Origin of the sequence: Pseudomonas sp. MYb193, from assembly GCF_002966775.1 — a bacterium.
Classification (GTDB): domain Bacteria; phylum Pseudomonadota; class Gammaproteobacteria; order Pseudomonadales; family Pseudomonadaceae; genus Aquipseudomonas; species Aquipseudomonas paracarnis.
This window is the reverse complement of the sequence record NZ_CP023269.1, coordinates 2,989,095-3,046,765: the sequence shown is the minus strand read 5'-3', so window position 1 is coordinate 3,046,765 and position 57,671 is coordinate 2,989,095. Positions and strand designations below refer to the sequence as shown.

Sequence of the window (57,671 nt, the reverse complement as noted above, 5' to 3'; positions counted from 1 at the left end):
CGAGGTTGACTACGTCGCCGGCGTTGCCCTTGATCATCATTTGAGCGGCGTCGTCACCGGTGAACAGGCTGCTACCGCCCTGCTCCAGTACGTCGCCCAGGGACAGATTCAGGGTGTTGTTGCCGGTGCCAGTGATGTCGATGATTTCGATGGAGTCCAGCTTGCCAGCGATGGCAGACAGATCCAGGGTCTGATCGGCTCCGGTCAGGCTTAGGGTGTCGACTCCTGCGCCACCGTTGATGACGCTGTCGGCGGCATTGAGATGTACAACATCACCCAACAAGAAGATGTTCTCGGCGTCATCGCCATAGTAAGCCCCTGTACCGTCAATCGTTTGGGTAGTAGCAGGATCGTTCTTTTCGAAACCATCCGGAGACATCCCTTGAAACACAATGTCATCAAGCCAGAAGTATTGCGCATCCAAGGTATCCAGCTCGAAATAGCTGTATTCAACGCCCGCCGGTAACGTTACGTCGACAGTAGCGATATTTGGGCCACCAGTATCTGGTACTGGATGAGTGTGAACCTCATTCCCGGCAGCATCGAAAAAACGCAGCATCATAGAGGCGGTTAACTCACCGATTTGGAATGTGACTCCAGTCGCTGTTTCTCCATTGTTTAAAGTGACACGCGCATCCTGCGTCGTCCCACCCCATACCCCGAGCCCTATCGACGGCGTTACTAGCCCCTCGCCTGTGGTTGTCCCGGCAGCAACAATACCTCTGGGCCAGCCTACAGAATCCACGGCGCCGTCATCCCACCTGAAGGTAAATACACCAAAATCCATGGAGGTCCCTTCGCCGACCCTGACAGGTGTAGTGTCCTCAAAATCAACCGAGGAGGTATGGAATGTCAGAACTTGAGAGGAATTACCCGCCTGATCGATAAACGATGCAGAAGTATTGGTCATCGACACGCCAGCAGTGGTCGCCACATCAACCGTACCTGCATCAATCTGCGCCTGCGTTAATACCTGCTCGAAACGCTCACTACCCACCACTACTTGAAGAGTGTCGCCCTCGAGCAGGCTGCTGCCATCGAAAGTCACGGTAACGGTGGTGCCATTAATCGAGAATTCATCCGGCGCATCCGGGGCCAGACTATCCAAGCTGACCGCCTGACTAGTGGTATTAGCATTCCCAGCCGCATCCACTACACGAGTCTGAATAGTCCAGTCGCTAGCATGGCTGTTCTGATCAATGAAGCTCCAGGTGCCATCGGCATTCATCAGCGCATCCAGCCAGGTAGTCCCACCATCAGTGGATACCTGCACCGTCTCGCCCGCCACCAAAGCAGCCGTCAACGAACCCTGGATCAACCGCCCGGCACTGCCGTCGTTGGTCAGAAAGTCACCACTGTCAGCACCGCTGTCCTTGCCCATGCTGTCGATCACAGCCGTAGCCACTGGCGCCGTCGTGTCAATCACCACCGTCCACGGAGCAGAGGGCGCGCTGGCATTACCGGCCGGGTCGACCGCCACGACAGTAATCGGATGCTGGCCATCGTTCAGCGGCGTGGTCGGCGTGTAGCTCCAGGAGCCGTCACCCATCACCGGTGCGCTGCCGATTAGCAGACCATTGTCATAAATCATGACGATCTCCCCGAACGTCTGACCGCTACCGCTCAGGGTCGGGGTAGTGTCATCTGTGGAGTCGCCGTTAGGCACCGGACCCTGGATCGCACCCACGTCATCGGTCACCTCATCAATCGCCGGAACGCCCGGCGCAGTGAGGTCGATAACTACTTCAAACACTGGGGTAGGCGCACTTTCACCAATGGCTGGGGTGGTCGCGGTGGCGGTCAGCTGATGTGACCCTTCACCCAGCACCGGAGTCGTAAACGTCCATTGACCGGTGGTTGCATGGGCAGTGACGGTGCCCAACAGAGTTAGGCCATCGTAGACACTGACCACAGCGCCTGGCGTCGCTTGGCCGTTCAGCGTCGGGGTCGTATCGTCGGTGCTCTGACCGTTGGACAGGTCACCCGTTACCGTACCTGTATTGTCGACCACCGAGGTGATAGAAATCACGACGGCCGAGGTGTCGACTATAAAGGGAATGGCTGCGCTCATCGGACTGCGGTTACCGGCACTGTCTACCGTCTGGGCACTCAGCGAGTGCGGGCCATCGCCCAATGGTGTAGCAGGAGTGAAACTCCAGGCTCCGGTGGTTGGGTCGGCGCTGGTGCTGCCGATCAGCAGATTGTTGTCGTAAATCATCACCACTGAACCGGCCTCAGCAGTGCCGCCGAACGTCGGGTTGGCGTCGTCAGTGGTGTCATTGGCATTGATCGGACCGGTAATGGCACCCACATCGTCAGCCAGAGTCAACGCCCCAGGCGCACCTGGCGCCAGGGTATCGACGTTGATCGGGTAATCGCCGGTGGCCGGGCTTGGGTTACCGGCGGCATTTGTGGCGAGCGCGGTCAGGTTGTTCAAGCCTTGTGGCAGTGGGGTGGCGGGGGTGAAGCTCCATTGCCCACCGACCACTGGGACGGTACCGAGCAAATTGCCGTTGGAAAAGACCGAAATCACATCGCCGTCGGCACCGGTACCACTGATGGTCGGTTGTGCGTCATCGGTAAACTCGTTCTGTGCCAATGGTCCCTGGGACGCGCCCTGATCATCGAACACCGAGATAATGGCAGGCGCCGTAGGTGCGCCACCAGCCAAAACGTCGAGATCAAAGCCAGGGGTCGGGGCGCTTTCATTACCAGCGGCATCCGTCGCGGTGACCGTCAAGGTATGCGGGCCGTTGCTCAGGGGCAGGGCCGGGGTAAAGGTCCAGTTACCGCCGGCGGCAATCACGCTACCGATGGCTATACCATTGTCGTAAATGGTCACAAGGCTGCCCGACTCCGCAGTACCAGCAAGTTCCGGGCTGGCGTCGTCGGTGGTATCACCGGAATCGAGGAAATCCTGAATCGCGCCCTGGTCGTCGTACACGGTGTCCAGTGTTGGCACGCCTGGTGCCACGGTATCGACAATGATGAGGTGCGGGTCGGAGGGTACGCTTTCATTACCGGCCGGATCTCGGATTACCACCACGAGTTCGTGGGGGCCTTGGGCCAAAGGCGGGGATGGGGTGAATTCCCAGGTACCGTCACCGCGCACAGGGGCGGTGCCGATTTCGACGCCGTTGTCAATGATGATCACGGTATCGCCTGGCTCGGCGCCGCTGCCTTCCAGCGTTGGAGTAGTGTCGTCGGTGTCACCGCCGTTGCCAATGGGGCCGGTGATCGGGCCAACGTCATCCAACACGTCGTCGATGCCACCCGTGCCAGTGCCTGGCTTGCCTGGTGCAGTGGTGTCTACGATGATGGTGTGCGGGTCGGATGGCTCGCTTTCATTGCCATTTGGGTCACGGATGACCACCACGATTTCGTGAGAGCCCTCGGTCAGTGGAGGATTCGGGGTGAATTCCCAGGTACCGTCATCACGCACAGGGGCGGTGCCGATTTCGATGCCGTTGTCGATGATAATCACGGTATTGCCTGGCGTACCGCCAGTGCCTACCAGAGTCGGGGTGGTGTCGTCGGTATCTTCGCCGTCGCCAATGCTGCCCTGGATTGGACCGACATTGTCCAGTGCGTCATCGATGCCACCCGTGCCTGCGCCCGGTTTGCCCGGGTTAGTGGTGTCAATGATCACTACATAGGGTGGATCAGAGGGCTCGCTTTCGTTGCCGGCCGGGTCGCGGATAACCACTACGATTTCGTGCGAACCTTCGCCCAGGCCTGGTTCTTCGGGAGTGAATTCCCACTTGCCGTCTTCGTCAACAATGGCGGTGCCGATTTCGGTGCCGTTGTCGATGATGACCACGGTGTCGCCTGGCTCCAGGCCACCACCGGTGAAGGTTGGGGTCTTGTCGTCAGTGGTGTCGCCGCTGTCGATAGGGCCGGTGATCGGGCCAAAATCATCGATGGCTTCATCCACGGCCCCCGTGCCAGAGCCTGGTTTGTCCGGCGCGGTGATGTCAATGATGATTGGGAATGGCAGCGAAGGCGCGCTGATGTTACCGGCGGCGTCTTCAGCGGTGATGGTGAATTCGTGCGGGCCTTCGGCCAAGGCCGGGTCTGGAGTGAAACTCCACTTACCGTCGCCGTCGGCCTGGATGCTGCCGATTTCCACGCCATTGTCGTAGATGCGAATGATCGCGTCGGCTTCGCTGGTGCCGTTGATCGTCGGAGTGGTGTCGTTGGTATGGCCGCCGCTGGCGATCAGACCTTCTTGCGGCGCGACGTCATCATAGATACCGTCGATCAACGGACGCGCAGGCGCCACGGTGTCAACAATGATTTCATGGCCTGGGGATGGGTCGCCTTTGTTGCCGTCCTTGTCCACCGGAATAATGACGATGTTGTGCGAACCATCGTCCAGGCCTGGCTCGGCCGGGGTGAATTCCCACTTGCCGTCGTCACCCACAGGCGCGGTGCCGATCACCTTGCCGTTGTCAACGATTTCAACGCTGGTGCCAGGGCGGCCGATACCGGTGAACGTCGGGGTACGGTCGTCGGTGGATTCACCAGGCAGGATCGCGCCTTGCTTATCGCCCACGTCGTCATGAACGTTGCCGACTGATCCTTTGTCGGTGTTAACCGGAACGACGGCATCTTTTTTGCTGCCATCATCGCGGGTAGCTGCATAAATGCCGCCCAGCAGGCCCAGGGCACCCAGGCCCAGCAGCGTTGGCCAGAACCAGCCGATGCCGCCGCCGGCCACCAGGCCATTGCCAAAACCGGTCAGCTCCTGGGAGCCCAGCACTTGCGGTGCGTCAACGCCTTCGATCAGGAAGGCAGCAGAGCGGTCCTGTTCGGCGTCGGAGGAGATGTAAGGGTAGTAGGAGCCATCTTCAGCGATACCCACTAACTGGCCGCCACTGCCTTCGAAGTCTTCGATGATCAACTGTGGTTGATCCGGATCGCTGCCTTCCAGCGCGACATGCAGGTCCTTGCCCACGCGCTTGATGGTGATGTTTTCCGGCGCGATGCCTTTTTCACCTTCACCCAGAATGTATTTACCGCCCTGCACCGCTTTGATGCGGATTGGCTGGCCATTTTTGACGGTGGAAAGCTCCACCGTTTGGGTAATTGTTTTGCCGTCTACTACGGCAACATTGACTGCGTTAGCGTTCACGTGATCTGCCTTTAATTAGTCAGGTTGGTCGTTACACCGGTTTATCCGGCTCGCTGGTTAATCAACCAAGCCACTCCTGTTCAAGGAATTCTTGGGATGTAGGAATTTTCCTTAAGTTGGCCTTTGGGCAATATAAGAACTGTCTCAAAACCCAGAGCTGCGCCGTGAATAGTGCTTTGTCTATAGAGAGGCTTAAACGCATAAAAAAAACCCGCACAGGGCGGGTTTAAAGCATCACTGAAATAAAACGGATCTTGCCCCTGACAGAGGAAAAACAGACCGCTCACACGAGAAATGCACAGTAGGTGCCCCCTCCCTGGGACAACTCAATCATGGACAACAAGATGTGCGACGTCTTTGAGATTTGTCCCAAAACAGTTAGCCCGCTGCACTTATTACGTGAATTAAAATATTGCCGAACATTTGAGACAGGTCCCATGGTCGTGGTATTGCTTCGCCTACAAACTCTCCCGCTACGCACACCGCCAACCATTGTCTGTCGATCCCGTGCGCACTGAGTCCGAGTGGATTCCCCCATTACGATCAGAGAGTTTTTCATGCCACTGCAACATGCATTGATGTGCCTGGCACTCAATATTTACCACGAGGCCCGCGGCGAGCCGCTTGATGGGCAGATCGCCGTCGCCATGGTGACGATGAACCGCGCCGACTGGCAGAGCGCCAACGTTTGCCAGGTGGTGTATGAAAGGAAGCAATTTTCCTGGACCTATCGTGCGGAAAACCATACCCCGCAGGAGCCTGTCGCCTGGGCCAGAGCCAAGCGTGTCGCGAATCGGGTCATCGCCGGCCATCACGAGGACATAACCTATGGCGCAACCCATTTCCATACCCGCGCGGTGCGGCCTGCCTGGCGTCATTCATTAAAGAAGACCACAACGATTGGACAGCATGTTTTTTATGTGCCGCAGTGAGGGTAGATATTCACTATGGAGGCAAACTGAATCATTGCTATCGCGAACAAGGTAGTACCCACAAGAAATCGGCGGCGGAAAAAACTGTGTAGCCACCCTAAAAACAGAGTGGCGCAACCCTGCTCACAATGATGGCGGTACTGGCACAAAGGCGATGTGCAGTGGTCAACCAATCCCGGACACGACGTTAAGTTTTCCCTCGGCCCGCGCTGGCGCATGACCCATTCAGCCCATAACCGAGGACGACGGAATACAGGACAGTGCCAGGCCTTATCAAAACGATTGCAACAAGCCCATCAGGCCCTGTACTGCGACAGCCTTCTAAACAGATCCATATCATTTTTCAATCCAAGTTTTCGATAAGCCGCCAGTTTCTGAGTACTCACCGTTTTCAAGCTTCGCCCGGACATTTCGGCAATCCGGGTCACCGTCAGACCGCTGATGCACAAGCGCAGCACCTCCCTTTCGCGCTGAGACAACGCAGGATAGGAGAGCAACGCAGCTTCACCCATTTCAGTAGGTGCATCTGACATACCGGCGTCTTCAGCCATTGTGATGCTGGCGCACAGATACCGCTGGCCAGCCGCCAATGAGCGGATGGCACACACGCATACCTTAAGCGGTTCACGCTTACAGACGATACCGTGCCCCCCCCATGGAGAGCAGCAACGTTGCCGTCGCCAGGCACGGCTCGGCCAGGAAAACGAGTATTCGGATTTTGGGGTAGTGGGCTGTCAGGGTTTTGATGAGCTGTTGACCATTACTGTCTTGAAGCACATAACCTATCAATAAAAGATCGATACTCCCCTGCTCGGCGGCAGACAACGCATCGCTGGCTCGGCTGTAAGTACCCGCCACTGCGATACCCGACTGACCCGCCAAGTGCCCGTGCAGACCAAAACGCACCACTTCCTGCTCATCGAGCACACCGACTCTAATTAAGCTCGACATTCAATACCTCTTCATCCCATGGAGTTAACTACATCCTTATCAGGCAAGCATAGATCGCTCAGACTCACGGGAGAAACGATGAATTATTTTTTAAGACAAATCTCAAGCCTTTGCTAGCTGCAATAACCAAACATTGTAACGCTCAGATTTAAATCAATGCCCGTTGAGAGCACACGAGAGTAATCATGCAAACATCAGTAAGCTTTAAGAATCGTCTCATTCACGAATGAAAATAGCCGACAAACATTAAATTACTCAATTTGAGACGATTCTTACATCAACCTCATACTGTTCTGGCAGACGCTGGAAGAACAGTCATTATTTGTCGGACAAGGTGCTGCCAATGCTCCCGGTGAAACTTCACCGGAACCACGACTGCTTCCTCTGTAAAAACTTCTGGAGCCTTTTATGTCGGCCATCCCTCATCTGAATTTATTGTCCCCGGTGCGATTACTGTGCTTGATAACCACCAGCGCCCTGCCCTTTTCCGTCCACGCGGCCGACCTGACGCGAGACAACGGCGCGACCGTCGGCGACAATCAGAACTCGCAAACCGCCGGCCCCAACGGCCCGGTGTTGCTACAAGACGTGCAGTTGATCCAGAAACTCCAACGCTTCGACCGCGAACGCATCCCGGAGCGTGTAGTGCACGCACGCGGCACGGGTGCCCATGGTGTGTTCACCGCCACTGACACCTTAAGTGACCTGACCAAGGCCAGTGTTTTCACCCCGGGCACAGTCACCCCGGTGTTCGTGCGTTTCTCTTCGGTAGTCCACGGCAATCATTCGCCGGAAACTCTGCGTGACCCTCGCGGCTTCGCCACCAAGTTCTACACCGTCGATGGCAACTGGGACCTGGTGGGCAATAACTTCCCGACCTTTTTCATTCGCGACGCGATCAAGTTCCCGGACATGGTCCACGCGTTCAAACCTGACCCACGCACCAACCTGGACGACGATTCCCGTCGCTTTGACTTCTTTTCCCACGTGCCCGAAGCCACCCGAACTTTGACCGAGTTGTATTCCAACGCCGGCATTCCAGCCAGCTACCGGGAAATGAATGGCAACAGCGTGCATGCCTACAAGTTTGTCAATACCAAGAACGACGTGCATTACGTCAAGTTTCACTGGAAGAGTCTGCAAGGCATTCGCAACCTGTCGCCCAAGGATGTGGCCAACGTGCAAGGCGCCGACTACAGCCACATGACTCAAGATCTGGTTGCAAATATCAGCAAAGGTAACTTTCCAAAGTGGGACCTGTACGTGCAGGTGCTCAAGCCTGAGGCGCTAGACAATTACGCCTTCGATCCGCTGGACGCTACGAAGGTATGGCCTGACGTGCCCATGCGCAAAGTTGGACAGATGGTGCTCAACCGCAACCCGGCGAATGTGTTCCTGGAGACCGAGCAGGTGGCCATGGCTCCTTCCAACCTGATTCCCGGCATCGAGCCGTCGGAAGATCGGTTGTTGCAAGGACGACTGTTTTCCTACGCCGATACACAGATGTATCGCCTGGGCACCAATGCCCTGCAACTGCCGATCAACGCCTCGAGAAAAGCCGTCAACAACGCTAACCAAGATGGCGTAATGAATTCGGCCACCACCACCACGGGCATCAACTACCAACCTAGCCGATTGCTGCCGCGTAAAGAATCCCCCACCGCTCGCGACAGCTCGCTTGCTCTGTCCGGTAGCACTCAACAAATAAAAATCCAACGAGAGCAGAACTTCAAGCAAGCGGGTGAGCTGTATCGTTCGTTCAGCAGTAAAGAGCGCAAGGACCTAATCAGCAGCTTTGGCGGTTCGCTGACCAGTGCCGACGATATGAGTAAACACCGCATCCTGTCATTTCTCTACAAGGCCGACCCGGAATATGGAAGCGGCGTCACCAAGGTCGCAAAAGGCGACCTGCTCCGCGTGCAAGCGTTGGCTGCCCATCTGGTCGACTGAACGGCCTCCTCGCTGCATCCCCTAGGGTGCAGCGGCGCGATTGTAGAACGAGGTGATTCATGGATCTGAATATTAATCAACTGATTGCCCATACCGAAACGTGGCTGCCAGTAGTACTTGAGTACGGAGCCAATGTGATGTTGGCCATCACGACATTGGCGGTGGGCTGGTGGCTAATCAGCACAGTGACTAGACGAATCGGTACCGTGCTGAGCAAGCGCAGCGTCGATAAAACCTTGCAGGGTTTTATCGGCAGTCTGGTCAATATCGCACTCAAGATCATGCTGATCATCAGCGTCGCGTCAATGATAGGTGTACAAACCACCAGTTTTGTCGCCACTCTTGGCGCGGCCGGTTTGGCGATTGGTCTTGCGCTACAAGGCAGCCTTTCCAATTTTGCCGGTGGCGTTCTGATCCTGCTGTTTCGCCCATTCAAGGTAGGCGACACGATTGAAGTCCAAGAGGTCTATGGCACCGTAGACGCCATCCTGATTTTTCACACGGTAATTCTGACCCCTGATAACAAACGCGTCGTTGTCCCCAACGGGAGTTTGTCCAATGGCGTTATTGTCAATTTTTCCAGCGAACCACGGCGTAAAGTCGTGTTCGACGTCGGTGTGGACTACAGCGCCAATCTGGATACAGCCCGGCACGTTCTGTTGAGTTTGTGTCATGACGCACGAATTCACCCAGACCCCGCCCCTCTGGTGGTAGTGACGGCCCTGGGCGATAGCGCGGTGACATTGTCGCTGCGGGTCTGGGCAGACAATGCTGACTATTGGGACCTGATGTTCCTGTTCAACGAGAAAGCGCGTGATGCGCTGGGACAGCAAGGCATTGGAATTCCCTTTCCACAACGCGTTATCACCGTCATTCAGGGCGGAACAGCCGCGTCTCCAGGATAAGTAGTCATGCCTAATAAAGAACTGCGAATCATCATTGCAGATGCCAATCTGTCCAGGCAGATCCAGATTGAAAAGTCCCTCAACAGGCTGGGTTACCACAGAATACTGCCTGTTCAGTGCTGCAAAGACTTAGCGAGATTGAGTGATGCTTTCCTGATTACGTTTGATGTGCTGATCGCGAACAAAGATTTGGCGCGGGATGCTGATAATACCCTGACTGTTACCGACAACATCAATCACGCACTGCTCTATGGCAGCCAACACGCGGAGTTGACCATCACGTCATTCTCATCGACTGACACACGCCTCGCCCGCACTACCACCATACCCGGCGATGAACTCCTCGCAAACTTCATGGCCCGCATTGACCCACCATCGCCGTGGGAATGCTTGAAAGATGTCGCTTGGATAAAGAAAGCGTGTGCGCCCAAAAGCCAGTTACTCGCCTCGAAAGGAAATGAAACTCGCATGCGTTGCACTGCTGGCCGAACAATCCCATGAGCGTCAGGACCATTTTTCGTCTTAGCGTCATCACCGTATACGGCTTGGCATTAATGGGCTGTGCAACAACAGCGACAAATCCCCACCTGGTGGAGGCTCGCGCACTGTTTACGATGCTGCGGAACAAACCCGAGTCGGACACACTGGTAGCTAACGAAGTGAGGGATGCATTCTCAATACTTATTCAGGCTGACCTGTTATCCAACACAAATATTGGATCGCCACAGATCGAAGTGCTTTCGCAGGCAGCCAAGCAAAAAATCGCGCTTGCCGAACAATTAATATCTGCGAGCAAGACTGAGTCAAACGCCAATTGAGTCCCCCCAGCAAGAAGGCAGCATGCAAAACGACTCATTGCATACATTACTTCATCGACTGAGCTTCAATATATTCGCACTCTAGAGAACCACCAAATAAATCGACACCTTGACATCATAGAAAAAAACTCAGGCACCATCGTCAATGTCATAGCCGATTTAATCATAAATTACACACTAACTAAGTAGCACTTACTCAACAAAAGGAAACTACGATGCAAAAAAAGATCGTCGCTGAGTTCTTGGGGACTTTTTGGTTAACGTTCGGAGGCTGTGGCAGCGCCCTGCTGGCCGCCGGATTTCCAATACTCGGGATCGGATTCGCTGGGGTAGCGCTGGCGTTTGGTCTGACTGTGTTAACCATGGCCTACGCCGTAGGCTCCATATCTGGTGGGCATTTCAATCCTGCCGTCACCATTGGCCTGTGGGCGGGTCGTCGATTCCCTGCGCATGAAATCCTTCCTTACATTGGCGCCCAAGTCATCGGTGCCATTGCCGCGGCGGCAGCGCTTTACCTCATTGCCAGTGGTAAACCCGAGTTCACCGTCGGCGGGTTTGCTGCCAATGGGTATGCATCGCTCAGCCCTGGCGGTTATAGCCTGCTCGCAGCGCTTATAACCGAAGTTATCGCAACGTTTTTCTTTTTGTTTATTATCATGAGGGTCACCGCCCCCGGAGCATTACCGGGATTTGCGCCCCTTTCCATTGGGCTTGCCTTAACGCTTATTCACTTTATATCGATACCCGTGACTAATACCTCTGTCAATCCTGCTCGAAGTACCGGCCCAGCCCTGTTTGCAGGCATGGCCCACCTGGAACAACTTTGGTTGTTTTGGGTTGCACCGATTGCGGGTGGCATCCTCGGGGCACTAGCAGCACGCGCATTAGACGAAAGAACACCTTCCACTCAACAATAATTTCTTTTGGCCTGGTTTAGGCGCGGCAGGAACCTCGCGCTTGAACTAGGGCGATCGTAACGGGGGTACTCGAAACGGCCACGCATCACATTTTAATTATCGGAAAATTAGTTAATGAAACCGTTTAGCGGTAAAATAACTTTTACCCCAATAGTTATTTGACAATGAATCGATGCGAATACTTTTCCCTGTCCGGGGAGAATGAATAAACCGGTTATTACCAATATAAATACCGACATGATTCATACGACTGCCGCCATTGTGTTTGAAAAACACCGCATCGCCTTTTTTTAGATGATGCCGAGGAACCGTTTTGGCCTTGGACGTCAGCATCGAGGTTGTGGTCCGCGGAATATTAATCCCCGCTTCACTGCGAAAAAGATAAACCAGCAATCCACTACAATCAAAACCTTTGCTGACAGAGGCGCCTCCCCAACGGTAGGGCGTTCCAATGAGCTCATGCGCACGACCTATAACTTTATCCACACGATGGGTGTTATCTCGGCCGAAATCTGAAGCATGACTCATGTATGTGGTGTTTATACTGACCCCCTGCTTCGTCGACGCGAACAGGTAACCCGAAAATAAATAACTGATCAATAGAATTAATGTAAGCTTTGCCACGATGTGTACCAGAAAGAGAATTTAAGCAGCTGGAACACAATAGTATTTATAGCGCCCTGTCCATCACATAGGATCTGTCTTAATCATATTCAGCAATGGCGCTGGGCCGATGTACGGCATTTAATCTGCACCCCTCCCGTGTATTTCCCCTGTATCAAACTTTTCATACGACTGCGTAACATCATGGTGGTCCGCCTTTCAACAACGCCGAGAGCGCCGCTCTGGCTCTTTTGGCCCTTGGTATGGCTCGAGCTCTTCCTGGCCCGGTGCCGACCTGCCAAACAACGGAGCGACGCCCGATTCCGAACACGGGCAACCGCCACCGCATTCAGTATCCGAACGGCGCCTGTGCTGTATCTAAAAAGCGTATGTGTCACAGCACGCGAGCTCAGCGGTGGATAACCTGCAGCGGCCCGGACCGATGCATCTCTGAGTCCGCGCGAGCGTCGGACGGCGCTCTAGAAGTGGGGGGCAAGCACTATCCGCAAGCCCACAGGGCCTCAGGCGGGCCTGAATGAACGCGCGCGTGGTGTCCAAGCTGGGCAACTCCCTCCTGCGGCCATTGCGGGCAATATTTCAGCGTTCTAAACGGCAACTCCGAGTACGGATTGCCGTTGCTCACTCTCGGTCGGCCAGCCGCTGATAATCGACGCGAGTACCCGCCCACTGCTGGATGCATTAGAGAAAGGTTGATGGTCTGAGTAGTGGGCGACGATGTAGAACTCAGGAAACACGCCTTTAAATGGGCTTTGACCGTGACGTGTAGACAACTGGTCATCTCCGATTCTCATGCTACTACGCTGTCCTCACTCGGAGTGATAACCAATGACTAATTCAGACCTGCTCCCTTTCCTGCTTTTCGAGATCAATCAAAACTAACTCGCCCGCAAAACTGCCATCATGGAGTTAACATTTTTTAGGGCGTAAAAAACGCCCTAAAGCTGAATCCTTATCGGGCTTGACGAACCACAAGCTGCGACAGACGGGTCTTGACTCGGAAGCAGAACTCACGAATTTGAAATTGATAACCCGGCATCACCATATCGTTTATATCAGGACTAATTGAATCCTTAACCTGCATGTACTTATTAGTCTTGCTGGCAATGACCTGAAATTCCGCCTCATACTTATCGTAAGACGCTTTGTTGTAAAGTTTTATTGTATCCAGCTCTCTACGGCATTGCTGGACACGCAACTGGTTTGAGCTTGTCGTTGATTCAGATTGCGCGGCCGCCGATGAGACAGTTTGGGCGTCAGCACTGGCGTTCGCAGATGCAGCCTCATGTCGCACCGGCAGGTTTGCCGATGTCGAAGGTGCGATGACACGCGGTACTTGTTGAGCGACAGCAGGCGCTGGTGTCACGCTAGGTTTTTCTGGAGTTTTCGTAGCGCATCCCGAGAGAGCAAGCCCTACTAATACAATCATGCTGGAAATTTTATTCATCGGTCTCACCAAAGAGTCATTAGGTTGCCTGAGTTGTTACGTTCTGAGTAACGGTAATAACTCATTCAATGATCGAGTGTAAAAGCTTCTAGCCTCAAGGTTCTCAGTCTCTCCCTGTGAGTGCGTAGGCGAGGGATACTAGTAAAAAATCAACGATATGACGAGTAAAAGCTGTATAAACGCCACAAATTTGATGGGTGTCACAGATTTTTCCCGCATTACTGGCGTACCTCCCCCCGCACCGAGACAGACCGCCTCGAGATCCACGAAGATGAATTGCTATTACCCCAGCGGAGCTTCAGTTTTTGGTAGCCCTTCGCTCTGGCAAAAAATATCAACGCCACCCCAATCCTGACGCTGACGTTGAATCGTTACTCATGAAAAGTCGTGCCAAATAAGGCATGAACTCCTAGAATACCGTGAGGATTCCACTAAGAGCCAGGGTAACACGCGTGAGGAGGTTCTATGTTTGGCACTGGTAGGAAACTGCTGGGAAGCTCCTGGATATAACGGTATGAAGCTGGGCAAGCCAAGTCCACATAGGCTCGAAACTGCCAGAGCACCCGAAAACTGGGCGCTTCGGCTCTCTTCCTACCCAGTAAATTTGTTCCTTTTCTTGCATTGCAGGCGAAAGGGAACCGAACATCTTTTCAGTTTCCATTGTATCGCCTCCATACCAACTGATTGTTTTATATGGATTTTTTAAGACGTCGAGGTTGGGAATCGAAGGATAAGAAACGGACGCTAAAAGAAACGGATACCACGCCCTTCACGAGCAACATTTCTATCCCCTACGGGACGTTAGCTCTTGCCGTTCCAACCGGAACCCGAGCCTCTTTTGGTGCAGGAAAAAAAGGGGGTCTGAAGAACCGCACGGTCACGCGCTCGGGCGCCGACGGGGCAGCATAACCACCAAAATCTATATGCTGCGCGATGCCAACGGCATCCTGCTGAAATTCCTATTATCGGGTGGACAAGTCAGCGATATCGCTTACGCCCAGCCGTTCCTCAATGAAGCCTATATACCCAACCTGCGCGGTCGGCCCCGCAAACGCAGCCGATGATTGTTGGCGAACAAAGGCCATGACGCCGAAGCATTGCGTCGCTACTGCGACCGGTATCGGATGCAACCTGTTATTCCTCTGCGCAGCATGAAGCGAAAACCCGAGCCGGGATTACCGAGACTGTTTGATCGTCCCAAGTACCGGCAGCGCGATATCATTGAGTGTAAGTTTGGCTGGCTGAAGGAGAACCGTCGCATCGTTACGCGCTTCGACAAACTCGCGAAAAGTTATGCTGCGATGGGCATGCGCCATGTGATGTGTACAACATTACTTTTCGTACAGAGCCTAAAGAACGGCGCGTTCCTGGCCTGCGAACAAGATGTGTCAGTGGGCATCCTGTGGATGCTCACTACCAATGACTTCCGGTTGCTCGGTAGGATATAAATCAATAAAAAACAGTTATTTACTGTCGAAATGAGTGAATTCCCCTCTTATCTCGGCAACCCCATCACCAGTTGCCTGGTGGTGAGCAGCTCCAGGCACACATCGTCGATGGCTTGAATGTTGGCCCAGGCTTCCAGCCGCTGGCATTGTTCGGTGCTCATGGCGCCGTTGTAGAACTCGAACGTCAGTTCGCCGATGTGGCCGAACTCTTGGTAACGAATGGGTTGATAGACCCGCTCGTTGAAAGGCTGGCGGGCGATTGAGCTGTCCAGCACCGGCTTGAAGGTCTCTGGGCCTTTGGGTTTGAGCGAGCCGATCCACAGGCTGTGATCTATCGCATGGCTGACTCTTCCTTGAGAATGTGCGACCAGAGCTGCTCGTTGAGCCGTCCCTGGCCATCGATAAGCGTCCAAGGTTATAGCGCGGGCCAGCGGGGTCACCTGATCGAGATCAATCTTGTGTGAGCCAATCGCGTTGCCTGTTCGGGTTGACAGCCCCCGGCAAAACTCAACAACCTGCACGTCTCACCGCCCTGCCCTGAGGCTGCCCTTGGACTATTTCACCGCGCTCACCGCCTTCATCGAAGCCGCCGAAGGCAACAATTTCTCGCGTGCCGCCGAGCGCCTGGGAATCAAGGCCTCAACGGTTTCACGCTATGTGAAGGACCTCGAGCAGGACCTGGGCATCGCGCTGTTCAACCGCTCCACACGCACGCTGCATCTGACCGAAGGCGGCCAGACCTTCCTGATACACGCGCTCAGGGTATTGGATGAACTGGAACACGCCAAGGCCGCCACGTCTGCGCTGAACCAGCATCCCCGGGGCGTGTTGAAACTCAACCTGCCGCCGGCGTTTGCTCGGCATCACATCCTGCCGGCGTTGAATGACTTTCTGGTGCGCTACCCGCAGATCAGTGTGGAGCTGGTGCTGGATAACACCCAAGTCAATTTGATACATGCCGGCGTCGACTTAGCCATACGCATTGGTGAGCTGGCCGATTCGACGCTCAAGGCACGCAAGCTCAGCGACGGCCACTACCGCTTAGTGGTCAGCCCGGCGTTTGGCATGCAGCACCCTCCTCCTTCCACGCCCACCGACCTGGCCGGTTTGCCTGCGGTGCTGGGCACGGCGACCACCGGCGATATCAGTTTTGTATCCGCCGGCCGCGCGTTCCCGTTGCTGCATGACGGCGTTATTCGAATCAATGACCTGGACGCACAACTCATCGCCGTGCGCCAGGGCCTGGGCTTTGCGCTGTTGCCGGACTGGCTGGTGGCGCGAAGTATCGAGGCCGGCGACTTGGCAGTGTGGCTGCCCGAATGGCATATCCAGGGCGTGGAGCGGGCGTTTGCGGTGTGGTTTGTGTACCCGCCCAAGCGCATCGTATCGTCCAAGGTCCGGTGTTTTATCGACTTTATCGTTGAACGACTGGGCGAAACACCGGACTGGAAGTGACTCAACTGAAGCGGATATCCAGCGCACGCAGGTAGGTTTGCAGCCCCGCATCCTGAATCGGGATCAGGAACGCCTCGCTATCCGATTCATTAAAATGCGCATGCCAGTAACCCGGTGGCGTGACAAACGCCAGGCCGGGAGACCAGTCGACCCGCTGCGGGTTACGAATTTGCCCATCCGCGTCCAGCTCGGTGCCCACCAATGAATAACAGCCCGTGGGGCAATCAATAATGAAGTCCAGTGCAATCGACTGATGCCGATGGGGTTTCTGCACCGATCCCGCCGGCAGAATCCCGTACATGGCCCACAGCACGTGGGTCACCGTGCGCGTCTGCGGGAAATGACGGTTGCCCAGCAGGATGCTGATGCGGCTGCGGTCCTGTGCCCTGGGATCATCGGCCGCTTCACGCAACTTCGCGTTGGCCAGTGCTGCTGGGTACAGGGTCGGCGCAAAGCGATCGGCGCGGGGTGTCACCCCCAGGTAACGCAGCAACGGCTCATCGTGCACATAGTAAAGACGTGCATCCTCGCGGGCACTGAAGTGCGCTTGCTGTAATCCCGGCAGGGCGATAAAGCAGCCCTTGGACCATTGAATCTCATACTCCCCCTGAACCACGCGGCCCTCTCCGGCAATCACGTAGAACACCTGGGAAGTGGCGTTGGGTTGCAGGGTCAGCGTGTCGCCACGGTCAAGGCGCATGAAGTTCGCGCATAGCCCGGGGCCTGTCGCAGGGCCTTCGCAGCCCAAGGCGTCGCTGAGGTCCAGCGGTACCACGCGGGAGGGGCCACTGTCATACAGCGAGGCCGGAAAGCTGTGGTAGGGAATGCGGGAAATCAGGTTGGCACTGATGGGATTCGCCGCCTTGCTGTACTCGAAGTACTCGGCGTCCACTTGGTTGATATCCGTCAGTGCGGGGTCGAATTCACGGTTCATCAGGCTCACCTCAGTCTTGGGCTGGATCGCGCAGCACGGTTGAAGCGCTGCACGGGCTAAGTGGACTATAGGCATTGCCCACTGGCGGATGAATGCCTGTAACGGCACAGCAGTTATGCGAAACGGGGCAGTTAACGCAACTGGAACCAGGTGGTTTTCAACTGGGTGTACTTATCAAACGAATGCAGCGACAAATCGCGCCCGAACCCCGACTGTTTGCCGCCGCCAAACGGCACGGTCACGTCCAGGGCGTCAATGGTGTTGACCGACACGGTACCGGCATTCAGGGCACGGGCCACGCGATGCGCACGGTTCAGGTCATCACTCCACACCGATGCCGCCAGGCCGTAGAGGCTGTCGTTGGCTTGCTGTATGGCCTGTTCTTCGGTATCGAAGGCACTCACCGCCAGCACGGGGCCAAACACCTCCTCACGCGACAGGCGCATGTCAGCGGTGACGTTGGCGAATATCGTCGGCTGGATGAAGTTTGAACAACCCTCGATGTTCAACTGTTGGCCACCCGTCAACAGCGTGGCACCGTCTGCGCGAGCCTGCCCGATGGCTTGCATGATGCGTGCGGTTTGCCCGCTGTCGACAATTGCACCGGCGGCGCTGGCAGGGTTCAGTGGGTTGCCGGGCATCCAGGCGTGGGATTTATCGATCAGGCGCTCGATGAACTCGTCGTGGATGCAGCGTTGCACATAGAGGCGCGAATTGGCCGAACACACCTCGCCCTGGTTGAAGAAAATCCCGAAGGCCGCCTTCTCCGCCGCCAGGTCCAGGTCCTGACAGTCTGCAAACACCAGGTTCGGGCTCTTGCCACCACACTCCAGCCATACCTGTTTGAGGTTGGACTGCGCGGAGTACTGCATGAAGTACTTGCCCACTTGGGTCGAACCGGTAAACACCAGGCAATCGACGTCCGGGTGCAACCCCAGTGCCTTGCCGGCGCCCTCGCCCATGCCTGGCACCACGTTCAGCACGCCCTCGGGGACGCCCGCCTCGAGCGCCAGTTGGGCCAGGCGCAGGGCGGAAAACGGCGATTGCTCAGCGGGCTTGAGTACCACGCTATTGCCTGCCGCCAAGGCGGGTGCCAATTTCCAGGCAGCCATGTCCAGCGGAAAATTCCACGGCACCACGGCTGCAATCACGCCCAATGCTTCGCGGGTAATGGTCGCCAACGCGTTGTGGGCCGTCGGCGCGACCTGATCGTAGAGCTTGTCCAGGGCTTCACCGTACCAGGCGAAAACATGGGCCGCGCCGGGCACGTCGACGTTATAGGCATCCATTACCGGCTTGCCCATGTTCAGGGAGTCCAGCAATGCGAGTTCTTCGCGGTGGGTCATCAACAGGTCGGCGAGTTTGATCAGGACTTTTTTGCGTTCGCCTGGAGGCATGCGCCGCCACGGGCCGTCGTTAAAGGCGCGGCGTGCAGAGCGTACTGCCAGGTCGACCTCCACTGCACCGCAGGCGGCGACCTGCGCAAGCAAGCGGTTGGTCGCCGGGTTGATGGTGTCGAAGGTCGCCCCGGAGAGTGCACCTACGGGCTGGCCGTCGATCAGGGCGGTGCTGATGAAGGTTTGACGGGCAGCGCGTTGCTGCCAATAGTCGAGGTTGAACATGTTGTATTCCTGAAGGGGGTATGGATCCAACATCTTGGCCGGCCCTGAGGACGCCATCGGGGGCAAGCCCCCTCCCACATGAGCCCAGGTGTGTCAGTTGTATAAGTGGGTGGCTATTTCGCTTATTCGGCCATGTGCAATTCCGGCATCCCCACCCGGAACCCTCGGGTGAGGCACAGCAAACACAGCAGCCCCAGGCCCATCCAGCCCAGGCCGATGGTGAACGACATACCCGACAGGCTCGTCCACAACCACAGCGTGCTGAGAAACCCCAGGCCCGGCAGGGCGGCGTACAGCAGATAGTTGCGTGTACCGCGCAGCTTCTGGTCGCCCAGGTAATGCTTGATCACGGCCAGGTTCACCGCCGAAAACGCGAACAGCGCGCCAAAGCTGATCATGTTGGCCACGGTGTCCAGGCTGATAAACAGCGCAATCAGCGAAAACAGGCTGACCAGCATGATCGCGTTGGCTGGCACACGTTTTTTCGTCACCAGCTTGCCGAATACCCTGGGCAATGCGCCGTCGCGGCCCATGGCGAACAGCACGCGAGACACGCTGGCCTGGGAGACCATCGCGGAGGCGAAACAGCCCGCCACATAGGTGGCGGTAAACGCACTCACCAGCAGCTCGCCGCCGACCCGGCGCATCACATCGACCGAAGCCGAGTCGGGATCGGCAAAACTATTCCATTCCGGGAAGACCATCTGGGCGCAATACGACACCACCAGAAACAGCAACCCACCGATCAGCGACACCGCCATGATCGCCTGCGGAATGGTACGACGCGGGTCAGGTGTCTCCTCAGCCATGGTCGACACGGCATCAAACCCCAGGAACGACAAGCACAGCACCGCCGCGCCGGTCATGATCAGCGGCACGCTGAAACCTTCATGGTGAAACGGCTCGAGCAGCGACACCGGCTCGGCTTGCCCGCTGAGGTTGTGGATCGACAACCCCACGAACACCACGATGAACACCAGTTGGGCCACGATCAGCACCCAATTGACCCGGGTAATCGACTCGATACCCACCAGATTCAGCGCCGTCACCAGGGCAATGGAGCCCAATACCCATACCGCGGTGGGCACGTTAGGAAAGTATTCGGACAAGTAGATGCCGATCAGCAAATAGCTGAGCAGCGGCAGGAAGATGTAGTCCAACAGCAAGGTCCAGCCGGCGATAAAGCCGAAGGAGGCGCCAAACGCCTTGCGCGTATAGGTGTAGACCGAGCCCGAATACGGGTGCGCCTTGACCATGCACCCATAGCTGTAGGCCGTCAGCAGCATGGCAGCCAGGGTCAACAGGTAGGCGGTGGGCAGGTGCCCCTTGGTCATCTGGGTCACCAGACCGTAGGTGGTGAACACCGCCAGCGGCACCATATACGCCAGGCCGAACAGTACCAGCCCGACAAGGCCCAGGGGTTGTCGAAAGCGGCGCGATGAGGTTGGTTGGGTTGGGGTCTGATGGGCGGGAGTATCGGCTACGTTTTTTATTGTATTCATTGCTGACTCCTGGGAAGTGGAATGCAGGGCGCCGCGGCGTTCGATCAAATCGACACCCTTGATGAGTCATCCATTGGGAGCGGTGGGCCGTCCGCTATGGGGCGGCCACCCTGTTCAACCGAAGCGGCATGCAGGGGCTCAGCCCTTCACAGTTTTCCCGCGATCCGTGCGGTGCGGTCTACCGCGATGCGGGTCTTGTCGACCAGCTCATCGAGCTCCGCGCGGCTGGCTACCAGGGCCGGCGCCATGATCATGCGGCCCAGGGTCGAGCGGATGATCACGCCTTCTTCAAAGCCAAAAGTGCGGCATTGCCAGGCCAGGTCGTTTTCATTGGCAAAGCGTTTGCGCGTGGCCTTGTCCTCGACAAACTGCAAGGCTGCCAGCAGGCCGGTGCCCTGGATCTCGCCGATCAGCGGGTGGTTGCCAAAGACTTCGTGCAGGAGCTTGTGCAAATACGGCCCGGTGTCGTCCTTCACCTGGCGCACGATCCCTTCGTCACGCAAGGCCTTGAGGTTGGCCAGGGCCACCGCCGCCGCAACCGGGTGCCCGGAATACGTCAGGCCATGGGCAAACACCCCGCCCCGCTCCACCAGGGCTTCGGCCATGCGCTTGCTCAATACCAAACCACCCATGGGCAGGTAACCTGAGGTCAGGCCCTTGGCGATCGACAACGTGTCGGGTTCGAAGCCGAAATACTGATGGGCAAACCACTCACCTGTACGACCGAAACCGCCAATCACTTCATCAGCGCACAGCAGCACATCGTATTGGCGACAGATACGCTGGATCTCTGGCCAGTAGCTTTCTGGCGGAAAAATCATGCCGCCGGCGCCCTGGAAAGGTTCAGCGATAAAACCGGCGACGTTTTGCGCGCCCAACTCCAGAATCTTTTCTTCCAGTTGCAGGGCGCAGCGCCGCCCGAACTCGGCCGGGTTCAACTCTCCGCCCTGGGCGTACCAATAAGGCTCGTCAATGTGCGCGACGTCCGGGATCAAGCCGCCCATTTCATGCATGAATTTCATGCCGCCCAGGGCAGACGCCGCCAGGGTGGAGCCGTGATAGCCGTTCCAGCGACCGATCATGATCTTCTTCTGCGGCTTGCCGAGCACTTGCCAGTAGCGGCGTACGGTGCGGATCAGCACTTCATTGGCTTCGGAACCGGAGTTGGTGTAGATCACATGGCTGTAGTGCCCTGGCAACAGGCTGAACAGCAACTCGGACAGCTCGATCACCGCCGGATGGGTGGTGTGAAAGAACATGTTGTAGTACGCCAACTGATCCATCTGCGCAGCAGCCGCAGCCGTCAGGTCCTTGCGCCCATAACCCAGCTGCGTGCACCACAGGCCCGACATCCCGTCCAGGTAACGCTTACCCTCGCTGTCCCACAGGTACAGGCCCTCACCGCGGACCATTACGCGCGGGCCTTCGGCATTCAGCGCCTTTTGATCCACAAAGGCATGGATATGGTGGGCCGCGTCCGAGGCCTGATAGTCCTGGGTCTGGCGTTGCGGTTCAAAGGGTAGGTTCATGGCTTTTTCTCTTGTTGTGGGTAGTCATGCGGCCGGTCAACGGCCTTTGCTCATGTAGCGTTCGAGGGGGTCTTTGCTCAGCCCGCCCTGGGCCTCGGCCAACGAGTCGATAAACAGGGAAAACAGTTCCGATTGCGTGCCGATGTCGAGCTTGCTGTAGATGTGCTTGCGGTGGGACTTGATGGTGTCTTCGGTGACCCCGAGGCGCTCGGCCAGCGAACGTGTGGAGTGACCGCGCAGGATCAACTGGGTGATCCGGCATTCGCGTTGGGTGAGCAGCGAGGAGCCGAAGTTGTTGAGTGCCGAGTGAATACGCTGTTCCAACAGGCTTTCGAAACGCGCGCCCTGAGTCTCCAGGCCGACGAAGTGCTTGCCCAGCACGGCCAATACCCATGGTGCTATGCGCTTGAATTGCTCGGTGGTGGCCGCGTCGAGCTTTTGCGTAAAAGCCAGCGACACCGCCAGGCTCAAGCCGTTGCTCGCCTGCAGGATGTAGTTGAGCTCATCCTCCAGGTGCGAATGCCGGTAAAACGACTGGTAGTACTCGCTGTGCTCAAAGTGGTCGGGGGCCACGTCGGCAAGGTCGTAGCAGCCGGAAGCCGCCCCCTCCACGCAGGCGCCGTAGAACGGGTCGAGCAAGTAAAAACCGGAGAGGTACTGGCGCACATTGCCCTGGGGCAGCCATGGCCCGTCCAGTTCGAACACTGCGCTGGGCATGCCGTCGTGGGGGTACAGGTACAAGGTCGTGGCCTGAATGGGGCGGATACACCCCAGGGCATCGAACAAGGTGGCGGCAAACCTCGCGTGCCCGATGCTCTCGGTCACCCTGGCTAGCTGTTCGAACCACTGGGCTGAAGACAGTCGATCATTATCCACTTCGAAGACTCGCCGTCATAACGGTTGGGTGCGACACCAGGTCACTGGCGCCGGGGACTGAAGTGATAGTCCCACACCCGTAAAGTCATCGAAATCACCCCTTAGGGTGAGGAGGTGCGCTGGAACCTCGGAATCGCCAAGCCCAGGCTTTCGCGCAAGGTCGAGCCCTCGTAGGCCGTGCGATAAACACCGCGCTCTTGCAGCAAAGGGATCACCTCCTGAGTAAAGCGATCAAATTGCCCAGGGTGCCCGATGTAGATATTGAACCCGTCCACCGCCCGTGCCTCGAACCAATCCGCCATTTTCTGCGCTACCGTGGCGGCGCTGCCCACGAACGCGCCTGGGCGCAATTGCCGGCCAAATTCGACGGCCTGGCGCAGGCTGAAGCCCTGCTCCCGCGCCTGGTCGACGATGCGTTTGGCAGCGGTGAAAAAACTGCTGCGCGCGGCCTCCAGGCTCTCTTGCGGGAACGGCGCATCCAGGTCGTATTGGCTGAAATCATGCCAGCCAAAATTGCGCCCGAACTCCTTGAGTGCCAGCGCAAAACTGTGATCGAACTGATGGTAGTGCTGCTCGATTTCCCGGGCATGGGCATCAGTGTCGCCCACATAAATTTCCGCACCGGGCATGATCAGTACCTGTTCCGGATCGCGCCCCCGTTGTGCCGCCCTGCCCTTGATATCGCGGTAAAACGCCTGGCCCTGCTCGATACTGGCCGCGTGGGTGAAGATCACATCGGCAGTGGCGGCGCCCAGGTCGCGGCCTTGCTCCGAGTCGCCGGCCTGGAAAATCACCGGCTGGCCTTGGGGCGAGCGCTGGATATTCAGCGGGCCCACCACCGAGAAGTGTTCGCCCTGGTGGTTCAGGCTGTGCAGCTTGCTCGGGTCGAGAAACTGCCCAGTGGCACGGTTGCGCACAAACGCATCGTCTTCGTAAGAATTCCACAGCCCCTGCACCACCTGAACATGTTCGGCGGCACGCCCGTAGCGGGTGGCATAGTCGTAATGTTCGTCGCGGCTGTAATTGCCGGCGGTACCGGCATCGCCACTGGTCACCACGTTCCAGCCGGCGCGGCCTTTGCTGATCAGGTCCAGGGAGGCGAGGCGCCGGGCGACGTTATAGGGCGAGTTATACGAGGTGGTCAGCGTACCGACCAGGCCGATATGCCGCGTGCTCACGGCCAGTGCCGACAGCAAGGTCAGCGGCTCCAGGCGATTGAGGTAATGGGAAGGCGAGCCTTCGGTGATGAACTGGCTGTCGACGATGAACAGCAGGTCGAACAGCGCCGCCTCGGCCTGGCGCGCTATCTCGATGTACCAATCGACGTTGACGCTGGCATCGGCCGGCAACTGCGGATCAAGCCACAGGTTATGGCGGCCTGGTCCACCGCAGCCCATGGTCAGGGCGCCCAGTTTGAGCTGTCTTTTAGTCATTGCGCAGTAGTCCTTCAAGCGGTCAGGGCTGGGTGGTGGCGACGGAGGGCTGCAAGGCGGCTGCAAATGAAGGGTCGAACAACGTGGCGGCCGAGTAAGACTTGACCAGGCCCAGGCCGGCAAAAAAGTCCACGGTCTTTTGCGCCTCGATGGGCGCCTGAGGCGTCAGCGGCTCGACGGTGGTGCGTGCGCGGGCAAACCAGACGCGAGCGATGTCGGCATCAGCGCGGGTGCGCTTGGCCCAGGCATCGGCATACGCGTTGGCGTTGGCCGGGCTTTGGCGGGCCCAGTCGCGGGCTTTTTTCAGGCGCTGGAGGAAGTCGCTGATGGGTTCACGCTTGGCCTCGACAGCACTGGCGTTGGCGGCAATGAAACTCTGGGCCGGGATCAAGTCTTCAGCGGTTGCCAGCACCCGCGCACCTTGGCGTTCCTGTTGCGTGACGTAGGGTTCCCAGGTGGCGATCACGTCAACCGCACCGCCTTCCAGCGCGTGGGAGGCATCCAGGGCGCTGAGGTAGCGCCATTGCAGCGAATCCCGCGCAACCCCGGCCTTGTCCAGTGCGGTCAGCAACAGTTGCTGGCTCCAGGAACCTTTCCAGATCGCAGCGCGCTTGCCTGCCAGGTCGGCCAGGCTGTGGATCGACGAGTCCTTTTTTACCAGGATGGCTACGCCGTCGAGATTCTGCCGGCTGACGGCGATCACCTTGATCGGCGCACCCAAGGCGCCCAGGAACAACACAGGGGCATCCCCGAGCAGGCCCAGGTCCAGGCTGCCGACGTTGAGCGCTTCGGCCACCGGCGACCCGGCCGTGAACTGCTTCCAGTCCAGCGTGTAAGGCAGGTCATCGAGCACCCCCGCCGCTTCCATCACGGCCTGGGCGTTGTAGCTCTGGTCGCCGACCACCAGGGTTTGGGCCTGCGCCGTCAGGCACAGCAAAGAGGCGGCCAACCCGGCCGCCAGGGTTTTGAGGTAACGCACGTTCGTCTCCAGATGCCTTGTGGGGCATTCAAATCGATCCGCACGCACGGTCTCGGTTTTAAAAAGCTTTTATCTGTGGCAAGGGAGCTTGCTCCCGCTGGGCTGCGTAGCGGCCCCATGCTCCTGACAAAGAGCAGGGCCGCTTCGCGCCCCAGCGGGAGCAAGCTCCCTCGCCACAGGTTTTTGGGTGTCCGGGCTATTTTCGTGGGGCTGAAGGCGAGATGTAAAATACTAATAACGCATAACCTAATTCATTAATAATGCGCATATCGCATCACGCTAGCGCGGCAATTCAACCCGAGCCGCCAACCCGGAACCACGTCGATTGCTCAGGCTCAGCTCACCGCCCTGCTCGCGCACAATGGCCCGCGCCGCCGAGAGCCCAAGCCCCACCCCACCGGTATTGCGGTTGCGTGAGGTCTCGAGACGAAAGAACGGGTCGAACACACGCTCCAGGTCCGCCTCGGGAATCCCCGGGCCCTCATCGTTGACTTCGATGCACACCCTCTGGTCGTCAACACTCAGAGCAATGCTGGGGTGCCGGGCATACTTGGCGGCATTTTCCAGCAGGTTGACCACCACCCGTTTAAGCGCCAATGGCCGGCCGTGATAGACCAGATGGGGCGGCCCCCGGAAGTCGACCGCCAGCTGCTGGTCGCGATAGTCGTCGATGATGGTTTGCAGCAGTTCAGACAGATCGAATGCCGTGCTGTGCTCCAGCACCGTATCGTCGCGGAAAAACGCCAGCGCGGCATTGATCATCGACTGCATTTCCTCGACATCGCGAATCAGCTTGTGCTGATGGTCCAGATCCTCCATGAACTCGCAGCGCAGGCGTATCCGCGTCAAAGGCGCGCGCAAGTCATGGGAAATGGCTGCCAGCATCTGGGTGCGTTCGCCGATGAAGTGCTGGATCTGCGCCTGCATGGTGTTGAAGGCGATAGTGGCCTGGCGTATTTCGTCGGGGCCTTCGATGTCGATCGGCGGTGCGCGCAGATCGCCGCCGAAGCGTCTGGCGGCACTGGCGAAACGCTGCAACGGCTTGGCCAATTGCCGGGTGGCCACCCAGGCGACCAGCAAGGTGGCGATCAACCCCAGGATGATGATCACCGCAATCCGCGTGGGTGCGCTCAGGCCCCAACTGCGTTCGGGTGGGATGAAGGACAACCAGCTGCCATCAAGTAACTGCACCAGCGCGACATAATGCGCGTCGGGGCTGCCACGGGGCCAATCGTCCGGGCTGTACACCTGAATGGTGCGCCCCGTGCCAAACAACGCCTGTATCCCCGGGACTTCGCCCGCCTGTAGCACGTTGCCGCCGCTGGGCAGGCCGAAATCCACGGGGTCGGTATGCCACGTCACCTGCAACCGGGCATCGCTGGCCGCTGCCGCCAGGTGCGAGCGCAACGGCGCAGGCGCGGCCTCGATCACTTTCAACGTCGCGGCCATCTGCTCCAGCAACCCCGTGCGGTCGATGGGCGGACGCGCCCACACCCCGGCCACCTGCACGAACAAGGCATTGAGGGCCAGTGAGGCGAGCATCGCGGCGAGAATGGTGAGGGCGATCCGCCGGTTCAGGGTGTCGCGGCGCAGCAGGCGGCGAATCATGCGCGGGTCACCGGGGCAGTGAACAGGTAGCCGCCGTTGCGCACGGTGCGGATCAGGTCCGGGCGTTTGCAGTCGGGCTCGATCTTGCGCCGCAGCCGGCTGACCTGCACGTCGATGCTGCGGTCGAAGGCGTCGTGGCCCTGGCCATGGGTCAGGTCGATCAACTGGTCGCGGGTGAGAATGCGCTGGGGGTGTTCGAGAAACACTACCAGCAGGTCGAACTCGCCACCGGACAACGGGATCATGACGCCCTCCGGCGAACGCAGCTCGCGACAGGTGATATCCAGATGCCAACCGGCGAAGGCAATCACCGGGCGTGAGCGCTCGTCGGCCGCGATGACCGGCTGTCCCGCACGCCGTTGCACAGCGCGCAGGCGGGCCAGCAATTCGCGCGGGGCGAAGGGTTTGGTCAGGTAGTCGTCGGCGCCCAGTTCCAGGCCAACAATGCGGTCGCTCAGCTCGCCCATGGCCGTGAGCATGATGATAGGGATGCCGAACTGCGCCCGCACTTTCTGACAGAGGCTGAGGCCGCCTTCGCCGGGCAACATGAGATCAAGAATGATCGTGTCCGGCCGCTGTTGTGCTATGGCCGCCCACATGGCCTCGCCGTCGGCGGCCACGTCGACTTCATAGGCGTGCTGGACGAAGAATTTCTTCAGCAATGCCAGCACTTCCACGTCGTCATCGACGATCAGCAGTCTGCTCACGTTCACAGATTCCCAGGCCAAAAAAAGAACGACATCTAAAACCATTCCGGCGCCGGGGTCATTTATTTCAATCGAGCAACATTCCTTCGCCACGGACACAACCCGGACATCTTTGGGCAAAACCTGTCGGGCATGCTGCACACCTCCCACTCACGAAAGACGCCTATGAAAGTTTCGAGCAGCAGGTACACCGAGCAAGCAGCAGGCGATGCGCGGCCATTGGTACTGAGCCAGCGCACCTCTTCCCCGGCTCAGGATAGCCCGATGCTGTTCCAGGAATCCTGCCTGGGGCTGAACGCGGACCTGGACCGTATCGTGCTGCGCCGCTACTTCGAACACTACAGCCCCGACGCCGGGCGCTGGGTCGAGTACGCCCACTCCATTCCCATCGCCGAGCTTGTCCACTGGATCATGACCCATGGCCAGTTGCACATCGAATCCTCACACGACACTCCAAACGAACAGGCAACCCATTGATGGCCCGTAAATGCTCACTCCTGCTACTGATGGCGGCCACCCTGAGCCTGATGGCTTGCAGCACCAACAAGGTCGAACCCGAGCGATATACCGGCTTTCTTCATGACTACAGCCTGCTGAAAGAACAACAGAGCCCGTCGGGCCAGACCGTACTGAGTTGGATCAGCCCGGCCTTGAAGCGCGGCCGCTACAAGCAGGTCTACCTGGCGCCCAGCCAGTTTTTCCCGGCTGTCGAACCCACCGCTCAGATCCCCCAAAGCACGCTCTCCCACGTCACCGGCTACTACGACCTGGTACTGCGCTCGGAACTTGGCAAATACGTTTATCTGGCCTCAAAACCTGGCCCTGACACCCTCACAGTACGCCCTGCGATCACCCGCATCGCCACCAGCCCCCAGGGACTGCGGTTTTATGAGTGGCTGCCGATCACCCTGGTCGCAGCGGGCGTGAGCGCCGCCACAGGCATCCGCGATCGAGACAGTGAAATCGCCACGGAGCTGTCATTGGAAGATGGTTCGACCGGCGATGTCGTGGCGGCCATGGTGCGTAAAGGCACCGGCGCACCCCTGGCCAATGACAAGCAAGTCATGACCGCCGACAACGTCAAGGACGTGCTCGACGGCTGGGCTCGCGACCTGGGTACGTCGTACAGTGCAGTCGCTCGATAACCCTCGCCGCGCTCAAACGTCATAATCACAGGGGCATCTGCGTGGTAATCTCCCGGCACCACGAATAGACATTGATCGTCACTTGACGATGACCAAAGCCAGGAAAGACCATGCCCAAGATTTCTCACTCAGCGCTACGCCGTAATTTCCGTGACCTGCTGGCAACGCCCCTGTGCGTTGAAACCGCCTCCGTATTCGACCCCATGTCTGCCCGCATCGCGGCCGACCTGGGGTTTGAAGTGGGAATCCTGGGCGGCTCGGTCGCCTCCCTGCAGGTGCTGGCGGCCCCCGATTTTGCGTTGATTACCCTGAGTGAGTTCGTCGAGCAAGCCACCCGCATCGGCCGTGTGGCCCAGTTGCCCTTCATCGCCGATGCCGACCACGGCTACGGCAACGCCCTGAACGTGATGCGCACCGTCGAAGAACTGGAACGTGCCGGCGTCGCAGCGCTGACCATCGAAGACACCCTCTTGCCCGCGCAATTCGGGCGTAAATCCACGGACCTGATTTCCGTCGAAGAAGGCATCGGCAAGGTCAAGGCCGCGCTGGAGGCGCGTGTCGACCCGGCGCTGTCGATCATTGCGCGCACCAATGCCGGCGTGCTGCCCACCCGCGACGTGATTGCGCGGACCAAGGCCTACGAAAAGGCCGGTGCTGACGGCATCTGCATGGTCGGCGTCAAGGACTTCGACCACCTGGAGCAAATCGCGGAGAACCTCAGCGTTCCGCTGATGCTGGTGACCTACGGCAACCCACAACTGCACGACAGCGAGCGCCTGGCCAGCCTGGGCGTACGCATCGTGGTGGCCGGGCATGGCGCCTACTTCGCCGCGATCAAGGCCACTTACGACAGCCTGCGTGCCCAGCGTCAACTGACCCACAGCACCTCGAACCTCAGTGCGACGGAATTGACCCACACCTACACCTTGCCTGAGAGCTATGTGGCGTGGGCCGAAGAATTCATGGATGTAAAAGAGTAATCAATCACTCACGGCTCAGCCGTTGGCGCATCCCTGCGCTGGCGGCTGGGCCGGGCTGTACCACGCACTGATCCATCGCCACCCACGCCCCTTCCTCCGTCGCCATCATCGGCTGCACCGGTCGGCCCGTCTCACGGTCCACTACTTCGACACTGATGCCCTCCTCGGCGTAATGCCGATTGCCCCACGCCACCAACGCCATTAGCACCATACGAAAGTCTTCGCCTCTGGCCGTCGGCACGTATTCGTAGCGTGGCGGCCGCTCGCTGTAGGCGCGGCGCTCCAGCATCCCCGCGTCTACCAAGCCATTAAGGCGGCGCGTGAGCATGTTGGGCGCGATGCCCAGGCTGCGCGAGAACTCGTCAAAACGGCGCAAGCCGTGCAAGGCGTCGCGCATGATCAGCATGCTCCACCACTCCCCTACCCGTTCAAGGCTACGGGCGATGGGGCATTCGGCACTGATGAGGGATTTGCGCTGCATAAGTATTCCTGTGTGCGAGTACAAACTTGTATGACGCCATGTTACTTTCATGATGATAGTGACGTCCATACGCTGTGTATCCTTCAAGCAACAGGAGTCGATTGAGCATGAGTAAACGTATCGTCGTGACGGGCATGGGCGCGCTGACGCCGCTGGGGTCGAGCGTGGAATCCACTTGGCAGCGCTTGCTGGACGGGCAGTCGGGCATCCGCCGCTTGCCGCAAGAGTTGATCGGTGATCTGGCGGTCAGCATCGGCGGCCAGGTGCAGAGTGTGTTGCAAGACCCCGAAGCCGGTTTTGATCCTGATCGACTGTTGGCAGCCAAGGAACAGCGCAAGATGGACCGCTTTATCCTGTTCGCCCTGGCGGCGGCGGATGAAGCCCTGAAGCAGGCCAATTGGGCCCCCAGAACACCCGAGGAGCAGGAACGCACGGCAACTATCATCGCCTCCGGTGTCGGTGGTTTTCCGGCCATTGCCGATGCGGTGCGCACTACCGACAGCAGGGGCCCGCGTCGTTTGTCGCCCTTCACCATTCCATCGTTTCTGAGCAACATGGCCGCCGGGCATGTGTCGATCAACTATGGCTTGAAAGGCCCGCTGGGTGCGCCAGTAACCGCGTGTGCCGCCGGGGTTCAGGCTATCGGCGACGCAGCGCGAATGATTCGCGCCGGGGAAGTCGACGTCGCGGTATGCGGCGGTGCCGAAGCGGCGATTCATCGCGTCAGCCTTGCCGGCTTCGCCGCAGCGCGAGCGCTGTCCAGCGATTTCAATGCCACCCCGCAGCTCGCTTCGCGACCCTTCGATCAGGCGCGCGACGGCTTTGTGATGGGCGAAGGCGCCGGTATTCTGGTAATTGAAGAACTCGAACATGCCCTGGCGCGGGGCGCGCAGCCGATTGCCGAACTGGTGGGCTATGGCACCAGTGCAGACGCCTATCACATGACCGCAGGGCCTGAAGACGGTGACGGTGCGCGCCGGGCAATGACTCAAGCGTTGCGCCAGGCGGGCATCGAGGCGTCGCAGGTGCAGTACCTGAATGCCCACGCGACCTCCACACCTGTGGGCGACAAAGGCGAGCTGGCGGCGATCAGGACGCTATTCGGTACTGGCGGCAGCCCGGCCATCAGCTCGACAAAATCCGCCACCGGCCACTTGCTCGGTGCTGCGGGGGGCATCGAAGCCGTCTTCACCGTGCTTGCCCTGCGTGACCAGATCGCGCCAATGACACTCAACCTGGAAAACCCGGACACCCTCGCCGACGGCCTGGACATGGTGCGCGATGAGGCGCGGCCCATGCCGATTGAATATGCGCTGTCCAATGGCTTCGGCTTTGGCGGCGTGAACGCCAGCGTACTGTTCCGACGCTGGATATAAGCCGGGGTTTGCCCCTGGAGTGAATTTCACCGACCATGGCGCCTTTCTGTTCCTGCCAACACGAGGTGCCCATGGCCAACCACGACCTGTCCTATACCCCTGACCCAGACGCCGATTCCATCTCCTCCGACGTGATCGGCTTCAACGGCATCCTGGTCTCCACCCAGATTCCCACCCATGCCGATGGCAGCCTTGAGCTGGGCGATATCACCCTGCAAAGCGAGTGCACCCTGCAAGCGCTGAAAGTTGCCTTGGAAAAGGCTGGCAGTTCGATGGACCGGGTTATGCACCTGACCATCTACCTCACCGACATGGCCGACCGTGCTGCGTTCAACGAGGTCTACAAGCGCTTTTTCGCCAAGCCCTGGCCAGTGCGGGCGGCAGTGGGCGTTGCCGCCTTGGCGGTGGAAGGTATGCGGGTGGAAGTGACGGCGATGGCTGCCAAGGCTTGAATCTGTGGCGCCGTTAGCGCCAGCGGTGGTGAATGTTCCATCGCCATCGCAGTATAGGTATCTACACAACTGTGCAGTTCGCCGCAGCCCCCAGTAACTACGATGCGAAGCGAGCCGCTCTTGATCTGCTTTTGATCTCAGGCGCCCCGTTAAACCACGCTGGCCGGAATTCGACAGGGATTTGGGGGGTAAACCGGCAGGGATGCCGGTTTAGCCGCCCCGCGCCATGGATGGCGCGTGGCGGCGGCCCCCCAAATCACTGGCGGATTACGGGCACACCGAGCCTAAGCGAGGTACCGAGTGGTGGGGCAAGAGCGCTTTGCTTACTTTCGCGCTTTTCGAAAGTGAGCCGCCGTCAGGGCGGAACCCAAGGTGGCCGTTACCGCAGGAATGGATATTTACTCGGTATAACAGTGTCGCCTGTCAGGTCATCATCGCAGGCAAGCCAGCTCCCACATTTGGAACGCGAGGCATCAGGTCGATAGAGGTCGGCTGTCAGGCCGTCTTCGCAGGCAAGCCAGCTCCCACATTGGGCCTTCGTTGCATTGAGCATTACGTTCGCTTAACGGACTTGCATCAGGCCCGACAGCCCTGCGGTAGATGCCGCCCAGGCATTTCACAGCTACAATGCGCGCCTCGACCGTGACAAGCCTGACTAAAAAAACTATGTCCTTGCCCAAGCATCACCTGGAATTGCTCAGCCCTGCCCGCGATGTCGCCATTGCGCGCGAGGCTATCCTGCACGGCGCCGACGCCGTTTATATCGGCGGGCCGAGCTTTGGCGCCCGCCACAATGCGTGTAACGACGTGAGCGATATCGCTCAACTGGTGGAATTCGCCCGCCGTTACCACGCCCGCGTCTTCACCACCATCAACACCATCCTGCATGACAACGAGCTGGAACCTGCGCGCAAGCTGATCCATCAGCTCTACGATGCCGGTGTCGATGCGTTGATCGTGCAAGACCTGGGCGTGATGGAGCTGGATATTCCGCCGATCGAGCTGCACGCCAGTACCCAGACCGACATCCGCACCCTGGGCCGGGCCAGGTTTCTCGACCAGGCCGGTTTCTCGCAGTTGGTACTGGCCCGCGAGTTGAACCTGCAAGAGATCCGCGCCATTGCCGACGAGACCGATGCCGCCATCGAGTTCTTTATCCACGGTGCCCTGTGTGTCGCGTTCTCCGGGCAGTGCAATATCTCCCACGCGCAAAATGGCCGCAGCGCCAACCGTGGCGACTGCTCCCAGGCCTGCCGCCTGCCCTACACCCTGAAAGATGACCAGGGCCGCGTGGTGGCCTTTGAAAAGCATCTGCTGTCGATGAAAGACAACAACCAGAGCGCCAACCTGCGTGCCCTGGTCGAAGCGGGCGTGCGTTCGTTCAAGATCGAAGGCCGCTACAAGGACATGGGTTATGTGAAGAACATCACCGCCTACTACCGCCAGCGCCTCGACGAGATCCTCGAAGACCGCCCGGACCTGGCCCGCGCTTCCAGCGGCCGTACCGCGCACTTCTTCCTGCCCGACCCGGAAAAAACCTTCCACCGTGGCAGCACCGATTACTTTGTCAGCGACCGCAAGATCGACATCGGTGCCTTTGACACCCCGACCTTTACCGGCCTGCCCGTGGGCACCGTGGAAAAAGCCGGCAAGCGCGACTTGCAGGTGGTCACCCATGAGCCACTGTCCAACGGCGACGGCCTCAATGTGCTGATCAAGCGTGAAGTGGTGGGTTTTCGCGCCAATATCGCCGAGCCCAAGGGTGAGTTCGAGGAAGACGGTGAGAAGCGCTACCGCTACCGCGTCGAGCCCAACGAAATGCCGGCCGGCTTGCACCAACTGCGCCCGCATCACCCGCTCAATCGCAACCTGGACCACAACTGGCAACAGGCCCTGCTCAAGACCTCGGCCGAGCGCCGTATCGGTTTGTCATGGGTCGCGCGCCTGCGTGAAGAGCAGCTGCAAATCACCGCGACCAGCGAAGAAGGCATCAGCGCCAGTGTCACCCTGCCCGGCCCGTTTGGCGTGGCCAACAAACCGGAACAGGCGCTGGACACCCTGCGCGACCTGCTCGGCCAACTCGGTACCACCGAGTATCACGCCACCCGTATCGAACTGGATGCGCCGCAAGCGTTCTTCATCCCCAACTCGCAGCTCAAGGCGTTACGCCGTGAAGTGATCGAAGCACTGACCGCCGCACGTCTCGCCGCACATCCGCGGGGTGGGCGCAAGGCTGAAACGTCGCCGCCGCCGGTGTATCCCGAGGCGCACCTGTCGTTCCTGGCCAACGTCTACAACCAGAAGGCCCGGGACTTCTACCACCGTCACGGCGTGAAGCTGATCGACGCGGCCTTCGAAGCCCACGAAGAAACCGGCGAAGTGCCGGTGATGATCACCAAGCACTGCCTGCGTTTCTCGTTCAACCTGTGCCCTAAACAGGCCAAGGGTGTGACCGGCGTGAAGACCAAGGTCGCGCCGATGCAGTTGATTCATGGCGATGAGGTATTGACCCTCAAATTCGACTGCAAGCCGTGCGAGATGCATGTGGTGGGCAAGATCAAGGGGCATATCCTCGGGCTGCCGCAGCCGGGCAGCGCCGTGGAGCATTTCAACCCGGAAAACCTCATCTATCAGGGCACGCACTGACCTGACGGGCGCGGGGCCACCACCAGCCCCGCTGCAACCCGGCAGCCGCCAGCAGAATCGCCGCTACACCCAGCCATTGCAGCCACCCCAGGCGATGCCCGAAGGCGATCCAGTCCACCAGGATCGCCGCAATCGGGTAGATGAACGACAACGCGCCCGTCATCGCCGTGGGCAGCTTCTGAATGGCCCCGTACAGCAACACATACATCAAACCGGTATGCACCACGCCCAATGTTGCCAGCGCCGCCCAGGCAGTGGTCGACACGGGCAAGCTATGCCAGGGTACCAGGGGCGCCAGCAATATGGCGCCGGTGGTCACTTGGATCAACGCCATCAGATGCGGCGGTACGTCCTTCAGGCGTTTGATGATCAGCGCGGCCACCGCGTACAGAAATGCCGCTCCCAGGGCCAAGGCGATGCCGGCAAGATAATTCCCGCCTCCCGACTGTTCACCATGGGCGGTGACAATCGCCAACATGCCCAGGAACGCCACACTTAGCCACGCCATTTTTTGCAGGGTGATCTTCTCACCGAGAAACACCGCCGCCAGCATCACCAGTATGAACGGCTGCACGTTGTACACCGCCGTGCTGATCGCAATGGACGCGCGGGAATAGGACTCGAACAGCAGCAGCCAGTTACCGACGATCGCCACGCCGCTGAGCACCGCCAGCCCCAGCTTGGCCCAGTTGAGCAGATCCAGGCGCAAATAACCCAGCAATGCGCACACCAGCAACAGCGTCAGGGCCCCGATCACGCAGCGCCAGAACACCACCTCGATCACCGATACGCCCGACACCAGCACAAACCAGCCGATGGTGCCGGAGATCAGCATGGCGGCGATCATTTCCCAGGTCCCACGACGGATTGATGTATCCATGATTGATGCTCCTCAAGTGAGGCTCAATTATGGCAATCTGCTCGACACGGCTACAGCGACTAAAAAAGGCAAAACCCACAAATGACCTTTTCTTATTAGGCAAAAACCATGATCGACACCATCGACCAGCAACTGATCGCCGCCTTGATGGACGACTCACGCCTGTCCCTCAAGACTCTGGCAGGCATCACCGGGCTGTCGTCACCCAGCGTCAGCGAACGCCTGCGCCGCCTGGAAGAACGCGGCGTGCTGACCCACTACACCGTCGACATCGACCCCAAACACTTCGGCTACCTGCTGCAAGCCATCGTGCGCATTCGCCCCCTGCCCGGCAAATTGCAGGAAGTGGAGCGCCAGATCCAGGCGATCCCCGAGTTCACAGAGTGCGACAAGGTTACCGGGGACGACTGCTTTATCGCACGCCTGCACGTACGCACCATGGAGCACCTCGACACGCTGCTGGACCGGCTGAATACCTATGCCGAAACCAACACCGCTATCGTCAAGAAAACCCCGGTGAAACGGCGTTTGCCGCCGTTGGCTGACTAAATGAGTTGTTCAGGTCATGCCCAGTGCACGGCCCGCTCACTGGTCAGCTTTTCCACAAACCCCACAATCCGCCGACAGGCTTGCGCCAGGCGCTCCTCGCCCAGGGTAAAGGACAGTCGAACGAACCCCTGGGCCGGCTCGCCGAAGGCTGCTGCGTCCAGCACCGACACGCCCGCTTCACGAAACAGGCGCCAGGCAAAATCCAGCGACCCCAGCCCCGTACCGCGCACATCCACCAGCACGAACATGCCCGCTTGCGGCGCCAGCACCCGGATGCCTGGGCAGGTGCTCAAGGCGGTCACTACCAGGTCACGTCGGCGTCGGTAGGTCTCCCGCATACCTTCAGTGACTTCATCGTGGGCCAACACCGCGGCGGTCGCCGCCTCCATCACAAAGCCGGGCAAGCCGTACATCATGCTCAACAGCAGGGTTTCGGCGTGCTGCACCATTTGCACTGGAGCGATGAGCCAGCCGATACGCCAGCCGGTCATGGCGTGGGACTTGGACAAGCTGCCGATCACAATGCAGCGCTGCGCCATGCCCGGTAATGCCGCGAGGCTGTGGTATTGACCGTCGAACACCAGGCTTTCGTAGACCTCATCCACCACCACCCACAGATCATGGGCGATGGCCAGGTCGGCAATGGCTTGCAGCTCCTGCAGGTCAAGCACCACGCCAGTGGGGTTGTTCGGATTGGAAAAGAATATCGCCCGGGTACGCGGGGTGATCGCGGCGGCGAGCAAGGACGGATTCAGGCGAAAGCCGGCTTCAGCACTGCAGGGCACCCGCACCAGGGTGGCGCCGCTGGCCTTGAGCGTGGCTTCGTAGGTGACGTACATCGGGTCGAGCACCAGCACTTCGTCGCCGGCCTGCAACAGGCACAGCGAACTGATGAACAGCGCGTTCTGCGCACCGGGCACGATGATCACGTTGTCGGCGGCCAACGGCTGGGCAAGGGTTCGGCTGTAACGGGCTGCGATCGCCTCGCGCAGTGCGGGGCGACCGGCGATCTCGGTGTAGTGGGAATCTCCCGCGTGCAAGGCATTGACGGCGGCGTCGGTGATAAAGGACGGCGTGGCGAAATCCGGGTCGCCGACGCTGAGGATGATGACGTCTTCGCCCTGGCTGGCGGCGTCGAACGCGGCGTGGTGGATGTCCCAGGCGGCAACGCCCTGCCCTGCAATGCGCTCAACGAAGGGGGAAAACTTCATGCCAGAGCCTCTGATGAAAGAAGAAAGACGCAGATCCGTAGATGCGCGGGCGACAAAAGGCCAACTTAGTGCATGGCAAACCTTCGTTCAATGGCTAAATAGGGCCTTGTCCCCATGGCAGGCAATCACATTGAACCCCCTTCCGGTCGCCGTTCTCAAAGCTGCATAGACCACGGCCCTGGAACACGCACAATGACTTTCATTCTATGGCTGGCCGTATTGGGCGCCGTACTGCTTACCCTGGCCCTCCCCTCCTCATAGGGCGGCTATGGCTTCCTGTCGGTATTCGCGGCGGGCCTGGGGTTGCGTCAGGCCGAGGTGAAGTCCACCGGCAACGCCCGGACTCCCGCCGAGCACTTGGCCCAACCGGTGGTGGGCCACCTTGAAATCGAGCCCGAGCAAGCCTTGCATGGTGACGTCAGCCAGTTGAAGGACACCCAGATCGCGGCAGGCGTGATGATGGGCGACATGCTGGCCTTCGGCAGCCTGGTGGAGCGGGCCATGGAGGTGTTCCTGGTGACAGTCTTGGGCATCGTGCTGGTCAGCCACTGGGAGTGGGCCGCGTTGGCGGTGGCACCGTTGCTGTTTTGTGTCATTCGCCCCGCCAGTGTATTCGCCATGCCTTGGGGCCGCCTGTTGGACCGGCGGCAACGCAGCCTGGTCAGTTGGTTCGGCATTCGTGGGATCGGCAGCATTTACTACCTGTTCTATGCGCTCAACCACGGGCTGGTGGGCACCAGCAGTGCGGTGGCGGTCAACCTGACGTTGTCGGTCATCGCGTTGAGCATCCTGGCCCACGGGTTGAGCACCCAGCCCATGCTGGCGTGGTATGAGCGTCAAGCTGCGCAAAAAAATTGAATCCTGCACCGCGCCGGGGTTTCAAACAGTCAGGACCCACAGTGCGAGTCAACTAATGAAAAACATCGCCCAACGATTGCTTGAGGAACGTCAACGCCTGGGATATTCGCAGCAATACCTGGCGCAGGCAGGCGGCGTGACCACACGCGAGCAACGGCAATATGAACTGGGCGAAGACCTGCCCCATGCCAACTACCTGGCAGCTTTGGCCGAACACGGGGTGGATGTGGTGTATGTAATCACCGGCAAGCGCAGCACGGTGGTTAATATCAGCCGCGATCAGGCGCAGACGCTGATCGATAACCGCGTGGTGGGCCAGGAGGTGTCGCTGGACGGCGGGGCCGAGGAAGACGTCTACTTCAAGCTCAGCAATCCCTCGGGCCCGCCGCCGGATCAGTCCTGATTTTCAGTGTTGCCAACGTCCGCCGCTTCATCCAAGTCGTTCAGCGGCACCTCGGCATCGTCCATCAGCGAACCCGGGTCTTCGTTGCCGGGGTCGTTGAGTTCATCGTCCAGTTCTTTTGACATGTGGGTCTCCTCTAACCGCCTTGGGTATCGATATCGGCATCGGTTTCAGGCTTGTGCTCGCGCTCGGGCCTGAAGTCTGGACTGTAGTCGTTTTCCTTGGCCTTTGGGTCGCTCGCAGGCGTTGGATCCTTGGGCGCATCGGCGGCGGTGCCAGGGGCCGGCTCGCCGCCGTCGATGGCGGGGTCGTTGCGATTGTGGGTCTGGGGATCTTTAGGCTGGGTCATGAGGCACCTCTTTGCAGGCCGGTGAAAAATCTGTACCGCATAGAGCTAAGGCGTCACGCCCACGGCTGAAGTTCCGTCCGCGTGGTCAGCGCAGTGGATTGTCCACTTGGATATAAAACGCATAAATGCCCAACACCAGCCAGAACACCATGAACAACCACGGCGCGCGCATGGAAAACAGCAACGACTTGCGATAGCCCTTGTGGCTCGACTCCATCTCGGAAAACAGTGGCGACTCATCGTAGGCCATGCCCATCACCGGCTCGCTGCGCAGCAATTCGCTTTGCTTGTAGTGCCAGTGGTCGATGATTTCATACGCCGCACGGATACCGGGCCAGGCATTCAGCGAACTGAGAATACCCAGCGAGACCAGGAAGATCGGCACCACCAGCGTGAACAGCTTGCCCCATTCCGGGTTGAGGTTGCCCATGCCGGAGACAAAGGCAATCACCAGGAAGGATTGCGCGGTCAGGTAGGCGTCGGTGCGGTTGGCCAGGATGCTGGTTTCGTACTGGATCTCGCGCCGGTAAAAGTCGAGGCGGTCCTTGGGCGAGCCGAATATCTTGGCGTTGTGTTCGCTGTGGTCGTTCAGGGCCGCTTCCGGAGTGTGGGGGGAGATGATTCTGGACACGACGGTGCTCCACAAGGTGACGAAACTTCTTAGAAGAATCGGGGTTCGGTGAAGTTCAAGTGGGTTGGCGCACCAATCTGAAACACGCCGCGCCCCATTGTGGTGAGCCCCCTCCTGTGGCGAGCGAGCTTGCTCGCGCTGGAGTGCGCAGCGCTCCCGCTTTTATTGGGGCCGCTGCGCAGCCCGGCGCGAGCAAGCTCGCTCGCCACAGGTTATTGATGCCTAGTTCGCATTCCGGCACAGGCATTGCTTTATCCATTCACCCCCCGGAAAACAGGAGCATACGTTACCCCCCGACCCAGAGCCGCCCCCATAAGAAAGTAAGGACCAGGCCTGTTGGCACCTTCAGCCACGGGCTCATAAAAACATGCGTTTTTTTAAGCGGCAGTGCCACCCAAAGCCACACTGGGCACTGACAAGGTACTGGAATGGCTCGATCTTTCTTCGATGAAATGAATGACGCAAACGGCGTATGCCGTGCGCACTATCAGGACTTCTCTCGCTGGCTGGCCAATACGCCGCCGGAACTGCTGGCCCAGCGTCGCCGTGAAGCGGATTTGCTGTTCCATCGCGCCGGGATCACCTTCACCCTGTATGGCGACGAACAAGACACCGAACGCCTGATTCCCTTCGACATCATTCCCCGCAGCATCCCCGCCAGTGAATGGAGCCTGATCGAGCGTGGCTGCATCCAGCGGGTCAATGCACTGAACATGTTTCTCGCCGACATCTACCACGACCAACGCATCATCAAGGCCGGGATCATTCCGGCAGAGCAGGTGCTGGGCAACGAGGGCTATCAGAAGGCGATGGTCGGCCTGGATCTGCACCGCGACATTTACTCGCACATCTCCGGTGTCGACCTGGTGCGCGACGGCGACGGTACCTACTACGTGCTGGAAGACAACCTGCGCACCCCCAGCGGCGTGAGCTACATGCTCGAAGACCGCAAGATGATGATGCGGCTGTTCCCGGAAGTCTTCGCCAAGCAGCGCATTGCACCCGTGGACCACTACCCCAACCTGTTGCTCAAGACCCTCAAGAGCGCCAGCCGCCTCGATAACCCGAATGTGGTGGTGTTGACGCCTGGGCGCTTCAACAGCGCCTTCTTCGAACACGCGTTCCTTGCCCGGGAAATGGGCGTGGAGCTGGTGGAAGGTGCCGATCTGTTCGTGCACGATCTCAAGGTGTTCATGCGCACCACCGACGGCCCCAAGCCCGTGGACGTGATCTACCGGCGCATTGACGACGCCTTCCTCGACCCCCAGGCGTTCAACCCCGAGTCGATGCTCGGCGTGCCGGGGTTGGTGGCGGCTTACTGCGCCGGCAATGTGGTACTGGCCAACGCCATCGGCACCGGGGTGGCTGACGACAAGTCGATCTATCCCTATGTACCGGCGATGATCCGCTTCTACCTGGACGAGGAACCGATCCTGCAGAACGTGCCGACCTTCCAATGCCGCAAGCCCGATGAACTGTCTCATGTGCTGGCCAACCTCGAGCAGTTGGTGGTCAAGGAAACCCAGGGCTCCGGCGGCTACGGCATGCTGGTGGGCCCGGCGTCGACGGCCGCCGAGATCGAAGACTTCCGCCAGCGCATCAAGGCCCGTCCCCATGCCTACATCGCCCAACCCACCCTGAGCCTGTCCACCTGCCCGACCTTCGTCGAAAACGGCATTGCGCCCCGGCATATCGACCTGCGCCCATTCGTACTCTCGGGCAAGGAAACCCGCCTGGTGCCCGGCGGCTTGACCCGCGTGGCGCTGAAGGAAGGCTCGCTGGTCGTGAACTCGTCGCAAGGCGGCGGAACCAAAGACACCTGGGTGGTGGAGGGCTGACTATGTTGAGTAGAACCGCTGCAGATCTGTATTGGATGTCCCGCTATCTGGAGCGCGCCGAGAACCTGGCGCGCATGCTGGAAGTCAGCTATTCGCTGTCCCTGATGCCCCAGGCCGGGCGCAGCGATGGTCTGGATGAGTTGGCGATGTCGTTGCTCAGCAGCGGCACTCTGGACAGCTACCTGGAACGCCACCACACCCTGGATGCCGAGCGCATGCTGCACTTCTTCGCCCTCGACGAAGAAAACCCGGCGAGCATCTACAACTGCCTGCGCGCCGCCCGGGGCAATGCCCACGCCGTGCGCGGCCGCATCACCGCCGACATGTGGGAAAACCTCAACGCCACCTGGCTGGAAATGCGCAGCATTGCCGCCGGCGGCCTGGCGCGACACGGCATCAGCCACTTCTGTGACTGGGTCAAGCAGCGCTCACACCTGTTCCGTGGCGCCACCTCCGGGACGATCATGCGCAATGACGCCTACCGTTTCATCCGCCTCGGCACCTTTGTCGAGCGCGCCGACAACACCCTGCGCCTGCTGGATGCCCGCTATGAGATGTTCGGCGAAGAGTCCGAAGAAGTCAGCGACCTGTCGGCCCGCGGCTATTACCAGTGGAGCGCCCTGCTCCGCGCGTTGTCGTCATTCGAGGCGTATACCGAGCTGTATCCCAATGCCTTGAATGCCCGCTCGGTGTCGGAACTGCTGCTGTTGCGCAGTGACGTGCCGCGCTCGCTGCATGCGTGTATCGAGGAGTTGAGCCATATCCTTGCGGACCTGCCCGGCAGCTATGGACGCACGGCGCAGCGCTTGGCTGCCGAGTTTGAAGCGCGGCTGCGGTATACGGGGATTGATGAGATTCTGGAGGATGGGTTGCATAGGCGGTTGACGGAGTTTATTGAGGGCGTGCGGGAGTTGGCGGGGGCGGTGCAGAGTTCGTATTTGGAAGTGATCTGAAACCTGTCTTGGGATTTGAAATGCAGGCAGCTTTATATATAAAAAGCCCGCACCCCAAACCCACGTCACGCAACTTCAAGACAAATAAAATTAAACCCTGCGAATTCTAATATTATCAACAAAAAATTTCATACCGGACAGCGTTTTGCTTAGAATCATAACCCGTAAAGGGTAAACATTAGAGCTCTCTGGCGGCACAAACTCAACCACAAGCTTTTTCCAATAATTATTAGCTAGGATATCTTCCATTGCAATTCGATTGTTGCCAGAGAAAATTAACGCAACCCCATAAAAATTAGCGGACTGATCATAAGCAAGATCAGAACTAAACTCGTATTTCTGGCCAGCAGAAAACTGGTTGCCCGTATAAATCTTCTCCAGTCCAAATTCAGCCGAGACCCCGGAGTTAACTAGCCACAGATAATAACCTCCAGCTTGAGCACTAAATCCATAAATCCCGGCGTTGACAGCACGCCAACCGTTAAGCGTTTTATCATCAAACTTAGTAAATTCGATCTCAATTGGGAGAGGTTTGTTGATGACTTTGTACTCCACTATCGGAAAGCTGATGGCCAGGGTTTCATCCTTGCTTGTGCTGACCGCTGCCTTGAGCTCCATCTGCAGCTTGGTGCCATCACCCAATCCATTCAAATAACTACGAGCAATCCCTGGTTCGATTTTTCCGTTAGCGATCCAGGTCGGATTGACAGCTGCACTGCCCGCCCCGTTGTACACCGTCAGCGAATGATCAACGCCCTTGTCCGTTTTCCCCAGCAGCCTCAACCAGACGGGGTAAGGCGCAGTCATAAACGGCCAGACACCAATATGACCTGTGGCATCGCCGGTAAACGTAGTCAAGTCCAGTACTTGAGTCGCCGCGTTAGCCTGATTGATCTTGAGCACGGTTTTGGCCAACTCAGCCTGGGGTATCGGCGTTACCGTTACCCTTAACACCTTCGACGGCCAACCCACATCATTCCGTGTGACGACATATTCAAGCGTGAAGGTTCTGTCAGCGTTGCCGACATTCGCCGCAAAAGCCAAAGAGGCAATATCAAACTCCACGCTGCCCGCCGCCGCGTTCCCCGGTTTTCCGGGTATTGCTGGCGAACCGGTACCCGTCGTACCGATCATTTTGGGTTGAATGAAATCAGTATCGGCCATGCCGGTATAGCTGACCACCAGCTTGCTGCCTTGCAACACATTCATGGGTGCCAACGTGGCCGTTTCCGGGCCGGTGATACTGGCGTGGCGCAACACCGGTACCGGCAAATCCACCAAGCCACGACTGATCAGCAGGTCAGTGATTGCTGAGTAACGCTTCTTGCCGTCGCGCTCCAAGGTATAAAAAGCCGAAACCCATTCATCTTCGTTGGGCCCGATATATTTGTACGGCACCGGGAAGACAGCGACTTGCCCATCCGTGTCTACGTTGAATGGAATAGGCGGCGCGGAAACGCGGCTATACCAATACAGCGTCAACCCATCCCCGGCCTGGGTCTCGCTGAAGGGCGCCTTGACGTTGGCCCCGTTGACGACGTCGTCCGGATCCAATTGATTGCCTTGGGCCTTGTCCACCTCGGGGGCCGGCATGTCCCGTATAGGCTCCCCCACTTGATACACCTGGCGCAGAGACTCCTGAGGCTGCTCGCTTCCTCGAGTAACGCTATAAAGCACTTCGATCTGGCGCCCATCAAAGCGTGCGAGCTCGGTGCCGGACACATCAAAAGTCATTTCCTCGCCAGGGGATATCTCGCCGACGGCTCGGCCGGCAATATAGTCGACCGTACCCTCGGCGTCGGCGGCCAAGATGATCACTTGCAGCCTGTCGGAGCTGGCCCAACTGGTTTGCGCCGGGAAGCGGATGGTAATCAGCGGCAAGTCCGGCTTGAGAACGCCACCCAAGGCCTGGTCCACTGTCGGCGCAGGCCATCTGACTATCTCCCCGATAACCGAGAGGTAAAGATTGTGTGAGCGTTTGTCGGGCACGCCGGCGCTGGCACCCGTCAACTCGTAATACACCACCGCGCTGCCTTGGGCGATTGCATGCACCAAGTGGTTTTCGATCTTGAAGGTATAACCCTTCCCACCTGCCAGGGGCCGATCTTCAAAATGGGAAACCGAGCCCCCTTGGTGACTCTTCCCATTCCAGTAAAAGAAAATCTGACTGTAGGCCCTTGCATCCGCCGCTGAAACTGCCAGACCGACTTCAACGTCCCGAGTGCCTAATACTTCCAGATCAATTTCTCGATCAGTCTCAGGAAACTGGACCCAGGCCGCGCCCAGGCGATCGGTTTCCAGGTACACCGAAACCAACGCAGTTGTCGACCAGAGCGCCCAGGGATCGGGCATATTTCCGGTGGGGCCTTGAACTTGAAACGCGACCGGCAGCAACTCACTGTCCCCGGCATCCTGGATGGCTTCATAGCCCACAAAGCAAACAATGTCCCGGCCGACTTCATCCGGCTGGATCAACCGCTCGATGCGAGCCGACCCCCAGACGACGATGAGCAGGTCATAGGCAGCCATGTTCGACCAGTGCCTGCAGATTATCTCCACGCCGAGCTTGGCCCGCTCATCATTGACCCCCTCAAGCCTTACATCCTCCGGTAATTCCAACATCAGGTTCTGATTACCGGGTGCCGGGTTGAGGTCTTCTCCGCCGGGATGTTGCAGGTTGACGCGTAGACGCAATGGAGCGGTCTGGGAATTATCGTCACTGCCGCAAATAACCAGCACCTGCACCGGGTCAGCCCAGGGCTCGCGAATACTGTCGAACGGCACAGTGAAGGGGATGCGGGTCAAGTGCTCATCGCCTTCGCGAATCAGGTTGAAGGCAACCGGATTACCGGGCCCCCAGTACAACTCGAACAACGTTCCTTCGGGTGTCCCATCTGGCCTGTCGATATGCACCACCAAGGGCCGCATGGTATGCGACACGCCGATGCCGCCATCAGCGTTCTCGATATCGCCCTCGATGGGCGGGTGCATCAGCGGGATGTCCACCACTGGCAGGTTGGGAGTTAGGGAAGGACGGCGATAAAGATGCCTGGCCATTTTGCCTCCTCGATTTCACGCAGCCCCATCGACATGGGCACCATCTGGGTAAATCAGACACCTGAATGCACTGCCCTGGCTACTGTCAGAATTCACAGGTAGCGACAGACGGCCGCGTGTCTGCGTAATGACACCGCAATTGAAAAAAGTGCCGCAACACCACTCGTCGTAACCTGTGAACTTTGACAGTAGCCAGCGCTGAATCACGAGTGTTTGATAACGCCAAGGCATAGGTGGTTAAGCCGCGATGCGCCGACCGAACGACTCGCTCAGGAGAACGAAAATGAGCAACGAAAGCGCCAAGATCTCCTCGCCGGACCAACCGAGGCAGCTTCCGCGCTTGTTGATTCCGGGCCTCACAAACCAAGTCGACGGCTACGACGGGGGCATTCCGGCCTGGTTAATCGCGGCTGGCCTGAGCGTCAGAGTGGACAACACTTGGGTTGCCAGCACCGACGATATCGTCAGTATCGTCTCGATGCCTGACATGACGTTGCTGGCCATCAAGCAGGTAGCTCCTGGAGAAGAGCATCACAACAGTTATTTCTTTTCCATTCCTGCAGAAAAGCTTCCCGACGGAGAGATGCGCCTGGGATACGTGGTGAATTACAAAGGGAGCAAGGACGACTACGAGGTCTCTTATCCGCTGAGTGTGCTGATCAAAACACAACTGCCCGCCGGTGAAGATATTGAACCGATCGAACCGGGCCACTCGGAACTGGCGTTCACGCTCTCGACTCTCACGGTATTCCCACCCGATGCCACAAAAGGCGTCAATGCCATCATTGAGCCTTACCCGAATATGCATGCTGAAGACCGCATCCACTTCCAATGGGGCGGCCTGACCATCGTGCAAAAGGTCGCGGGTGTGGGCCTGCCGACGCTGATCGTCATCAATTACGCCCAGATTGCCAGCGCCGGCGATAGTGAGGACCTGCTAACCGGTTTCTACGTCGTAGACCTTGTCGGCAATGCGTCGGCCCTCAGGTCCGGATACCGGCAAGTGCGTGTAGAGCTTACCAGTGCGCAATGGGACGGCCCTTTCATCCAGTCTGACGACCCGCTGGGGTATATCGACATTGAAAAACTCGCCGGTGGCAACCTGACCGTCGGTATGTATACCCCGGCACGCGTCGGCAGGGCTGGCGACTGGTATGTCATCACCTTCAAAGCCTACCCGCCTTTGGGCGGCGAGGTGGTGCATCGGCGCATAGTCACCATCAGCAGGGCCGGTACCGTGACGTATCACGAGGTGCCTTACAGCAAGGTCCGTGCTGCCGCTGGAGGACGGGTGGAATTGAGCTACGAATTGATTCGGGCAGACGACCTGGTCAATCAAACATCGAAGAAAACCTTCGCTGAAGTGTTGGGGACGGTGGTACGGCTGGAGGCGCCCTACTTCGAAAAATACCCTGAAGATATCGTTCACATCGAAACAGAACTCGTGGTGACGCTCCCCTGGTATGCCTGGCGCACCTCCCACGACAGGCTGACGTTGATCCTGCGCTTTGTGAAGTCACTCAATGAAATCATCTTGTATAGCGTGACGAAACCGGTGGGGTCATTTTGGGGCGATGGTCAGCCGATTCAGTGGGTCATCAGAGGCGCAGACATCGAACAATTCGCAGGCTACGCCCCAGACCTTTACTTCGTGTACGAGTCCACTTCCGAATCCCCTTCCGTCAAAGCGCGGTCCACTGACCTGAACGAGTCAGTGCGACGGCGCGTGCAGATACTGTCCGGTTCTTGACTGATGTGCTTGAGCACGTACGCTCGTCTAAACCTGTCAATTTTGACAGTAGCCAAGTTCTTCTTCACAGGTGTTTGATATCTACACGCTCAGGAACAGCATCCTGTAATGCTCGCCTACGTCCTACCCGGAGAACGCCATGCCTAGTAAAAACAGCAAGCCGGCTACCACTAACAGCAAAAAGGTGTCGTCGATAAAACCCAAGTTTCTTGACACCCCGCGGGTTCCAGGGATGTCCCCAGCGTTTAAAGGCTATGACGGTGGTATCGCGCAGTGGTTGTTGGCCAAAGGATTGACCGTTGCAGTGGATAAAAACTGGTCGGCCAAGCCCAAGGATACGATCCAAGTGCTGTCCATCGCCGGAGGGGTGAAGGTCCTTGCCGAGAAAACCCTGTTGCCTGGGGAAGAACAGCGAAACAGTTTTTCATTCGCTATCTCGGACAATGACCTGCCTGAGGGCGATGTGATACTGCAGTACAAGGTGCTGTATGAGGGCGGACCGGATAATGATGCCTCCTATCCGCTGACATTAATGGTCAAGAGAAGCATGCCGGCGGGCCGCGACATGGATGAGATCGAACCAGGTCATTCTGCCCTCAACTTCACGCTGTCTGACTTAGAGATCCGAGAGATACAGGCCGATCGGGGTGTCACTATTACCTGTGATCCTTACCCGAACATGCATGAGTTGGATGTGATTGAGGCCCAATTCGGCAACTATTTTCCGCCGCGTCAGCAAGTGGCGGGGGTAGGCCTGCCGACCGAGATAAAACTCAACCGCGATCACATTATCGCCGTCGGAAACGGCACTAACCGTTTACTGAATTTTCAAGTCGTTGACGCAGTGCGCAACGTGTCCACTCCCCGCTCAAGAAATATCCCGGCGCTGGTGGATATTGGTACCGCGAATTTGAATGCACCTATCTTCGTGCAACAGCAGTTCCCCGGTGTTATCGATCTTGAATCACTCGCCGGTGAGGACCTGCATATGCAGCTTTTCACCTACCCGTGGGAGGGGCCTGTAGGACACACGTATTTTGCCACTTACCGGGGATACCCGAAGTTGGGGGGCGTGGTGCTGCACGAGGAATACGTTTCGATTACAGCGGCTGGCAGACCCCATGACTTCCATATACCTAATGACAAAGTGCGAGCCTGCGCCGGCGGCAAGATCGAGGTCAGCTTTATCTTGCTCAAGGGGCTCGACAAGGTGGGTTACTCGAAGTTTGCCTCTGCAGCGGTGCAGGATGCCCTTGTCCGGCTACAGCCGCCGATTTTTTTGCGCTACCCCTCTCATGTGGTCAACCCAGTTCCCGTCAATGGCGCCGCCGCGGAGATCCCGTGGTACGCCTGGCGTCAACCCACCGACAAGCTTATGTTGATCATGCGTTATGAGGTGCCGGGCAGCCACGACCTTATCATTTACGATGACCCCTTCACGGTCGGCCAGGTGCCCGAGGGCGTGGCGATCAGACGCCTGATTCCGTATGACGCGCTGTTGAAATTCAATCGCACGACGCCGGACCTTTACTACGTTTATGAATCCGCAAACATTCTGGCCAGCAGCAGGGACCTGAACGAATCGATACGTCAGCCAGTGCAGATTGGGGCGCCGGTAGTCAAGTAAAAACGGCTGCCCTCCCGAAAACCTTGCCCTGGAGATAGAGCAATGACCGGCAAAACGATAAAAGAGACAGGCACCCCCCTCGAAGACTACGATCTGGGCCCAGTCTTGATCAGCGGTATAACGCCTCCCGTCGAAGGGGATACCGAGTCCGACGGCGCCCTCGGCGCGCGACACGTCGAACATGACCTGGAGGTGCTGCTCCTGGGGTTTCCCGATCAGGTATTGGACACCGAGATCTACCTGATCTGGAACAACCCTCATGCGCCCGTGGACTATCTCATCATCCAACCGGAGAACCAGGGCAATCGGTTTTTCAGCTTGATGGTGGATAAGGAACAGATCCTGCCGGAATGGGCCGAAGTCTATTGCCTTATCAGGCGCCCCAGCGGCAACACCTCCAAAACCAAGCCGCTGAGGCTCAGGGTAAAACGCAACCGCCCTGGCGATCCCGACCAGCACTCTGAAAGCGGTCATCGAGGCCTGGTATTTTATCTGCCGCCCGACCTGGAAGCCGGTAGCCACGTAGACATGGCCAGGGCGGAACGCGGTGTGACGCTTGAAATTCAGCCCTGGGAATATATGGCTGAGTGGGATACCTGCCGTATTGCCTGGGGCTCAAAGATTGTCGAAAAAGTGGTGGCGGCCAGCGAAGTGGGGCGTGAATTTGAGATGACGATATCCCTTGAGGATATCCTCGAAAACCCCCACTACGTGAACATGCCGGTGGCCATGCAGATCAGGGATGTGGCCGGTAACTACCCTGCTGATCCCAATTCAGCCTCGAATTGGTCGGAGAAGAAGCGCGTCGAGGTCAACCTCGGCTTGTTACGCCCGCGCCCACCCTTCCTGGAGCAGGCCGGGGAGGACGTGAACCTTGACGAGTTGGGAGCCGCAGACCAGACAGTCCAGGTGTTTGTCGATAACAATTTTTTTGAGAAGGGCGATACGATCGCGTTTGAGTGGGAGGGGCGCGATGTTCAAAATGTGCCCTTTTTCCACTCGGAGGAAAGATCTGTCGTACTGACCAATGTTATCGAAGAGTTCGACATCCCGAATGAATGGGTACGTGCCGTCGCGATGGGTACGGTGATCATGTACTACAGCCTTTACAAGCACCGGGACGACAAATGGCTGCCATCGAGAAAAGTGCGTGTCACGGTTACAGGTAACGTTCCCGAATGGCCTGCACCGCGCATTGTCGAAGCCCCCGGTGGAGAGCTGGAGCCAACGTCCATTGCCACGATGAAGTTCAACGTACAGGATGGCTGGACCACCGCAACCAAACTGCGCATTGTGTGGGCAGCCCATTCGGTTAACTTTACAGAAGAGTTTTATCTAGATCCTTTTCCGGTTGACCGAGTGATTTCATTTACCTTAGCGAACGATCAAGTCAGACCTTTCAACACGTTGCCTGTCGAAGTGTATTACGAGCGTATCGACCTAAAGCCCGAGCGTCAGTCGCAACGTTTGCAACTTCAAGTTGGCGAGCCTGCCAGAACGTTACCCCTTGCACAAATCGAAGAGCTTTCAGGAAACTATTTAGATCCAAATAGTATTGGAGCACATGTATTGGTTATTCTTCCGCTCACCGACAGTTTTGAGAATGATTTTATCCAGATTAACTGGGACGGTGACATCACCTCAACGGCAGAAGAAACTACTGTAGGCAAAGATCAAGAAGGAGGAGCATTGAGCATACCTTTTGAACGGCGCTTTGTGGATGAAAATCAAAATCAATCGGTAAGAATTCGATACAGCTTGAGCAGGAAAGACGTGCCCAAACGGTTTTCGCAGATCCTCACAATATACATTCATGCGAAGTTTGACCACATCACTAATTTTCACCAGGGCAACTTGAACGGCTGGAGTTACGGCAATGCTGTTTCCGACCCTCAGGATCGAGCATTTAAAAATTATGGGAGCTATACCACGTTTTATAATTTAACCTATTACAATAATAGAAAATCCGGAGTGGTTTTCTCCCAGGTTTTTAATAACTTGATTCCAGGCCAACAATATGAGTTCAGTCTTAAGGCTCGGCGACACTCTGTACTTACAGCAGTTCCAGCATTTTCCTTAGGCGCCTCGGGGCACCCAGAAGCACCAATCACGCTAATTACTGACACTGTTAATTTTCAGCAAATCATTAGAACATTCACCCCCGCAACCAGCACGCTCACTCTTATTATAAATAGCCATGAGGACCGTTCGCCGGGCAACGATTATGAGTTTAGTGAAATCCGCTTCAGACTCATCTAATAAATACCGACCAATTTTATATCCCAGCTACAGGTGTTCCGCAAAAGGAATCAAAACCATGTCCAAGGTCATAACCGCTATCCCCCAACCCGTTACTGAACTAGGCAAACTTTACATTCCAGAACTCTATCCAGCAGCGCCTGGTGATACCGGGGTTGACGGTAACCTGGGGCTCAGAAATATCGAAACACCGCAGCTTGTCTACGTTAAGAAAGGGCCCCATACATACCCCGGGCAACTGTTCGAACTTTTCAGCAACGACCAAGTAATTCCAATTGCTCACACCTTTGTCATGCCCGCTGACGTCCAGAGTGAATGGCTGCCGATTCTCCTGCCCGAGGGCAGCATCAAGCCTCAATGGATAGACCCGTTGGTGTGCCGGATCAACCATACCGGCGTATCAACCCTCCCGTTGCGCTTGCGGGTCAATCTCGATATACCGGCAGGCAATGATCCGGATCCCAGTAAACCGGGACACCAAGGGCTGGTTATCTACCTGCCTGACGATGTGCTGGTTAACGGTGTCAGCGAAGAGCGAGCCCGCGAAGGGATCGAAATCACGCTCATGCCTTACCTTCACATGGCGGAAGGTGACTGCATCCGGCTGTGCTGGGGGGATCAGCAGATCACTTATTCCGTGAGCGTCACAGACCTTGGCCGCGAGATACACCTTGTGGTGCCTTACGCGAAAATCATGGCCGCCCGCGACGCCATAGGGCTGAACGTGCGGCTGCAAGTACGTGGGCCAACGGGTAACTTTACCGAGCCCGCCGCACGTTGGTCGGCGACCAGCGAAGTGCTTGTGTATGCCCAGCGGGACATTTTGAGAGAGCCTTTTACAGAGGTTGACCCGCAAACCGGGGTAATTGATCTGGATAAGTTGCAGGGCAAGCCGCTGATCGCTTCTGTGTTTGCCTCACCCGATTATTTCGAGCGACAAGACACCTTGGAGTTCTTTTTCACGGCAACCAACGCCCAAGGGGAGCTATCCATCCATAGTGAAAAACAAACAGTGGACAGGACCAACCGTATTTTTGACTTCGAGGTCCCCTATGCATTTATGGCGGACCTGATCCATGGCCACGCCAAGCTCCATTACGTACTGCACAAATACGTCCAGCCAATGGAGATGTATTCGCAAGCAGCCTATGTGAGTATCGAAGGCGCGGATGTGGAGTGGCCTGCGCCATACCTGAACGAGGCTATGCCCTTTACCGACACACGAGCTACTGAAGTCGACATCTATGCCTACGTGCCTTATCAAGCCGCCTGGAGACCGCAAGACCTGATCACCCTGGTCTGGGTATTACCTGACCCTGAAGGCACCGTGGAATACCGCTCTAGCTGTAATGCCGGCGCACGCCCGGAGCACGGCGCCATTGAGTTCGTACTACCGGCAGAGCAGATCAAGCGGTTCGAGGGCCGCCCTTCGCAGATGTACTACGAAGCCAACAACAGTGAGGGGGGCTCGCTGGGGGTCTCAGCACGCAAGCCCCTGCAAGTAGGTGAGCGGTGGGCCCCCATGGCAGCCCCCGTCGTCGACAAGGTCATCGGGCATCAACTTGACCCGGACCTGATAGGTGACGGTGTCTGGGTGACTATCCCTTCCCCTCCAGTAGGCCGGGAGGTTCGCTTGCACTGGTACGGCCCAAGTAACCGCGTTGAAATGCTCAAGTACATAGAAACCCCTGGCGATGTACGGATCAAAATACCCGCCCACTATGTGCTGGAAGACCTCAACCGCCTCGTAAAAGTCTATTGGCAAGTCAGCCTGAACGGGACTGCGCACCGCTATTCCAAAGTCGTCACACTGCGGATTGCGCGTCGCGGCATAGATGGCTGTGAAAACAGGTAGCAGGTGTGATCATCACGTTCAACGCTGAAGTGTGTACCTCGATTGGCAACGCTCTCTTAACCGTGGAGAACTTCATAATGCCTAATGCTTCTGAAAAAAACACTGGCGGTTCAACTACGGATGACCAACCTGAGCTGATTATCCAGAATCTGGGCAGGCCTATCGCTGAAGATACCGTGCCGGATGGGTGCATTGGCCTGAGGCACGTCGAATATGACCTCACCCCCCTGCTTTTTCGATCCTTTCAGCAAACGTTCGCGCTCGACACCGTGCTGTATCTGTACTGGAACGGCCCGACACCGGAGGATTACCTGGTCATCGACGACAGCAACGTGGATCTCCTGGTTTATCCCCTGACGATGCGAAAAGAGAGCATTCTGCCGGCAATGGCCAAGGTGTATTGCACGGTGGAAGAGCCTGCTGCCGACCCCGTCGACTCCAATAGCCTCACACTGCGGATCAAACTGAACCGTCCCGGTGAACGCGACCCAAAGCCGGGCCCCGAATTTCCGGGGCATCAAGGACTGGTGGTTTTTTTACCTGAGGATATCGAAGCGGGTGCCGTGATAGATCGTGAGAGGGCCATATCGGGAGTCATTCTGGAGGTCCAGCCCTACGAGAATATGGAGGAATACGACACCTGCAGATTTGCCTGGGGCTCAGAGCTGTTCACCCATGTCGTCACCTTCCAGGAAGTTGGCAGGGGCTTCCAGATCAAGGTTCCCACTCAGGTCATCCTCGATGCAGGTAGCGACCCTTACCTGAAAATGGCGATGCAAGTCATCGACGCCGTTGGCAATTATCCAGTCTACGCCCCTGAGTCGGACGCCAATTGGTCACCGACCCAGACGGTGGCGGTTGACCTCGGCACCCACCCTCTGGAGGCTCCTTTTATTGAACAACCAGGGGAGATCGTTGACTTGAAAAAGCTGGGCGATAAGCCGCAGAAGGTCCTGTTGTTTCTTCACCCCGAGGTCTTCGGTAAAGGTGATCGCGTACACCTGGACTGGGCGGGTCGAGACGCGGAGAACATCCCGGTGCCCTACCGCGAGGAGAAAGTGGTCGAACGCACCAATAGTTTCATGGAGTTCAATATCCCCAATGAAAGGCTCAAGGCGCTGGGAGGCGGTATTTCGTTCTTGTCTTGTAGCCTGCAAAAGGCGAGAACCGATGACTGGCGGGTGTCGAAGAAGGTTCGACTGAACATACGCGGTGCCGCCAGCCCGTGGCGTGCGCCTCAGGTTCTGGAAGCCTCGGCAGGCTATCTGGACCCCACTCTTGCCCAGGTGACAGTGTCCATGATAGCGCCCGATGGATGGGATGCTTCGGTCCCAATACGCCTGGTGTGGGTAGGCCGCTCGACGATCTACACCCAGGAATACACGCTGCTCACCCTCCCTGAGGATCGTATCCTGGTGTTCAGGATCGAGGGTGAGCAGATCAGGCGTTTTAATCACCAACTCACCGAGCTGTACTACGAACGTGCCGATCATGCCTCTGGCCGTGCGTCGCAACGTCTGCAATTACAGGTCGGCGAGCCGCTCGGCCGATTGCCAAAGGCGCGAGTTGAAGGCTCGACGGTTGAGCACCAAGTGAGCGTCGTACTGCCGTTCACCGAAACAGTGCCCGGCGATATCCTGACCTTGCAATGGAGCAGCAGCCAGGCCAGAACCTCGGGGCCCACAACACTGACTGCGGAAACAGCCGGCCTGGCACTGTCTATTCCGATTTCGGTGGAAAACCTCAAGGATGGCGAGATCGTGAAGGTGTTCTACAGCCTTAGCCGTAGCGGCCAACCCACTCGGTATTCGGAGCTGCTGGTATGGGTAAAGGGCCAATGAAGGAGAGCGTCAAGGCTCACGCGTCCACCAGCGCGGCAACAGCTGCCGCACCCGCTGTTCGCCAAACCGATCATCAATCAACATCACCACCCCCCGATCCTGTTGGCCGCGAATCACCCTCCCCGCCGCCTGCACGACTTTTTGAATACCGGGATACAGGTATGTGTAGTCGTACCCCGCGCCAAAAATCGCGCCCATGCGCAGTTTCATCTGCTCGTTCACCGGGTTGAGCTGGGGCAAGCCCAGGGTGGCGATAAACGCGCCGATCAAGCGCGTGCCGGGCAAGTCAATGCCTTCGCCGAACGCGCCACCGAGCACAGCAAAGCCGATGCCCTGGCTGTGCGGGGTGAACTGGTCGAGAAAGGCTTGGCGTTCAGCCTCGACCATGCCCCGCGATTGCAGCCACAGCGCAATCTGTGGGTGTCGCTCAGCCAGTAGCTGCGCGACCTGTTGCAGGTAATCGAAGCTGGAGAAAAACGCCAGATAGTTACCCGGTTGCGCGGCGAACTGCTGGGCGATCAATGCCACGATGGGTTCCAGCGATGCCTGGCGATGCACGAACCGCGTGGAGATCCGCTCAACGATGCTCACCTGCAACTGCTCGGCCTTGAATGGCGATTCCACATCGACCCAGGCGGTGTCCGCTGGCAGGCCCAGCAAATCGGCGTAATAGTGCCGTGGGCTCAAGGTCGCGGAAAACAACACGCTGCTGCGCGCAGCCGTAAGCCTGGGCCGGATGAATTCGGCCGGTACCACGTTGCGCAGGCACAGGGTCGAGCTGCTGCGCTTGGCGGTGAACGAGCGCTTAGTGATATCGAAAATAAAGTGCTCGTTAAACAGCTCCGCCACCTTGGCCCATTGCAGCGCGTCGAAGTAGAAGGCTTGCAGGTCACCGTTGAGGGCATCGGGGTGATCGTTGAAGTAATCGCCCATGGCGCTGGTGCACAGGCTCAGGGCCTGGAGCAGTTTGTCGGGTTTGGCGGCGTAGGCCTGATAAGGCGCCAGCTGGTCCTTGTGCAACGCGTTCCACTCACGGTTGAGGCGCTGCAAGGGTTTTTTCAGCGCCTCGGGTGCGCTGTCGCGCACGGTCTTGAGGCTGTATTGATCCAGGCTGGCGCTGTACATCGAGCGGGCTCGCTCGACCAGGTTGTGGGCTTCATCCACCAGCACCGAGACCTGCCATTGGTTGAGCTGGGCGAGGCCGAACAGCATCGCGACAAAGTCGAAGTAATAGTTGTAGTCGGCGACGATCAGGTCGCTCCAGCGCGCCATTTCCTGGCTCAAATAGTACGGGCATACCTGATGAGCCAGCGCCACGTTGCGCAGGCTGCGTTGATCGAGCAGGCGCACCTGGGACGCGGCCTGGCGGGCGGCAGGCAGGCGGTCGTAAAAGCCCTTGGCCAATGGGCAGGAATCGCCATGGCAGGCTTTGTCCAGGTGTTCACATGCCTTGTCCCGAGCCACCAGTTCAAGCACACGCAGTGGCAGATCGGGACTGCTGTCGTACAACACCTGCGCAGCATCCAGGGCCAGCTTGCGCCCGGGCGTCTTGGCGGTGAGAAAGAACACCTTGTCCAGTTGCTGCGGCACCAAGGCCTTGAGCTGCGGGAAGATAGTGCCGATGGTCTTGCCAATGCCGGTGGGCGCCTGGGCCATCAGGCACCGGCCTGTACTCACTGCTTTGTAGACCGACTCGGCCAAGGTGCGCTGCCCGGTACGGAAGTCGGCATGGGGAAATGCCAGGCTCTGCGCGCCAGCGTTGCGTGCCTCGCGATGCTGCATTTCTTGCCGGGCCCAGTCCAGGAACAGCGCGCATTGCTGGTTGAAGAACTGCTCAAGGTCTGGCGCATCGAATCGCTGGTTGAGCAAGGTTTCGCCTTCGCCGACGATATCGAAGTACACCAGCGCCAGGTCGATCTCACTGAGCCCGAGCTTCTGGCACATCAGCCAGCCATACACCTTGACCTGGGCCCAGTGCAGTTGCCGATGGTTGGCGGGCTGGGCAGCGAGGTCGCCGCGGTAGGTCTTCACCTCTTCGAGGCGGTTGCTGTCCGGGTCATAGCCGTCCGCCCTGCCCCGTACTTTGAGTTGCTGGTACTCGCCTTCAAGCGCCACTTCACTCTGGTAGTGCGCATTGCGCCGTGACGCTACCGTGCGATGGCCGACGATGCCTTCCTGGGCACTGGGCGACGGCGTAAAGCGCAGGTCGAGGTCACCGGCCTTGGCCGTGAACTCACACAACGCCCGCACAGCCACGCTGTAACTCAAGCGGGTTGCTCCGCCCAGCGCACGTAGCAGACGGTGACTGGCATCTGGTGCTCGCCGCAGAATTGCAGCCAACGCAACTGGTTGTCTTGCAGGCGGTCGCCGGGGCCTTTGACCTCGATCATGCGATAGGTATTTTGCGCGGGCCAGAACTGGATAAGGTCCGGCATCCCGGCACGGTTGGCACGGATATCCTGCAACAGGCGCGTAAACCAATGGCGCAAGTGTTCGGCGGGCAGGCAGGCCAGGGCTTGCTCCAGCAGTTCTTCGCTGAGCAGGTTCCAGAACACAAAAGGCGACTGAATGCCCCATTTCTCTACATAGCGTTGGCGGATGCTGGCCTTGTAGCGACCATCCTCCAGTTGTGCAAAGCACGCGGCAAACAAGGCTTCTCGGCGTTGATAAAAGTCCTCGCTGTGCAGGTCCGCTGGCCCACGCTGGAACGGGTGGAAAAACGCCCCCGGCAGCGGGGCGAAAATCGCCTCCCAGCACAGCAA

General features: G+C 58.2%; 44 protein-coding genes and 4 pseudogenes (2 of these 48 cut by a window edge). 24 read left to right on the top strand and 24 right to left on the bottom strand.

Going from position 1 to position 57,671, the window contains the following annotated elements; translation table 11 throughout:
* Positions 1–5,134, bottom strand: partial view of an Ig-like domain-containing protein gene (locus tag CLM72_RS13865; RefSeq protein ID WP_105226831.1) — the 5' portion only. 149 nt of this gene lie to the left of the window's left edge; the window shows 5,134 of its 5,283 coding nt (coding positions 1–5,134); it begins with the start codon at positions 5,132–5,134; its stop codon lies off the left edge, out of view.
* Positions 5,135–5,691: 557 nt separating this feature from the next.
* Between CLM72_RS13865 and CLM72_RS13860 the strand changes: the two genes are divergently transcribed.
* A complete protein-coding gene (locus CLM72_RS13860) occupies positions 5,692–6,066 on the top strand; it encodes a cell wall hydrolase (protein WP_105226830.1) in 375 nt (124 codons plus the stop codon).
* 296 nt (positions 6,067–6,362) lie between these two features.
* Here the strand turns inward: CLM72_RS13860 and CLM72_RS13855 are convergent, their stop codons facing one another.
* On the bottom strand, positions 6,363–6,617 hold the full coding sequence (locus tag CLM72_RS13855) for a helix-turn-helix transcriptional regulator (protein ID WP_105226829.1): 255 nt from the start codon (positions 6,615–6,617) through the stop codon (positions 6,363–6,365).
* Between the two features lie 79 nt (positions 6,618–6,696).
* Positions 6,697–7,017, bottom strand: coding sequence for a response regulator (locus tag CLM72_RS13850; protein WP_105226828.1), 321 nt, complete (start codon positions 7,015–7,017; stop codon positions 6,697–6,699).
* Between the two features lie 408 nt (positions 7,018–7,425).
* On the opposite strand from CLM72_RS13850, the gene CLM72_RS13845 reads away from it, so the two are divergent.
* The 5 genes from CLM72_RS13845 to aqpZ all read left to right on the top strand — a co-directional run bounded on the left by CLM72_RS13845 (position 7,426) and on the right by aqpZ (position 11,607).
* Complete coding sequence (locus tag CLM72_RS13845) at positions 7,426–8,967, top strand: catalase (protein ID WP_105226827.1); 1,542 nt, start codon at positions 7,426–7,428, stop codon at positions 8,965–8,967.
* A gap of 59 nt (positions 8,968–9,026) precedes the next feature.
* Positions 9,027–9,872: a mechanosensitive ion channel family protein gene (locus CLM72_RS13840; protein ID WP_105226826.1), complete on the top strand. Its 846-nt coding sequence runs from the start codon at positions 9,027–9,029 to the stop codon at positions 9,870–9,872.
* 6 nt (positions 9,873–9,878) lie between these two features.
* On the top strand, positions 9,879–10,373 hold the full coding sequence (locus CLM72_RS13835) for a histidine kinase (RefSeq protein ID WP_105226825.1): 495 nt from the start codon (positions 9,879–9,881) through the stop codon (positions 10,371–10,373).
* Entirely contained in the window at positions 10,370–10,690 is a 321-nt protein-coding gene (locus CLM72_RS13830) for a hypothetical protein (protein ID WP_105226824.1), read from the top strand. Before CLM72_RS13835 ends, CLM72_RS13830 begins: the two co-directional genes overlap by 4 nt.
* A gap of 215 nt (positions 10,691–10,905) precedes the next feature.
* Positions 10,906–11,607 (top strand): aquaporin Z, encoded by a 702-nt coding sequence (gene aqpZ / locus CLM72_RS13825; protein WP_105226823.1) that lies wholly within the window; start codon positions 10,906–10,908, stop codon positions 11,605–11,607.
* Positions 11,608–11,718: 111 nt separating this feature from the next.
* On the opposite strand, the gene CLM72_RS13820 is transcribed toward aqpZ, so the two are convergent.
* Positions 11,719–12,135 (bottom strand): C40 family peptidase, encoded by a 417-nt coding sequence (locus CLM72_RS13820; protein ID WP_105229138.1) that lies wholly within the window; start codon positions 12,133–12,135, stop codon positions 11,719–11,721.
* Positions 12,136–13,180: 1,045 nt separating this feature from the next.
* Entirely contained in the window at positions 13,181–13,675 is a 495-nt protein-coding gene (locus tag CLM72_RS29270; protein WP_256595399.1) for a hypothetical protein, read from the bottom strand.
* Positions 13,676–14,500: 825 nt separating this feature from the next.
* Here CLM72_RS29270 and CLM72_RS13805 point away from each other — a divergent pair.
* Positions 14,501–15,028 (top strand): annotated as a pseudogene (locus CLM72_RS13805) (IS5 family transposase); the annotation flags it as partial.
* 157 nt (positions 15,029–15,185) lie between these two features.
* Here the strand turns inward: CLM72_RS13805 and CLM72_RS13800 are convergent.
* Positions 15,186–15,455: pseudogene (locus CLM72_RS13800) on the bottom strand (formyl transferase); the annotation flags it as partial.
* A 217-nt stretch (positions 15,456–15,672) separates the two neighbouring features.
* Between CLM72_RS13800 and CLM72_RS13795 the strand changes: the two are divergent.
* The gene (locus CLM72_RS13795) at positions 15,673–16,578 is read left to right on the top strand and encodes a LysR family transcriptional regulator (protein ID WP_105226821.1); all 906 of its coding nucleotides are present in this window, start codon (positions 15,673–15,675) and stop codon (positions 16,576–16,578) included.
* A 1-nt stretch (position 16,579) separates the two neighbouring features.
* Here the strand turns inward: CLM72_RS13795 and CLM72_RS13790 are convergent, their stop codons facing one another.
* The 9 genes from CLM72_RS13790 to CLM72_RS13750 all read right to left on the bottom strand — a co-directional run bounded on the left by CLM72_RS13790 (position 16,580) and on the right by CLM72_RS13750 (position 27,768).
* The gene (locus tag CLM72_RS13790; RefSeq protein WP_105226820.1) at positions 16,580–17,512 is read right to left on the bottom strand and encodes a cupin; all 933 of its coding nucleotides are present in this window, start codon (positions 17,510–17,512) and stop codon (positions 16,580–16,582) included.
* A gap of 131 nt (positions 17,513–17,643) precedes the next feature.
* Positions 17,644–19,134: an aldehyde dehydrogenase gene (locus tag CLM72_RS13785; RefSeq protein WP_105226819.1), complete on the bottom strand. Its 1,491-nt coding sequence runs from the start codon at positions 19,132–19,134 to the stop codon at positions 17,644–17,646.
* Between the two features lie 122 nt (positions 19,135–19,256).
* Positions 19,257–20,636, bottom strand: a complete 1,380-nt coding sequence (locus CLM72_RS13780; protein WP_105226818.1) for an APC family permease — start codon at positions 20,634–20,636, stop codon at positions 19,257–19,259.
* Positions 20,637–20,782: 146 nt separating this feature from the next.
* A complete protein-coding gene (locus CLM72_RS13775; protein ID WP_105226817.1) occupies positions 20,783–22,165 on the bottom strand; it encodes an aspartate aminotransferase family protein in 1,383 nt (460 codons plus the stop codon).
* 36 nt (positions 22,166–22,201) lie between these two features.
* Positions 22,202–23,041: a helix-turn-helix transcriptional regulator gene (locus CLM72_RS13770; RefSeq protein WP_105226816.1), complete on the bottom strand. Its 840-nt coding sequence runs from the start codon at positions 23,039–23,041 to the stop codon at positions 22,202–22,204.
* Positions 23,042–23,142: 101 nt separating this feature from the next.
* The gene (locus tag CLM72_RS13765) at positions 23,143–24,474 is read right to left on the bottom strand and encodes an LLM class flavin-dependent oxidoreductase (RefSeq protein WP_105226815.1); all 1,332 of its coding nucleotides are present in this window, start codon (positions 24,472–24,474) and stop codon (positions 23,143–23,145) included.
* A gap of 22 nt (positions 24,475–24,496) precedes the next feature.
* On the bottom strand, positions 24,497–25,453 hold the full coding sequence (locus CLM72_RS13760; RefSeq protein WP_105226814.1) for an ABC transporter substrate-binding protein: 957 nt from the start codon (positions 25,451–25,453) through the stop codon (positions 24,497–24,499).
* Positions 25,454–25,732: 279 nt separating this feature from the next.
* A complete protein-coding gene (locus CLM72_RS13755; RefSeq protein ID WP_105226813.1) occupies positions 25,733–27,061 on the bottom strand; it encodes an ATP-binding protein in 1,329 nt (442 codons plus the stop codon).
* On the bottom strand, positions 27,058–27,768 hold the full coding sequence (locus CLM72_RS13750; RefSeq protein WP_371920461.1) for a response regulator: 711 nt from the start codon (positions 27,766–27,768) through the stop codon (positions 27,058–27,060). Before CLM72_RS13750 ends, CLM72_RS13755 begins: the two co-directional genes overlap by 4 nt.
* A 165-nt stretch (positions 27,769–27,933) precedes the next feature.
* Here CLM72_RS13750 and CLM72_RS13745 point away from each other — a divergent pair, with 165 nt between their 5' ends.
* The 3 genes from CLM72_RS13745 to CLM72_RS13735 all read left to right on the top strand — a co-directional run bounded on the left by CLM72_RS13745 (position 27,934) and on the right by CLM72_RS13735 (position 29,893).
* On the top strand, positions 27,934–28,245 hold the full coding sequence (locus CLM72_RS13745) for a hypothetical protein (protein WP_034127413.1): 312 nt from the start codon (positions 27,934–27,936) through the stop codon (positions 28,243–28,245).
* Positions 28,245–28,913 carry a DUF3313 domain-containing protein gene (locus CLM72_RS13740; protein ID WP_105226811.1) on the top strand — a complete coding sequence of 223 codons (669 nt, stop codon included), beginning with the start codon at positions 28,245–28,247 and terminating at the stop codon, positions 28,911–28,913. The genes CLM72_RS13745 and CLM72_RS13740 overlap by 1 nt, the downstream gene beginning before the upstream one ends.
* Positions 28,914–29,023: 110 nt before the next feature.
* A complete protein-coding gene (locus CLM72_RS13735) occupies positions 29,024–29,893 on the top strand; it encodes an oxaloacetate decarboxylase (RefSeq protein ID WP_072446687.1) in 870 nt (289 codons plus the stop codon).
* A gap of 4 nt (positions 29,894–29,897) precedes the next feature.
* Here CLM72_RS13735 and CLM72_RS13730 read toward each other — a convergent pair whose 3' ends face one another.
* Complete coding sequence (locus CLM72_RS13730; protein WP_105226810.1) at positions 29,898–30,374, bottom strand: helix-turn-helix domain-containing protein; 477 nt, start codon at positions 30,372–30,374, stop codon at positions 29,898–29,900.
* Positions 30,375–30,481: 107 nt separating this feature from the next.
* Between CLM72_RS13730 and fabF the strand changes: the two genes are divergently transcribed.
* The 3 genes from fabF to CLM72_RS13710 all read left to right on the top strand — a co-directional run bounded on the left by fabF (position 30,482) and on the right by CLM72_RS13710 (position 34,848).
* Positions 30,482–31,750, top strand: coding sequence for a beta-ketoacyl-ACP synthase II (gene fabF / locus CLM72_RS13725; protein ID WP_105226809.1), 1,269 nt, complete (start codon positions 30,482–30,484; stop codon positions 31,748–31,750).
* A gap of 71 nt (positions 31,751–31,821) precedes the next feature.
* Positions 31,822–32,202, top strand: coding sequence for a RidA family protein (locus tag CLM72_RS13720; protein WP_014718423.1), 381 nt, complete (start codon positions 31,822–31,824; stop codon positions 32,200–32,202).
* Positions 32,203–32,868: 666 nt separating this feature from the next.
* Positions 32,869–34,848, top strand: coding sequence for a U32 family peptidase (locus CLM72_RS13710; protein ID WP_105229137.1), 1,980 nt, complete (start codon positions 32,869–32,871; stop codon positions 34,846–34,848).
* On the opposite strand, the gene CLM72_RS13705 is transcribed toward CLM72_RS13710, so the two are convergent.
* A complete protein-coding gene (locus tag CLM72_RS13705; RefSeq protein ID WP_105226807.1) occupies positions 34,826–35,728 on the bottom strand; it encodes a DMT family transporter in 903 nt (300 codons plus the stop codon). The two genes, CLM72_RS13710 and CLM72_RS13705, sit on opposite strands and share 23 nt — an antisense overlap.
* A gap of 108 nt (positions 35,729–35,836) precedes the next feature.
* Here CLM72_RS13705 and CLM72_RS13700 point away from each other — a divergent pair, with 108 nt between their 5' ends.
* Positions 35,837–36,277, top strand: coding sequence for an Lrp/AsnC family transcriptional regulator (locus CLM72_RS13700; RefSeq protein WP_032875274.1), 441 nt, complete (start codon positions 35,837–35,839; stop codon positions 36,275–36,277).
* A 35-nt stretch (positions 36,278–36,312) separates the two neighbouring features.
* Here CLM72_RS13700 and CLM72_RS13695 read toward each other — a convergent pair.
* A pseudogene (locus CLM72_RS13695) lies at positions 36,313–37,488 on the bottom strand (pyridoxal phosphate-dependent aminotransferase); the annotation flags it as partial.
* 261 nt (positions 37,489–37,749) lie between these two features.
* Here CLM72_RS13695 and CLM72_RS13690 point away from each other — a divergent pair.
* Positions 37,750–38,346, top strand: a pseudogene (locus tag CLM72_RS13690) (cation:proton antiporter); the annotation flags it as partial.
* Positions 38,347–38,401: 55 nt separating this feature from the next.
* Positions 38,402–38,749, top strand: coding sequence for a helix-turn-helix domain-containing protein (locus CLM72_RS13685; protein ID WP_054899059.1), 348 nt, complete (start codon positions 38,402–38,404; stop codon positions 38,747–38,749).
* Here the strand turns inward: CLM72_RS13685 and CLM72_RS29265 are convergent.
* The 3 genes from CLM72_RS29265 to CLM72_RS13675 all read right to left on the bottom strand — a co-directional run bounded on the left by CLM72_RS29265 (position 38,740) and on the right by CLM72_RS13675 (position 39,729).
* Positions 38,740–38,874, bottom strand: a complete 135-nt coding sequence (locus CLM72_RS29265) for a hypothetical protein (RefSeq protein ID WP_014718417.1) — start codon at positions 38,872–38,874, stop codon at positions 38,740–38,742. The genes CLM72_RS13685 and CLM72_RS29265 overlap by 10 nt on opposite strands.
* An 11-nt stretch (positions 38,875–38,885) precedes the next feature.
* Positions 38,886–39,098 carry a hypothetical protein gene (locus CLM72_RS13680; protein ID WP_096144667.1) on the bottom strand — a complete coding sequence of 71 codons (213 nt, stop codon included), beginning with the start codon at positions 39,096–39,098 and terminating at the stop codon, positions 38,886–38,888.
* 85 nt (positions 39,099–39,183) lie between these two features.
* Entirely contained in the window at positions 39,184–39,729 is a 546-nt protein-coding gene (locus tag CLM72_RS13675) for a hypothetical protein (RefSeq protein ID WP_057975968.1), read from the bottom strand.
* 428 nt (positions 39,730–40,157) lie between these two features.
* Between CLM72_RS13675 and CLM72_RS13665 the strand changes: the two genes are divergently transcribed.
* Together CLM72_RS13665 and CLM72_RS13660 are read left to right on the top strand one after the other, a co-directional pair.
* Complete coding sequence (locus CLM72_RS13665; RefSeq protein ID WP_034127666.1) at positions 40,158–41,567, top strand: circularly permuted type 2 ATP-grasp protein; 1,410 nt, start codon at positions 40,158–40,160, stop codon at positions 41,565–41,567.
* Between the two features lie 2 nt (positions 41,568–41,569).
* Entirely contained in the window at positions 41,570–42,520 is a 951-nt protein-coding gene (locus CLM72_RS13660; protein WP_054899057.1) for an alpha-E domain-containing protein, read from the top strand.
* A 90-nt stretch (positions 42,521–42,610) separates the two neighbouring features.
* Here CLM72_RS13660 and CLM72_RS13655 read toward each other — a convergent pair whose 3' ends face one another.
* Positions 42,611–45,577, bottom strand: a complete 2,967-nt coding sequence (locus tag CLM72_RS13655) for a hypothetical protein (RefSeq protein ID WP_105226804.1) — start codon at positions 45,575–45,577, stop codon at positions 42,611–42,613.
* A gap of 283 nt (positions 45,578–45,860) precedes the next feature.
* Between CLM72_RS13655 and CLM72_RS13650 the strand changes: the two genes are divergently transcribed.
* The 5 genes from CLM72_RS13650 to CLM72_RS13630 all read left to right on the top strand — a co-directional run bounded on the left by CLM72_RS13650 (position 45,861) and on the right by CLM72_RS13630 (position 54,909).
* Complete coding sequence (locus CLM72_RS13650) at positions 45,861–47,327, top strand: hypothetical protein (protein ID WP_105226803.1); 1,467 nt, start codon at positions 45,861–45,863, stop codon at positions 47,325–47,327.
* A 139-nt stretch (positions 47,328–47,466) separates the two neighbouring features.
* Positions 47,467–48,954 (top strand): hypothetical protein, encoded by a 1,488-nt coding sequence (locus tag CLM72_RS13645; protein WP_105226802.1) that lies wholly within the window; start codon positions 47,467–47,469, stop codon positions 48,952–48,954.
* A gap of 42 nt (positions 48,955–48,996) precedes the next feature.
* Complete coding sequence (locus tag CLM72_RS13640) at positions 48,997–51,213, top strand: hypothetical protein (protein ID WP_105226801.1); 2,217 nt, start codon at positions 48,997–48,999, stop codon at positions 51,211–51,213.
* A 58-nt stretch (positions 51,214–51,271) separates the two neighbouring features.
* Entirely contained in the window at positions 51,272–53,068 is a 1,797-nt protein-coding gene (locus CLM72_RS13635; protein WP_105226800.1) for a hypothetical protein, read from the top strand.
* 5 nt (positions 53,069–53,073) lie between these two features.
* A complete protein-coding gene (locus CLM72_RS13630) occupies positions 53,074–54,909 on the top strand; it encodes a hypothetical protein (RefSeq protein ID WP_105226799.1) in 1,836 nt (611 codons plus the stop codon).
* Positions 54,910–54,918: 9 nt separating this feature from the next.
* Here the strand turns inward: CLM72_RS13630 and CLM72_RS13625 are convergent, their stop codons facing one another.
* A complete protein-coding gene (locus CLM72_RS13625; RefSeq protein ID WP_105226798.1) occupies positions 54,919–57,177 on the bottom strand; it encodes an ATP-dependent DNA helicase in 2,259 nt (752 codons plus the stop codon).
* A protein-coding gene (locus CLM72_RS13620; RefSeq protein WP_105226797.1) for a VRR-NUC domain-containing protein crosses the window boundary here: on the bottom strand, positions 57,174–57,671 show its 3' portion. The gene runs 1,149 nt beyond the window's last position; only the last 498 of its 1,647 coding nucleotides appear in the window; its start codon lies off the right edge, out of view — the gene reads right to left on this strand; the stop codon is at positions 57,174–57,176. Before CLM72_RS13620 ends, CLM72_RS13625 begins: the two co-directional genes overlap by 4 nt.

Bases quoted from the DNA above. Each gene is read 5' to 3' on its own strand.
- CLM72_RS29270 (WP_256595399.1), bottom strand. From the start codon at position 13,675: ATGAATAAAATTTCCAGCATGATTGTATTAGTAGGGCTTGCTCTCTCG.
- CLM72_RS13700 (WP_032875274.1), top strand. From the start codon at position 35,837: ATGATCGACACCATCGACCAGCAACTGATCGCCGCCTTGATGGACGAC.
- CLM72_RS13685 (WP_054899059.1), top strand. From the start codon at position 38,402: ATGAAAAACATCGCCCAACGATTGCTTGAGGAACGTCAACGCCTGGGA.
- CLM72_RS13735 (WP_072446687.1), top strand. From the start codon at position 29,024: ATGCCCAAGATTTCTCACTCAGCGCTACGCCGTAATTTCCGTGACCTG.
- CLM72_RS13720 (WP_014718423.1), top strand. From the start codon at position 31,822: ATGGCCAACCACGACCTGTCCTATACCCCTGACCCAGACGCCGATTCC.
- CLM72_RS13705 (WP_105226807.1), bottom strand. From the start codon at position 35,728: ATGGATACATCAATCCGTCGTGGGACCTGGGAAATGATCGCCGCCATG.
- CLM72_RS13860 (WP_105226830.1), top strand. From the start codon at position 5,692: ATGCCACTGCAACATGCATTGATGTGCCTGGCACTCAATATTTACCAC.
- CLM72_RS13830 (WP_105226824.1), top strand. From the start codon at position 10,370: ATGAGCGTCAGGACCATTTTTCGTCTTAGCGTCATCACCGTATACGGC.
- CLM72_RS13850 (WP_105226828.1), bottom strand. From the start codon at position 7,017: ATGTCGAGCTTAATTAGAGTCGGTGTGCTCGATGAGCAGGAAGTGGTG.
- CLM72_RS13790 (WP_105226820.1), bottom strand. From the start codon at position 17,512: ATGAACCGTGAATTCGACCCCGCACTGACGGATATCAACCAAGTGGAC.
- CLM72_RS13660 (WP_054899057.1), top strand. From the start codon at position 41,570: ATGTTGAGTAGAACCGCTGCAGATCTGTATTGGATGTCCCGCTATCTG.
- CLM72_RS13845 (WP_105226827.1), top strand. From the start codon at position 7,426: ATGTCGGCCATCCCTCATCTGAATTTATTGTCCCCGGTGCGATTACTG.
- CLM72_RS13775 (WP_105226817.1), bottom strand. From the start codon at position 22,165: ATGAACCTACCCTTTGAACCGCAACGCCAGACCCAGGACTATCAGGCC.
- CLM72_RS13855 (WP_105226829.1), bottom strand. From the start codon at position 6,617: ATGGCTGAAGACGCCGGTATGTCAGATGCACCTACTGAAATGGGTGAA.
- CLM72_RS13710 (WP_105229137.1), top strand. From the start codon at position 32,869: ATGTCCTTGCCCAAGCATCACCTGGAATTGCTCAGCCCTGCCCGCGAT.
- CLM72_RS13640 (WP_105226801.1), top strand. From the start codon at position 48,997: ATGACCGGCAAAACGATAAAAGAGACAGGCACCCCCCTCGAAGACTAC.
- CLM72_RS13765 (WP_105226815.1), bottom strand. From the start codon at position 24,474: ATGACTAAAAGACAGCTCAAACTGGGCGCCCTGACCATGGGCTGCGGT.
- CLM72_RS13755 (WP_105226813.1), bottom strand. From the start codon at position 27,061: ATGATTCGCCGCCTGCTGCGCCGCGACACCCTGAACCGGCGGATCGCC.
- CLM72_RS13680 (WP_096144667.1), bottom strand. From the start codon at position 39,098: ATGACCCAGCCTAAAGATCCCCAGACCCACAATCGCAACGACCCCGCC.
- CLM72_RS13650 (WP_105226803.1), top strand. From the start codon at position 45,861: ATGAGCAACGAAAGCGCCAAGATCTCCTCGCCGGACCAACCGAGGCAG.
- CLM72_RS13780 (WP_105226818.1), bottom strand. From the start codon at position 20,636: ATGAATACAATAAAAAACGTAGCCGATACTCCCGCCCATCAGACCCCA.
- fabF (WP_105226809.1), top strand. From the start codon at position 30,482: ATGAGTAAACGTATCGTCGTGACGGGCATGGGCGCGCTGACGCCGCTG.
- CLM72_RS13645 (WP_105226802.1), top strand. From the start codon at position 47,467: ATGCCTAGTAAAAACAGCAAGCCGGCTACCACTAACAGCAAAAAGGTG.
- CLM72_RS13835 (WP_105226825.1), top strand. From the start codon at position 9,879: ATGCCTAATAAAGAACTGCGAATCATCATTGCAGATGCCAATCTGTCC.
- CLM72_RS13785 (WP_105226819.1), bottom strand. From the start codon at position 19,134: ATGTTCAACCTCGACTATTGGCAGCAACGCGCTGCCCGTCAAACCTTC.
- CLM72_RS13665 (WP_034127666.1), top strand. From the start codon at position 40,158: ATGGCTCGATCTTTCTTCGATGAAATGAATGACGCAAACGGCGTATGC.
- CLM72_RS13635 (WP_105226800.1), top strand. From the start codon at position 51,272: ATGTCCAAGGTCATAACCGCTATCCCCCAACCCGTTACTGAACTAGGC.
- CLM72_RS13840 (WP_105226826.1), top strand. From the start codon at position 9,027: ATGGATCTGAATATTAATCAACTGATTGCCCATACCGAAACGTGGCTG.
- aqpZ (WP_105226823.1), top strand. From the start codon at position 10,906: ATGCAAAAAAAGATCGTCGCTGAGTTCTTGGGGACTTTTTGGTTAACG.
- CLM72_RS13740 (WP_105226811.1), top strand. From the start codon at position 28,245: ATGGCCCGTAAATGCTCACTCCTGCTACTGATGGCGGCCACCCTGAGC.
- CLM72_RS13655 (WP_105226804.1), bottom strand. From the start codon at position 45,577: ATGGCCAGGCATCTTTATCGCCGTCCTTCCCTAACTCCCAACCTGCCA.
- CLM72_RS13730 (WP_105226810.1), bottom strand. From the start codon at position 30,374: ATGCAGCGCAAATCCCTCATCAGTGCCGAATGCCCCATCGCCCGTAGC.
- CLM72_RS13820 (WP_105229138.1), bottom strand. From the start codon at position 12,135: ATGAGTCATGCTTCAGATTTCGGCCGAGATAACACCCATCGTGTGGAT.
- CLM72_RS13745 (WP_034127413.1), top strand. From the start codon at position 27,934: ATGAAAGTTTCGAGCAGCAGGTACACCGAGCAAGCAGCAGGCGATGCG.
- CLM72_RS29265 (WP_014718417.1), bottom strand. From the start codon at position 38,874: ATGTCAAAAGAACTGGACGATGAACTCAACGACCCCGGCAACGAAGAC.